Source organism: Terriglobales bacterium, from assembly GCA_035764005.1.
Taxonomy (GTDB): domain Bacteria; phylum Acidobacteriota; class Terriglobia; order Terriglobales; family Acidobacteriaceae; genus Gp1-AA112.
In genome coordinates, this window is the sequence record DASTZZ010000125.1 from 57672 (window position 1) to 114397 (window position 56726).

The following is a 56726-nucleotide window of genomic DNA, read 5'->3' on the forward strand; positions in this document are numbered from 1 at the left end:
CCAATGAGCAAGGTCTCTTCGAAGCGGCGGCTTTGCTGCCCGACGATTACGAGATCACCACGGATGCCCCGGGATTCGCGGCAGCCACGCAGTCGGTTCGCCTCGAAGTAGGACAGAGACTCGCAGTCGATGTCATGCTCAAAATTGGTCCGGTGAGCGAAGGAGTGAAGGTTTCCGCCGACAACGAAGTCCTGCACACGAAGGATGCCAGTGTCGGCGAAGTGATCGAGCCGAAGTCAATCAAAGAGCTTCCTCTCAACGGCCGGATGCTGATCGATCTTGTGCTCACGGTTCCCGGTGCACACCTGGGATTTGGTGCGCAATCTGGAACTACGAATCCTCTCTATTGGCGCCCGGGACAGCGCTCGGCGGTGGTGATCGGCGGGAATCGTCCGAACGCAAACTACTTCTTGCTCGATGGCGCTACCAACACTGATCCGACATTCAATACCCAGAACCTGAGCCCTTCCCCTGACGCGGTGAAAGAGTTCCAGGTCCAAACCAGCAGCTACACGGCGGAGATGGGCGGCGCCGGAGGTGGGCAGATCAACATCGTGACCCACTCCGGCTCAAACCAGTACCACGGCACGATGTATGAGTTCCTTCGCAACGGTGCGATGGACGCGAGCACTTTCGGATCGATGGGCAACAATCATCTTGTCCAAAATAATTTCGGAGGCTCATTCGGCGGACCGCTGGTGGGAAAAAGCACGTTCTTTTTCGCGAACTATGAAGGGCTGCGGCTGACGCAAACCGATGCGCAGATCTTGACGGTGCCAACTCCGGACGAGCTCCGCGGCGACTTCAGCATGAGCAACACGAAGATCTACGATCCGACAACTGCTGTCGCCAATCCTAACTACAATCCGAGCTTGCCAACAGGGCCTTCGAATTTTCCCTACACGCGCAGTCAGTTCCCGAACAACCAAATCCCGACGAACAGAATTAATGCCAAGCTCGAGGCGTTCCTGCTGCAGTACATCCCAGCGCCCAACATGACTATGCCGATGGGCTCTGCGGACTCGAACAACTACCTCGACCTGCGCAACGAAACCCATCTTCAGGATCAGGGTACGCTGCGCATCGATCACAACTTCTCGAACGGCGATACGGTTTTTGCCCGTTACTCCGCTGGAAGCGAGAACGGATTCTCTCCGAGCAGCGGCACCACATCGACAACTGAGAATCTTCCCGGCTTCGGCGCGAACTTTGACAATCTGTCGCAGCAATCCACACTTTCCTGGAACCGCATCGTCTCCAACACAAAGGTCAATACAGCTACGATCGCGATCTCGCGGCTCTCCATGGATCGCACTTCGCAGAACGATGGAGCGAACGACATCGTTTCCCAACTTGGGATTCAAGGCATCGGATTCGGCGGCCCGCAAGCGTCGGGCGCTCCCTGGTTCGCGGTGCAGGGATACACCGGCATCGGCGACTCCTTCGCCGCCACTCCGATGCACGCATGGGACACGATGATCGAAGGTCGCGATGCCTTCACCTGGCAGCACGGACGCCATGGACTGAAGTTCGGCGGCGAGTATCACCGCTACATTTGGCCGATGTGGGGATTCTTCCAGAACCGCGGCTTTTACCAGTTCACCAATGGCTATACCACGCAATTCGGATTCAACAACGGCAGCGGCTCCGGGCTGGCGAGCATGCTGCTGGGACTTCCCGCAGTAAAGCAGCGTCAGGCAGGCATTCCGCAGATGAACCTGCGTGCCTGGGGAACGGCAGCATTCGCCGAAGATAGCTGGCAAGTAACTCCGACTACCACGATCAACCTCGGACTGCGCTACGAATATACAGACCCGCTCTACGACTTGAAGAGCACGAATACGAACTTGATTTTCCAAAATGGGACTCCGCAGGTTTTCATTGGGGGAGAGCAAGGCTATCCGAAAGGGTTGATGTATGCGAGCAAGTTGAACTTTGCTCCGCGCTTTGGCATTGCCAAGAACTTGCCTGGGCAGGGACTTGTTTTGCGCGGCGCTTACGGCATCTTCTTTACGCCTGTGGATCTGAATACGTGGTGCAATCAGCGGCACAATGTCCCCTATGTCTTTCCGGAAACGCAGCAGGCAGATAACTTCACGCCTCCGGCTGCGCTGTTCTCTTCCGGTCTCAATTTTGGAACACCAGTTTTGGGAACTGGTCCGTTGCCGGCCACTACGGTGAGCTTCACCGCTTTCGATCCTCATGCTCCATCGCAGTACGTGCAGCAATGGAACGGGTCGCTGCAGAAGGCACTCGGCGCCGACACATCGGTCGAAGTTGGCTACCTGGGTTCTCGTGGACTGCATCTGCAACGCGCACACCTGATCAACAATCCGGCGCCGGGACCAGGTCCGCTCGGTCCCCGTCGTCCTTTTAAGACGCTCACGTTCATTCCCGGAACAGTTCTCACTCCCAGCAGCACCGACGCCATCTTTCAGAGCCAGATCTTCCCGGTGAGCACGATCAATCTATTGGAGGACACGGCGCAGAGTTGGTACGACGCCGGTTACGTAAATGTGCGTCGCAGATACTCCCATGGCCTCAGCTTGCTGGCGAACTACACATTTGCCAAGGACCTGACCAACGCGCCCGATTTCCGCTCGCCAATGGATGAATCTGCCATTCCACAGAACAACAGCGATCTAGCTGCGGAGAAGGGCCCGGGATGCGACGTGCGCCACCGCTTCGCGCTGAGCAGCGTCTATGACATTCCTGCGTTTCGCCAGCAGCAGTGGCTGAGGCTCGTCACTCAGGATTGGCACCTTTCGACCGTGTATCAGGTTCAGTCGGGAATGCCGTTCACAATTTCAGTCTTCGGCGACACGGCCAACGCGGGCACGGTCCTGGGAGAAAATCCAATCCGCGCGAACACGACCGGCCAGCCGGTCTTTGGTGCAGGCACGCACACGGCTGCCGAATGGTTCAACCCTGCTGCGTTCACAACACCGGCAGCGTTCACGTTTGGGAATGTCGGACGCAATTCCCTTTATGGTCCGGGCATGCAGACGCTCGACTTCGCCCTCGCGCGCAGTTTCGCTCTCACCGAGAAATCAAGCTTCCAGTTTCGAGCTGAAGCGTTCAATGCTCTTAATCACACCAACTTGGGCACGCCGAACAGGTTCGTTAATACTCCCCAGTTCGGCACGATCACAATGGCGATGACTCCTGGACGGGAACTCCAGCTCAGTGCCCGGGTCTCGTTCTAGCGATTGAGAATTCCAAGAAAAGCTTTCCACGGTCCTACTTCTTGAGCGTATTGCCGAGCCAGCGTGCGCAGGATCTGGTCGATGTGATTCCAGTCGTGGACCACCCAAGTGGCGAGCAATTGGCGCATGGTCACTGCTCCCAATTCGGGATGGCGGCCGGGTAAATCAAGACTGGCTTCGTCGAGTCCGAACGAACGAAGCGTCTCGATGCTCTTGCGGCGCAGCCCGGCAAATTCCTGCAGCAATTCATCGACGGACTTTCCCTCGATCAGCAGATTGAACCCGCGCCGGTCGAAAGGATCGAATGCACGCGAGTCCTGAAACTCGAGAATCCTGCGCGCTCGCGGAATCCAGTCGTCAACTTCGGCAAACATCACGTGGCCCAATACGTCCATTGGACTGAATGCCTTCGGATCAATGCGAGAATTGAGCCATTCAGCAGGTTGGTCGCGCAACAAAGCATCAAACACACGCGGAGTGCGGTTTAACATTGCCAAGGCTTCGTCGAGTTGAAAATTCATTCCTATGTCCTGTTCGTCAGGAAGGCGTCGTTCCCGTCTCGAGGCTATTCGATAGATTTGAGAATTAGCCGCTGCGATGCGGAATTATCGAACTTCGCAGCAATATCCTGACGGACCCGGCCATCGTAATCCGGTGATAGTCTCGACCTCCCAGTGGCGATTCTGAGCACAGGGGCATGCCTCAGCAAAGATGGAAGCAAGAGAAACGTACAAAACTGCGATGACTTCAAGACCTACGATCGTCGGACTCATATCCGACACACACGGACTCCTTCGTCCCGAAGTGGTAAACGCGCTGCGTGGGTCTCACGCAATCATTCACGCCGGCGATGTAGGGCGCGAAGAGATCGTTCGCGAGCTGGAGAAGATTGCGCCTGTGACCGTCGTTCGCGGCAATATTGATACGAGTGCATGGTCACGCAAGCTGCCGGCGACGAATGTTCTGGAAATCGCTGGAACGAGCATCTACGTACTTCATAACATCGATGAACTCGATCTCGACCCGGGCTCCGCCGGATTTTCAGGCGTGATTTTCGGTCACTCGCATAGACCGCTGATCGAACAGCGCAAAGGCGTTCTCTTCGTCAATCCAGGCAGTGCAGGACCACGCCGGTTCAATTTGCCGACCTCCGTTGGGCGATTGGTGATCGAAAATGCAATCCTCGCTCCTGAACTGATCACATTCGCACTAGGTGATACTAAAAAGTGATTCATTAAGTTGGATGTATGAACCGGCGCGCGTCACAGCCCATGCTTCTTGTGATAAAGCACGGGGCAAACCTGAAGCGAGGACAAAATTAGAATGCGTTCGCTATCCCGGCTTGCGTCCCTGGGTGTTTCGGACGTTCCTGAGTCGGTCATTTGATTAATGCCTCAAACGACATCGGCATCGCGCTTCATGTAGAACTTGCGATCGTGTTCATGTGTGACTCGGAAGCCAAGGCGCTCGTAAAGTCGGCGCGCAGGATTGATTCGCACTACATTCAGGCGAACTGCAAGATTGAATGCAGCGGCTTCGCTAATCAATCGCTTCATCACCTCGGTACCGACGCCCCTACGCTGAAACTTGTTGTCCACGAACAGCTGCCCGAGGAAAAGTCCATCTTCTTCCCGGATGGTCTGCACCCAGCCTACATCGGTGCCGTCGAGCACTATGATGCGAACCTGCGTCGAGTTCCACTGCTGCCTCAAGTTAGTTTTTTGCGCGGTTCTGTCTAAATGTAGTTCCTCAATGATCCAACTCATTTCCTCGAAATAGAGACGCCGGCAGTACTCGAAATCGTGGTCGAGAGCTGGACGCAATTCAATCTGCGCAGGTCTATTCTGTAGCATTCAACAATCGCTTAACCCAGATCAAAATCGAGGACAGCCCTCACCGCGTCATGATCACCAAGCGACTGCGGAGTTGATCGCGCTGCCAGGCGTTTTCAACATCGGGAAGCGGGACCTTTTCGGTGTCTATATGAAGGTTCCCTTCTGCTGCATGCGCCATCACTTGCTGAAAAGCTTCAACCAAAATGTCGCGCGGCGGAATCCCGGCGGTGCCCATAATTGTTAGTGCCGTGCTACGCAGCACAGCTGCGGGAAGTGTGATGGTCGGCGCAGCGCTTTCTCCAGCCTGAACGAAGCGGGTTTCGCCTCCGATCGCTGCAAATTCTTTGCGGGTTATCGCAGCGAAAAATGCTTCCGCGGGAGCTCCCCACAAGTAGTCGATCACCACCTGGAATCCCGTGCGTTCCCGCAGAAATGCTTCGGTGAGTTCACCGGCAGGCAATGCCAGAGAGATTGTCGCGTCGGCGCCGAGATCAGAGAGCGATTCCAGCGCCTCTTGATTGCGTCCCGCTGCAACGACCCGAGCAGCCCCAAGAAGCTTTGCAATCTTTACCGCCAGTTTACCGGTGATCCCTGTCGCGCCAAGGATGAGGACGTTTTCACCTCGCGCTAACTTTGCGCGGTAGGCGAGTGAAAGCCACGCTGAGATGCCCGGGTTGGGCAGAGCTGCGGCAGTCGCGTCGTCCACATTGTCCGGAATTGGGAACGTGAAGGCACGCGGCACTACGGTACGCTCTGCCATTGCCCCGTGCGGTGGCCGGGACCCTCCGAAGAAGACCCGTTGCCCGTCATCGAGATGGCCTACTCCATCCGTGCCGCAAACGCGCGGCAGCTCGCGGCCGCTTGCAAAGTGCGCTCCGCTCGCAATTTGCTTGTCAACAGGCTTCAGCGATGCAGCGCGAACATGCACGATCGCTTCACTGTTTTTGTCACTAATGACCGGCTCTGGGAATTCTTCGTAACGAGGAACCGTTCCAATCTTGTGCAGGACGGCAGCGTGCATACCCGTTCGCCCTCTCGACTTCTACTCTAAAGCCAGCGCCATTGAATTGCATGGTGAGGTTTTGGACGCATGGGACGGCACAGTGTGCTCCTGAGTCGGGAAAGAATGAGAATATAGGCGTTAGTTTGAACCGGCTGCCCGAATTCAGCTATCGGCTGGGTATCTACATTCTTAATCAGGAACAAATCGCGACCTGCCCCTCCCGCTCAGTGCTTTCAGCGCTGCTGCTACCATAGCCCTGCCCTATCAGTGCGTAGGAGACGCTTTGAGTCAAGACGGCAGTCAGCGTGTTGCTGTGATCACCGGTGCTGCCCAAGGAATCGGGCGCACGACGGCCGAACTCCTCGCTCACCGAGGCTATTGCTTCGCACTCAGCGACCTGCGAACGCCGGATCAGACGCTAGCCTCACTCGAATCACGCGACGCAGAGGTGATCAGCCATGTAGGGGACATTAGCGATGAATTCGTCGTCGAGCAGCTGGTTCGAAAAGTTTATGAGCGCTGGGGACGCAGCGACTTGCTCGTCAACAATGCCGGCGTAAGTTTCATCGCACCTGCAGAGAAGATTTCTGCTAAGGACTATCGCCGCGTGCTGGAAGTAAATCTAGTCGCACCCTTTCTGCTGTCAAAGGCATTCGGCATACGCATGTTGGCTGCAGGGGGCGGCTGCATTGTGAATGTGGCATCAGTGGCCGGACTCGTTGGCATTGCCGATCGCGCTGCGTACAACGCGTCCAAGCACGGACTCATTGGTCTCACACGAACCCTGGCAGCAGAGTGGGGCGGACGAGGTGTACGCGTAAATGCCGTGTGTCCCGGATGGGTCAAAACGGAGATGGATGCGGCTGACCAAAGAGGCGGGATGTACACCGACGACGACATCATCGGCCGCGTGCCCATGGCCCGCTTCGCGTCTGCGGACGATGTTGCGCGAGCCATCGCATTCCTCGCCGACGATACGCAAAGCGGATTCATCAACGGCCACGCCCTTGCAGTCGACGGCGGGTGGACCAGCGACGGCAGTTGGCAATCCCTGCGCCTAAGCCATCGGTGAAGTTGTTCGTTGTGTTTCACGCTTCGCAGCTCCGAGGCTTTGCGGCTGCAGAGCCTGTTTTAGCGGGGAGCTCGGGTAGCGATTGGTCCCACTCATGTTGCTCACCTTTTAGCCCCTTTAGTCGTCATTCTTGCGTTCCCATGAAAAGGCTACTGCTGCCCCTGTTGATCCTTGCCAGCCTTACATCGGCGATGTTTGCGGAATTGCCCTTCATCCAAGACAACTACACGCAAGCTCTGGCACAGGCAAAGCAACGCAAGCGGCCGATTTTTGCCGAATGCTGGGCCCCCTGGTGATCGAGTTGCCGCCTGATGAGAACCATGCTTGCGCATGTTGACCTCACCAGGTACGCCGGACAGTTTGTCTGGCTGGAAATGAACTTCGACAAGCCGGAGAACCAGAAGTTCTTCACCCGTTTTGCTGCCAGTGCGACTCCTACCTTTTATGTGATCAGTGCCGAGGGTAAGGTCCTGGCCGATCAACCTGGAGCGATGTCGGAGGCGGAGCTCACAGCTTTCCTCAACCGAGGAGTGAGCCTGGCACACAACCGGCAGAACCCGGCCGACATCGCGCTGGCACGGGCTGACGCGCTTCTCAGCACCAAGTCACCGGACGCCGTCGCAGCTTACGAAGAAGCGCTGCGCCTCGCCCCGCCCGACTGGGCGCGACGTCCACTGGCGCAGTATTCCCTCGTAACCGCCCTGCAAATAAATGAGCAGAATCAGCAATGCGCGGAGACCGCAGCCCGCGAGGCCCCTGTCATGAAGCATGACAACACTTTCGCGAGCACCGTAGTTGCCGGAATGTGGTGCCTGGTCCAAGGTGACGCTGCCGCCGCGTGGCGGACCGCGGCTGCCGCTAAACTAGAGCCTCTCGTACAACAGGCTCTCGCCTCTACTGAAACCGTACGTGATGAACGTAACGAGCTGTACCGCACGCTCATGTACCTTGCTGTTTCCCGAAACCAGAACGCCCAGGCCGCGACTTTGGAAGATAAGTGGTTAAGCGAACTCGACGCGGTCAAACCTGCCGACGACGAGGAGCGCTCCGCGGTAGACATCGCGCGCGTCGAAGCCATTCAAATCTACGGAGATCCTGAGCGCATCCTGCCTGCATTGCGAAGCTCCGAAGAAGCGATGCTGCACAATTACAACGCTTCGCTTCGCGTGGCGCAGATGGAAAAAGCCGCCAAGCACTACGAAGGGGCTATCGCTGCGTGCAATCGCGGGCTGGAGCGCGACCCCGGTGCTGCCGGACGCTCATGGCTACTGCAAATCAAAGCGGATGCTCTGAAACAGAAAGGCGACTCTGCCGATGTGCGCGGAACACTCGAAGAAGCTCTGAAAGCTGCGCAAGAGATTCCGAGTCAAAGCCAGCGCGAGAACAATGTAAAGAGGATTCAACAAGCGCTCGCAGGAAAGTAGTTGCTGTTTCTCCATTTTGATGCGGGCTTGGATCGCACGAGTTCGCGATGCGATTCGAAGACCCAACGCTTTCCGCTTCATTAATGGAGGCGACGAGCAGCGTAATCGCGCTTTGCGACTTTCGCACCGTCGTGACTACAACGTGTGTACTCGTAAGAAAAAAGCGCCCGATGAGCGGGCGCTTTCTTTTCGCTCAGGCGGCGTGTCCCGCAGCTTCGGGCTGATAGAGGATTTCCTCCAGCCTGAACCGACGTTCTCCCGCCGGAACTGACCAGACGATCACATCACCAGCACGATAACCGATGATTGCAGTGCCAATCGGCGCCAGCACTGAAATGCGGCCCTGCGCGACGTCAGCATCGCGAGGAAAGACGAGGGCATAGATGGACTCACGTCCCGAGTCGAGATCCTTCAGTCGCACGCGCGAGTTCATGGTGACGACATCGGCCGGAATCTCGTCGGAGGTGACAATCTCAGCCTGCGCAAGTTCTTCTTTCAGCAATCGCAAGTGCTGGAGGTCTCTGCTGGAAATTCTTTCGGCCGATTCCACCAGGTCGCTCAACCTTTGCATGTCTTCCTCGGTGACGAAGATGGTGCGTTCTTTCATGGTTCGTTCTCCTTAAGCGCTAAGTTATGGATGAAATGAGTGAATGATTGCGGCGAGCGAGCGCTCAGGCAGCGCGGATGCTCTCGCGCCCAAACCTGAGATCGCGAATCCGGGCAAGTTCTTGGGCGAAGAGACGGCCGATGCGAGTGGTCGCGCGATCGATCGCCGTGTGCATGTCCGTACTCGATTCTTCTACGCTCACGCGCCCGAATGGAACGATCTCGGCATCGATTTGACACTGATTCCGAGCACCATGCAGGCGCTCCGAACCAACAATTCGGACATCCAGCCTTCCTACTCGTCCGGCGAAACGCCCAAGGGAAAAATGCAGACGCCGCGCGACGTAGCGCCGCAGCGCCTCAGATACATCCACCTTGCTCAGCTTCACTTCTACTTGCATCGACACCTCCACGACTGCTTTCTCCTATAGACGCAGTCTTCAGTCGTTAGTTCTTTTCATAATTGCTAAGAGTCTGTTCGATTTTCGTTAACAACATTTCCCATCAGCGGTACTCCACTTGCGAAACGTAAAGTTGTGTTGCGGGAGATCAACAGCAGGCGAACTGAGCGAGACAGTCACTCTGAAATGTTTCGAGTGATGCAGCCGTTCCTGATCTTGAGGATGAGCAATACAACTGAACGAACGAGTACGCTAGAGTTGCTGTTCGAGAGCATTGCAACGCTCTGCCTCAATGGAGGTGCGTGTTAGAATCGGCGGCTGCTTATGATCACGCGAGACCTTCGCGCATCGCCCCGCTACGGATTGGCTCTGGTTTGGCTTTCTTTGTTTGTCGCTTCCAGTTCCGCACAAACGACACAGCTAAAGGAGAACGAACGTGCTGCAAGTCCCTCGCGCCAATCCAGTTCCGCGATTGAGACATCAGCATCCATTCGGATCGCGCCAGGCGATCTGCTGGAATTAAAAGTTTTCGGTGCTCCCGAATTGGGAAGCACAGTGCGCGTGAGCGGAGAAGGCGAGATCGCGATTGCTCTCATCGGGTCGGTACGGGTTGCGGGGCTTACCCCTGAGCAGGCCCAAACTCAAATTGAACAACGGTTCCGCGACGGCGGATATCTACGCAGTCCTCACGTCAGCATCCTTGCAAAGGAATTCGCGTCACAAGGTATTTCCGTTTTAGGAGAAGTTACCCATCCGGGAGTTTATCCGTTGCTGGGAAGCCATCGCTTGCTCGATGCCATTGCTGCGGCGGGAGGCACAACTGCGTACGCCGGCAAAACAGTTGCCGTTTCGCATCGGAATGACTCGGATGCAGGACAAGAAATCGTGCTCGCCCGCAGTGCAGACGCGGGCTGGACGCAGAACATCGACCTTCGTCCAGGAGACACGGTCATCGTTTCCCGTGCAGGTATCGTCTACGTCAGCGGCGATGTACGCACCCCCGGCGGCTTCGTTATGAATCAGAAGAACAATCTCACCGTCTTACAGGCAATTGCGCTGGCACAAGGTCTCAATCCGACGGCATCGCTCAACAGCGCGCGCATTATTCGGAGGCGAGCAGGCACGCTGAAGGAAATTCCTGTCCCGCTCAAGGAGATCATGCAAGCCAAATCACCAGACCTCGACTTGCAAGATGCCGATGTGCTGTTCGTTCCGAGCAGTGCGTCAAAATCAGCCGCACGCAAGAGTTTGGAATCCATCGTTCAGGTTGCGACAGGGTTGGCAATCTATCGGCGATAGGCACAAGTTATGGTCGAAGCAGCTTTTTCCTTACACAGGCCTCGCTGCGCCAGAAGCGTCGGAAGAGAATGAAGGCGGTCTGCGATGAAACACTCATCGATCTTGACGATTACACAATGACGCTCGCGGCAAAACGCAAGTGAACGTCACCTTAGCCATCTGCGCGGTGCCGGGATCCCGATCTACTCATTTCTGCTGCAGTTTCTTGTAATTGAGCAGGTCAGCTGTCGCGCACTTCCTCAATTGGAAAATTGTTGGGCCCATTCCTGGGTTTTCGATCTTCCGCTATCGGTGGGGTAAAGTTCGCATTACACAAGCATGAAACGCGCAACCTTCACACTGAGCGCCATTGGTGTCGCTATTTTGCTCTCTTTCGGATTGCGTGAAGCCGTGCAAGTCTGTGTCAATACGCGAACTGTATGTCAAATGAAATGAAACGAGGACTGTATACTGCAACTTCCCCGAGTTTAGAAGACTGAGGCAGAAGGCGATTGCCAAAGACGGCTCCCAAACGGCTCTACCTGATTCCCGTTCTCTCCAAGGCACTCGACATCCTTGAGCTCTTGCAATCTGACAATCGTCCGCAAACTCTTGAGGCAATTTACGAACGGACGAATATCTCGAAGACGACCGTTTATCGAATACTCAAGACGCTCGTTCATCGCGGATATTTGGCGCAGACGCAAGATGGTTTGTATCGCATCGTCTCGCGTCCACGAAAGATCCGTTTTGGTTTTGGCAGCGAGTCATCGGAGATGCCGTTTTCTGTCGATGTCACTAAAAGCCTTAAGACGGCTGCTACCTCGGCGGGAGTCGATTTGCTTGTGTTGGACAATCGCTACGATGCCACTACCGCACTGGAGAATGCAGACGAGTTCGTGCGACAACGCGTGGATCTGGTGATCGAGTTCCAGATTGACGAGCACGTTGCGCCTATGATCGCCGATAAGGTGCATGGCGCCGGCATCCCGCTCATAGCCGTCGATATTCCTCATCCTCACGCCACGTTCTTTGGAGTGGACAACTATCGCGTAGGACTTGAGGCTGGTGAATTCCTTGCGCAGCATGCAAAATCCGCTTGGGGTGGCAACGTCAAATGGGTGATTGGACTGGGCATCAGCGAGGCAGGTCCACTGGTGCAAAGCCGCGTCACTGGCGCCTTCGCTGGAATTCGATCAAAGCTTCCCCAACTCGCAGAGGAAGCATTTCTCTCGTTCAACGGTGAGGGCCTGGCCGACAAGAGCTATCGTTTGGTGCGTGATTTCCTTCGCAAACATTCGAGCGACCGCGGAATACTCATTGCAGCGGCAACTGACACCAGTGCTCTGGGAGCCTTAAAAGCAGTGCGAGAACTTCGACGCGAAAATCATGTGGCGATCGTGGGCCAAGACTGTATCGAAGAGGCTCTCGAACAAATGACGATGCCGGGTACGCCTTTCATTGGTTCTGTTTCTCACGAAGCTTCTTCCTACGGACCGCGACTTGTTCACATAGGTCTGTCGCTGTTGAACGGTCAAACTGTTCCTCCTTACAACTACGTTGAGCACAAACTGATCGCCGCGTCATCGCTGACGAAACGTTCTCGAGCCGCACGCTGATTTCATAGAAAAGTCGCGCCGCATTTGTTCTTGCTCTTCCCTCAATTTCAATAGGGAAATAAATTCATATTTTCCTTGACAATGGAATTCTGAACTGTCTAAAGTGCCCACCCAAGTTTCTACTTCGCTGCCGAGATGCACTGGAGGTTTGAATGAGTACCGAGAGAGCCACTCATTTGTTTGCCTGCCTGCTGATGGTGATCGCTTGTGCGAGCGTAGGTTTTGCGCAGGGAGGTGCGTTAGGAACCATTTTGGGTGAGGTCACTGACAGCACCGGAGCAGTTGTACCGGGCGCGACGGTGACAATTGTGAACGTCGCCACTGGCGCGACGAACCACACAATAACAACGTCGTCAGGCGACTTTACAGTTCCGTACCTTCAGCCCGGTACTTACCAGGTTACGGTCGAAGCGAATGGGTTCCAGAAAGCCGTCGCGGACAAGGTCGCATTAGTAGTCGGGCAGCAGGCTCGTGTGAATGTGGCACTCAAGCCTGGCGCAGTGAGCGAGACCGTGGAAGTCCAGGCTAACGCTGTAGCACTCGATACCGACAGTTCGGCAGTTGCGCAGGTGATTACGCAAAAGCAGGTAGATCAATTACCTCTGAACGGCCGAAACTTTCTCAATCTGCTCTTCATCAGCGCAGGAGCGGTGCAGACCGTCGGCGAACAGGGCCAAATGCGTCAGGGAGAAGGCAACGCGATCAGCATCAACGGCGGCCGCCCGGAGTCGAACAACTACACGCTTGATGGCTTGACGAATACGGACCAGGCTCTCGGTACGCCGGCTCTTATCCTCTCGCAGGACGCAATCCAGGAATTCAAAATTGCCAGCGAAACATACTCCGCCGAATACGGGTACAGCGCCAATCAGGTAAATATCGTCAGCAAGAGTGGAACTAACCAACTTCACGGGACAGCTTTCGAATTTGCCAGGAACGACGCCTTTGACGCGCTTACTCCGACTCCGTTCCAAACACCCACGAAATTGAAATTGCGGCAAAATCAATTTGGGTTTGTGCTCGGTGGCCCGGTCATGATCCCGAAGCTTTATGACGGCCGCAATAAGACGTTCTTCCTCGTCAACTATGAAGGTGGACGCATTCGCAATGGGTATAGAGTCGGCGGGACTATTCCGACGCCTGCAGAGGTGAGCGGGGACTTTTCGGCAAGTAATCTGCCGCCGTTCAGCCTCGTACCCGGATCGCCATGCCAGCTCGCGCTCACGGCGACTCCAAGCCGCCCGTGCGCGCCAGGCGATCCGCAGACGGGCAATCCGTTTCCTGGAAACGTCATTCCGTCATCGCGATTTTCACGACTCGCTCAGGTAGCGCTGACTAACAAGATGTTTCCGGCGCCGACTCCATCGTGTGTAGCGAATCCAAGCTCTTGCGCAGGAGGCAACTATCAAATTTTTCCCAGCCTGCCGAATGACAGCAATCAGCAGACCTACAAGGTCGATCAGGATTTGCGGCGCTTCGGTCATGCGTTCTTCCGGTACACGAAGGCAAATATTGCATTCCAAAATCCGCAGAACCTTTCGCCTGGCTTCAGTATCAATCAGTTTACGGAAGATACAACTAGCTGGACGGTGTCGCATACCATCTCTCTCGGTCCCCGCATCCTGAACAATTTCCGCTTCGGCTTTCTCGAGGCAAAGGCGATTCAGGGAGCGCCGCCGGCATCGAGCAGCGCCATCTCAGCGCTGGGCGTGAGTGGAGTCTTCCAGAACTTGCCGAGCTACGCTCGTGGATTCCCGACCCTCACCTTCCCGACGCCACTGGGAACTTTCGGCAGTCCGAACAACAACCCGACGACCAGCGATATCCCAACTTGGGAATACGCAGACTCGATGACGATGAACCGCGGCAAGCATACGTTCGGATTTGGGCTTGACTTCCGGCGGTTCGTGCAAAAGAGGGATCTTTCAACGAATTTTCTGGGCGGTTATACCTACGCGAATAACCTGATCCTCAACAACAACAATGGTTGCGCTACTCCTTCGGGCTTCTGCGGAACCGGCAATTCCGTTGCCGATTTTCTACTTGGGTATTACAGCGCTGCAGCCACTTTTCAACCCGGTCCTTTCAGCAACGCCAATGTGGCCGGTAACCTGAACCAATACCATTTCATGTACCTTGCCCCATATGTCCAGGATGACTGGAAAGTAAACGCAAACCTCACTTTGAATCTCGGACTGCGCTGGGACTACCGCAATGTCCCTTATGAAGAGAACAACAAGATGTTCTGGATTGACGACCAGAACCTGCCGGGGGCTGCAGGCTTTACCGGAGGTGGCTTGTGCTTCGCGGACCAGGCACTTTCAAGCTCTGGAGTTCTCCCTGCCGGTCAGACGTTCTACCGTTACTGCGGTCGTCGCAATCCGGCAGATGGCTCGAAAACTCCCTTTGCACCCAGGCTAGGGTTTGCCTGGCGTCCCTTCGGTGGACAAAAGACTGTAGTCCGCGGCGGGTGGGGTATGTACTATGACTCGTTCGAGAGCCGGGAGATTGATGATTCCGGCGATCTTTATCCATTCGTCGAGCGCACTTCGCTGAATCCAACGGCGCAACCGGTGAACGTGGCTCCTAAACTGACCGATCAACTCTTCCCAGCTCTAAGTGGCACAGTTACTCCTGCAGCGCTTGAGAGCCAATTCGTGGCTGTGATCATCTCCGATCATCCGAAGAATCCTTACGTCGAGCAGTACACGTTATCGGTTCAACGCGAACTCGCGCGCAATACGACGCTCGAAGTCAACTACGTAGGTAATCAGGGTCACCATCTGTTGGATCGCATCAATCTCAACACGCCAGCCCAAATTACGGGAACTCGACTTGCAACATGCCAGGCGGCCTTTGCTGGACTTCCCGGTACTCTGGCCACCTACAACGCCAATCAATGCCCGTACCGGCTTGACCGTCCGCTGCCGAACTTTGCCATTCCTGGCCCACTCAACAGTTCGTGGAGCGGATATTCGAACTACAACGCGGCTAATATCAAACTGGAACACCGCGCCTCTGACCTTGCTCTGCTTACGGTTTATACCTGGGCAAAGAGTATGGACGATAAGTCTGCTGCTGCCGGCATCGGGTCCGCAGGATCTGGATTTGCAGGTCACATGGACGACCTCAATCCGCGGCTCGATTACGGACCTTCCGACTTTTACGTGAAGAACCGGTTTGTAAATAGTGTTGTGTATAACTTGCCTGTCGGACGCGGGAAGCGCTTCGCAGGCAGTATGAACAGGGCAGCTGACTTGGCGATCGGCGGGTGGCAGGTAAGTGCGATCACTACGTTTCAATCGGGCTTCCCATTCTCAATCACAGCTCCGGACCCAGGCGCCTATCAGAGTTTCGGTATGCGCGCGAACCTGGTCGGCAATCCTGGTGTTGCAAACAAGAGCATTAGCCAGTGGTTCAACACCGCTGCTTTCGCACAACCGGCTTTCGGGGTGTATGGGAATTCCGGACGTAATTTCCTTATTCAGCCTGGCATCAATAACTGGGACGTGGGTTTGGATAAGACTTTCCGTTTCACTGAAAGAGTAGGTTTCCAGTTCCGTGTAGAAACTTTCAACACGTTCAACCATACGCAGTACGGAATCGATCCAACCACTCAAGCGGCAGGCGGTCCAGGACAGAGTGCAGTTGACGGTAACATCGCAGATATTAGCCGAGGAACATTTGGTAAAGTGCTTTCTGCTCGTCCCGGACGGATCATACAACTGGGTGGCAAATTGACGTTCTGATGACTTGCAGTTGCGTTAAAAGCCGCCGGATGGGGGTCCGGCGGCTTTCTCGTATGCAGGCAGATCAGTAGAGGATCGAAATGACTTTAGCTGTTCGGCCTGCGCAGGAGTTTGGTTGTGAATCGGTTGCTTAAACAGATCGGTGGAATGTCTCTTTGCTTCTCTCTTCTGGCGTGCTTCTGTTTGGCTCAGCAATCCAGTTCTTTAGAGCAGCAATACAAGCAAGCCCAGCAGGAGTTGGCTGCGGGCAGGTACTCTGACGCTCAGAAATCCTTCGAGAAGCTTGCAGAGCTCAATCCTACAGTTGCGGAAATTCATGCCAATCTCGGATTGATCTATTTCGAAGAAAGAATGTTTCAGGCCGCCATTAAGGAATTACGTCAGGCCTTGCAATTGAAACCGAGCCTCTCAAAGTCCGCTGCCGTTTTAGCCATGTCGCTATCCGAGAGCGGCGAATACTCTGGGGCCCTCCCGGGACTTGAAAAAGGCTTTCATTCATCCGATCCCGAGATGAAACGGATGTGTGGACTGCAGCTGGAACGCGCATACACCGCGTTGAAGCGTGACAGTAAAGCTGTTGAAGTTGCCTTGGAGCTAAACCGTCTTTATCCCAATGATGCCGAGGTCCTCTATCACAATGGAAGGATCTTCGGGAATTTCGCTTTTTTGACCATGCAGAAGCTGGTGCAAGTGGCACCGGATTCCATTTGGAAACACGAAGCCGCGGCGGAGGCCTACGAAAGTCAGGGAATGAATGATCTCGCGATAACAGAATTCCGCGAAGTACTCGCGCGGGACCCTCAGCACCCTGGCACCCATTTCCGGCTCGGCCGAACTTTGCTGGCACGCTCCCGGATCAACTCTTCAACGGACGACGCTGCTAGAGCCCTGGATGAATTTCAGCAAGAATTGAAAGTCGATCCCGGCAACGCAAATGCAGCTTATGAGATCGCAGAAATAAAACGTAATGCCGGCAATTTTTCTGAGGCTGCGAAGTTTTTTGAGCAAGCGCTCAAATACTATCCAGGATTCGAAGAGGCGCATCTGGGTTTAGCCGCAAGTTTATTGGCAGAGCAGAAACCTCAACCTGCCTTGCCACACGTGCAGGCGGCGATCGCACTGAATTCTGACGATGAGGTCGCCTGGTATCGATTGAGTCAAGTCCAGAGAGCACTAGGAAACATCGCTCAGCAGCAGAAAGCAATTGCGGAATTCCAACGCCTTCGCGCAAAAAAACAGAACGAACAAGCAAGTACTGTCCAAATTTTTTCGCAAAGCGAAGTTACCAAGCAAGAGCTCGGTCCGCAGGACAACTGATCGAGTCGATCAGATCGAAATAAACGCGGAGCTCACAGAAAGACAGCGTAGTAGGAAGGAATTGTGAATAGTCGATCAGTATTAGCTACAGGTGCTTGGTTGCTGCTCGCAGTTCTCATCGCTTCGGCTCAATCGACAAAGGAACCCACCGTGAGCTTGCAGGACATTAACTGGAGCAAGAAGCTGCGGGTATCACAGTCGACTCCCACTTTGCAGGTGGTCACCAATCCAATGCTGAATCAGGGCTCACCCATTCACGATGGGGCTTTGAGCGCTTTGAAGTCATTGGGTGCCGATTATGTAAGGTACGTCCCCTGGCTGCCATATCCAAAGATCGCGGTCGCAGAGCTCGAGCCTCCGAGGCCGAATCAGACATCGTGGGATTTCACCTACATCGATCCAGTAACTAAGGATTTCCTGAACGCCACCGAAGGGCACAGAACGATCATCAATTTCAGCACGATTCCTGCGTGGATGTTCAAGACCGATCAGCCAGTGAAATATCCCGAGGACCCCAACCAGGTGTTCTGGAATTACACGCAAGGAACTGAACTGAGAGATCCCTCAGGAAAAGAACTAGGTGACTACTTTGGCCGGATCGTGAGTTGGTACACAAATGGCGGCTTTACCGACGAGAACGGCAAGAAACGCACGTCGGGGTATCACTATTCATTTCCATATTGGGAAGTGTTGAACGAGGTTGATTTTGAGCACAGCACAACCCCGGAGCAATACACGGAGCGCTATGACGCGATCGTCGACGGCATTCGGAAGGTCAGCCCGCAAACCAAGTTCATCGGTCTGGCGTTGGCAAAAGCAGGAGGCAATCCCAAATACTACGAATATTTCCTGAATCCTAGAAACCACAAGCCCGGTATTCCGATCGATTACATCTCTTTTCACTTCTATGCTTCGCCTGCGGTCGACGAAGGGCTTGATGAGTGGCAGCATTCCTTCTTCGATCAAGCCGAGGGCTTTCTGGCGACGACGCGTTTCATCTTGGCCATACGCGATCGCTTAACGCCGAAGGTGAAGATCGATACTGATGAGCTAGGAGTGATTCTTCCCAGCGACTCAGAAGAGATACGCGCCTCCAAAGCTTTGCCGGACAAAATCCCCCACCGCTACTGGAATGCGGCGGCGGCGCTCTACGCGTATCTGTTTGTAGAGTTGTCCAAAATGGGAGTCGATGTAATCGGAGAGTCGCAGCTGGTGGGATATCCTTCCCAATTTCCCAGCGTCTCGATGATCGACTACAACAACGGTAAACCCAATGCCCGGTATTGGGTCTTGAAGCTCATCAAGGACAATTTTCATCCTGGCGACAAGTTGGTCACAACCAAGGACAGCTCCTCTGGCTCTCACGGAATTCTGTTGCAAGGGTTTGTCACGCCACACGGAAAGAAAGTTTTGGTTGTCAACAAAACGAATCGGGAAGCGGTTGTGGAATTACCTACGGAGTGGCAACACGCGCACTCGTCAGCCGTGGACGAGGATACCGGAGATGAAGAACCACGCAATGCGAACGTCGATGGTACCGAATTAAAACTAGCTCCGTTTGCAGTCACGATCTTGACGGCGGAATAATCACGCACGGCGAACTTGCTATTTCTATGGAGCAGCTTCAGGACAACCGGGAACTCAAGGTTGTGCTCTTCGGTATTGGACTGGAAACTTACTTGTCACAGTTTCCCGGACTCAAGGACCGTTTGTGCGGCTACACTCAATCGGTCGCTGAACGCCTGCAGCGCCCAGGCGTTCAGGTCGTCAATCTCGGATTAATTGACAATCCTGAAAAGGCACTGTCGGCAGGACATCAGTTCCGCTGCGAGATTGTCGATAATGATTCGCGATTGGGGCGCGCAGATTCATCACGGAATGGAATGCATACGGCCCCTGCGCATCATTGCGCGATTAGAGTGGGCCACATCGCGGCGAAGCTGAAAAAGCTCTCGCACGTGTTGAACATCGAGTTCGCACAAGTCTGCTAGTTAGCTGTATTTCAATACAGAAATAAAATCGCTATTGACTCAAAAGCTCTGCAGGAATAGAGTTGCTGCGCTTTTTCGTACCCAATTGTGGCTGCATCGATACGCTGAACAATTTCACGCCTGAGGGTATTCGAGTGTTCTCATTGCATAGAAGCCGTGCCGTTCGTCTTAACGGAATGGTTCTGGTGTTTGGGCTGCTGTGTTTCAGCGCGCTCACCTTCGCGCAAGCTCAAGGTGGCCAGGATCAACTGAAAGCCGGATTTCAGCATCCGCCAGCGTCCGCCAGACCGCGAGTGTGGTGGCACTGGATGAACGGCAACATCACCAAAGAAGGCATCAAGCTCGATCTCGAGTGGATGCATCGCGTGGGCATCGCCGGCTACCAAAACTTCGACGCGGCACTGCAAACGCCGCAAGTTGTCGAAAAGCGATTGCCGTACATGACTCCGGAATGGAAAGACGCGTTCAAGTACGCGATCCAGGTAGGAGACCAGTTCGGCATGGAGATGGCGATTGCTGGTTCGCCTGGGTGGAGTGAAAGCGGAGGCCCGTGGGTACCAGCAGCTCATGGAATGAAAAAGTATGTGTGGAGCGAAACCCTGGTAGACGGCGGCAAGCCTTTCTCAGGCAAACTTGCTCATCCTCCCACTAAGACTGGCGCTTTTCAGAACATGGGAGTTCGCGAACAGTTCGGCCGGCCTGCACCGAGCCTCCCTGAATATTATGCGGACGCGACGGTGATAGCGTTTCGAGTCCCCTCGACCGAATCGGATGAAGATGCAGCACAGCCCAAGATCACGTCCAGCGGCTCGGGACTTGATCCGGCGATGTTAAGCGATGGGGATCTGGAGAAGACCACAAATGTACCGATTCCCGAATCAGGATCGGTGTCCTGGATTCAATTCCAATATCCGTCGCCGCACACCGTTCGAGCGGTGACTTACGTGACCAAAGATCCAGGCTTTGTTGAGGCATTGCTCTATGGAATGGCTGCTCCGGAAAAGACGCTCGAAGCCAGCGACGATGGTCAGACTTTCCGCAAAGTGGTTACGCTGGAAGGGGGCAGAGCGCCTGAACACACAGTTTCGTTTGCGCCCGTCAAAGCGAAATACTTTCGCGTCACGTTTAAACGAACGCTTCCGCCTCCGAGACCTGCATGGGCCGAGGGAGTCGATCCTGCTTCATTCGGCGTTAGCGCCCCGGCCCCACCGACCTCGTTCGAAGTCGCAGAACTGATTCTCCATTCCGATCCGCGAGTGAACCACTTCGAGGAGAAAGCAGCGTTTGTACCAGTCAACGATCTTTACCAATACGGAACTCCGCAGGTAGATCCGTCAGTCGCAATTAAGAAATCCGATGTTATAGATCTCACCTCGAAGATGCGTCCCGACGGCAGCCTGGACTGGACGCCGCCCGAAGGCAAGTGGCTGATTCTGCGCATCGGATATTCCCTGCAGGGAATCACGAATCATCCTGCTACGCCGGAGGCCACCGGCCTTGAAGTAGACAAACTCGATCGCCGATTCGTGAAGGACTACTTCGAGAAATATCTCGACAGCTACAAAGAGACGGTCGGCGCGGACGAGATGGGGAAGAAAGGCATCCAGTTCGTGATCAACGACAGCTGGGAGGCCGGATCTCAAAATTGGACAGACAATATGTTGGCTCAGTTCAAAAAGCTGCGCGGTTACGATCCAACTCCGTGGCTTCCAGTGCTCACCGGTAGAGTAGTTGAGAGCGCAGAGCAAAGCGACCGTTTCCTCTGGGATTTCCGCAAAACCATCGCCGATCTTATCGCTACGGAACATTACGGCCAGTTAGAAGAAACTCTTCACGAGCGCGGCATGCGGCACTATGGAGAGTCACACGAATCTGGGCGGGCGTTCGTCGCGGATGGTATGGAAGTAAAGAAGATGAACGAAGTGCCAATGAGCGCGATGTGGACGCAAAGGCCAGGTGTCAATAAGCCGCAATATGGCTATAACGCCGATGATCGCGAATCCGCATCGGTCGCCCATCTTTACGGCCAGAACATCGCCGCAGCGGAATCACTCACTGCAGCAGCAGCTCCGTGGGCGTGGTCCCCTGCGACGTTGAAGCCTACGGCGGACCAGGAGCTTTTGAACGGAATCAATCGTTTCGTCATTCATGAGTCCGCACATCAACCTCTTGTCGGAAAAGCTCCCGGACTTACCCTTGGGCCCTTTGGGCAATGGTTCAACCGCAATGAGACTTGGGCGGAACAAGCAGGACCGTGGGTCGACTATCTGGCGCGCTCGAGTTACATGCTTCAGCAAGGGCATTTTGGCGCCGACCTCGTGTACTTCTATGGAGAAGACTCGAATCTGACCGCCATTTTTGAGCAGAAAGGTCCAGAGATTCCAGCAGGCTATGGCTTCGATTACATCAATGCTGACGCATTGATACACGAGTTGAGCGTTGCTGATGGTCAAATTGTCACTAAGAGCGGCATGCAATATAAGGTCCTCGGACTCGATCCTTATAGCCAACACATGTCCCTACCGGTTCTACGAGCGATCCATGCGCTCGTGGAAAACGGTGCAGTTGTTGCTGGGCCGAAGCCCACTGATGATCCCAGTCTTGCCGACGATCCAGCCGAATTTCAGCAACTGGCGTCGCAGCTGTTCGGCGATGGCACGGGCGTTCACAAGATCGGCAAAGGTACCGTCTACGCCGGTCAAAGCCTTGAAGATGTTTTCGCCGCTCTAAAGCTGAAGCCCGATTTCGATTATTCAAAGCAGGGTGATAGTTCCGATGTGGAATTCGCGCATCGCAGGCTCAAGACGGGCGACATCTATTTTGTCGATAACCGCAGCGATCATGCCGCGGTGATCGATGCGACCTTCCGCGTCTCGGGAAAACAGCCAGAGTTATGGCGCGCTGAGACGGGCAGCACCGAACCCGTATCGTTCAAAATCGCGGATGGCCGTACCAGCGTACCGCTGCATCTGGAACCATGGGGCACCGTCTTCGTCGTCTTCCGCAAACCCACGACTCAAACCTCACATGAGATCGCGGAAGACAGCGAAACCAAGCTGGCCACGGTGGATGGTCCGTGGACAATCAATTTCCAGTCGGGTCGCGGCGCACCACAGTCCATCACAATGAATGACCTATCGGATTGGCGTCAAAATCCGAATCCAGGAGTCAAGTACTTCTCGGGCATAGGTACTTACATAAAAACTATTCAAGCTTCGCCAGACTGGTTCAAGAAAGGTTCTCGGTTGTGGATCGATCTAGGCGATGTCAAGAATCTGGCAGTAGTCAGTGTGAATGGCAAGGATGTGGGTGAGACATGGCATGCTCCTTATCGTCTGGATGTAACCTCAGCCCTTAAGCCGGGTACCAACACAATCACCATCAAGGTCGTGAATGCATGGGTGAATCGCTTAATCGGCGATGAGCAGCCGGGGGCAACTACGATTACCTTTGCCGATATAAAACCTTACAAGGCGAGCTCGCCGTTGTTGCCGTCAGGTTTGATAGGACCCGTGACCGTGGTCCGCGATGACGTCCGCTGAGCGCGTCCTGGCTTAGACTTGCTTTGATCCATTAGCAGAAGAGTAGACGAATAAGGAGCCGCACCGCTTGACTTCAAAATACGATTGTAGGGCTACTCTTCGATTTGCTTTCAACATCTTCTTTCTTGCGATCTCGACCATCGCGGCTGCGACAACGGGTAAGCCTACACAATTGCGATGTGACTCGCTGGTCACACCATTAGGCGTCGATGATATGCAACCCTTACTCTCCTGGCAGTTGCAGGATAACCGTCTTGGCGCAAAACAAACTGCGTACGAGATTCAGGTTGCCAGTCAGAGTTCAAGGTTGGGAGTGGACAAAGCAGACATTTGGGACAGCGGACGCATCGCATCTGATCAATCTGTCAATGTGCAATACGCAGGTCCAGTACTGCAAGCCACTAAACGTTACTTCTGGAGAGTCAAAGTGTGGGATATAGATGGAAAACTATATCCGGCGAGTGATGTGAGCTGGTGGGAGACCGGCCTCTTCGACGCAGGCAATTGGCGCGCGAAGTGGATCGGATACGAAGAGCCTGAACATCAAGCACTGCGACAAGCAAATGCTTCCTGGATCAGCAATCCTGGAAGCGATGACGCCAAGGCATCGGGCGACACGCATCATAACTTCCGGTTCTTAGCCGACGTTCCCGCAAAGTTTCGCCATGCAGATCTCTTTGTAACTGGTGAAGACACTGCAGCAGCTTGGATCAACGGCAAAGCAGTTCTCGAAGCAAAACCGTTGCCGCCGTGGAACCAGGCTCCCTGGAAGACCTACACGAAAGTCGATATCAGCTCAGCGCTGCACAGCGGCAACAATCTTCTGGCCATCGATGTAATTCACTATGCCAGGAACAACCAGCCGCCGAATGCAAATAGCAGTCGAGCGCCAATGAGCGCAACAATTTGCGTCCAATTAAGCGATGGCACTTTCCACACTTTCAAAACCGGCGATGCCGGATGGAAAGCAACGCTCAACGCAAGCGGCAACTGGTTTATTTCGGATTTCGATGACAGCTCCTGGGCTCAGGCTGTGCCCTATGCTCCACCGCAAAGTGCTTTTGACACCGGCGATCTCGGTCACCCGTGGCCGACGGAACCAGTAAAATATTTGCGGCATTCCTTCTCGGCGCAAAAGCCCATCCGCTCCGCGCGACTCTATGTGACGGCGTTGGGCGCCTATGAAATTCACTTAAACGGTGCACGCATTGGCGACCAGATTCTTGCTCCCGGCTGGATGGATTTCAGAGAGCACGTGCCCTATCAGACTTACGACGTGACTGCTCAATTGAAATCCGGACAGAACGCAATCGCAGCGTACCTGGCGCCCGGCTGGTATACCACCCCGCTGCAGTGGTACAGGCAAGGGTACAACTACGGCAGCACTCCTGAGGCTCTGAAGGCTCAACTCGGAATCGAATACAGTGACGGCACCATCGATTGGGTGAGTACTGACGGCACGTGGAAGGCTGACATTTCGCCCATCACATTTGCGGAGATTTACGATGGCGAAACTTACGACGCGCGGCGAGCACAAGCGGGATGGGACACTGCATCATTCGCCGACTCGCGCTGGCATCCTGTTCAGTTTATTACTCCGAAAGAACCTCAGATTGTTTGGCAATATTTCCAACCCATTCGCGTGGAGAGAACGGTCTCTGCCAAATCTCTTAGTAGTCCCAAACCGGGGGTGTATGTCTTTGACTTTGGGCAAAATCTCTCCGGCATTCCTCATCTTCGCGTGCAAGGGCCGGCAGGCACCGACGTTCAGCTTCGATTTGCCGAAGTCTTGAATCCTGACGGTACTTTGTATGTAGAGAATTTACGGACAGCAAAAGCAACCGATCAGTTCATCTTGAGGGGCAACGGAATCGAAGAATACCAACCGCGATTTACGTTCCACGGATTCCGATATGCCGAAATCAGCGGGTTGCCAATCAAGCCCGGACTGAATGCACTTCAAGCTGTCGTAATCCACACCGATGCGCCCTTCACCGCTGAGCTCCGAACCAGCAGCGACATGCTCAACAAACTATGGAGCAACATCCTGTGGGGTCAGCGCTCAAACTTCGTCGGAGTGCCAACCGACTGCCCGCAGCGAGACGAACGTCTTGGATGGTCAGCCGACGCACAAGTGTTTTGGCGGACTGCCTCCTACAACATGGATCTGACGGAGTTTTCCAAAAAGTATTCCGCCGATCTGCATGGAACGCAAATCGGAACTCCCATGTATGGCATCTTCGCTCCCGGAACACTCACGCCGAATTCGGGGTACGGCACAGGTTGGAGCGATGCCGGAGTAATCATTCCGTGGACAGGATGGATTCAATACGGCAGCAAGCGAACCATTGAACAGAACTGGGAAGGCATGGAGAAATACCTTGATGCCATTCAGGCCGACAATCCCGATTTCCTTTGGAAGAAAAACTATGGCATCGCATTCGGTGACTGGCTTTCGCCGGAAGGTCCTACTCCCGAAGATCTGATTGCGACGGTCTACTGGGCTTACGACGTAACGCTCATGCGAGAGATGGCGCACGCGTTAGGCAAGAGTGAAAATGAACAGAAATACGGCGCTCTGTTCGACAAGATCAAAGAAGCGTTTAACAAAGCCTACGTTCGTCCAGACGGATTCGTGGGCGGCGTTGCACCGCCGCCGGTTTTTGCCTCGGGGACGGCAAGGAAGTTGAGCGATGAGCCGGTCGACACTCAAACCAGCTATGTGCTTGCCTTGCACATGAATCTCCTACCTCAAGAACTCCGGGCAGTAGCGGCGAAGAGGCTTGTAGATAAAATTCAAGCGAATGGATGGCGCTTGAATACTGGATTTCTCGGCACACCTTATCTCCTTGAAGTATTGGCCGACACGGGCCATGTCGATGTCGCTTACCGCCTGCTGCTGAACACGGAGTACCCATCGTGGGGATACCTTGTCGAACACGGCGCGACCACGATGTGGGAACGGTGGAACGGAGATGAAATGCGCGGTGATCCCAGCATGAACTCCTACAATCACTACGCATATGGAGCAGTGGCCGAATGGATCTACCGCTACGCTGCTGGAATCGACACTACTCCTTCCGATCCTGGTTTCCATACCATTGTGCTGCACCCGACGTTCGATCCACGATTGCAGGATCTCGATTTCAGCTACGATTCCCCATATGGGAAGATTCGTTCAACATGGTCGCGCTCTGGAAAGACCGTTTCGTGGAAGATCACCATTCCTCCAAATAGCAAAGCTCAGTTGGCAGTCGCGGCGGAAATGGCGGATTCCTACTCAATTGACGGACGGCCATTGACGCGCAGTCCGAAAGCGCTCCGGCTGGACATCGAAGGAACGCCTTATGAACTTCAGGCGGGAACGTATTCGTTCACGATTGAATAAAAGGACGTAAGAAGTGGGGAGGAAGTGTAAATGGAGAACGACAGGGTGGGCGAGATCGTCTTCCGATCCTTAGACAAGCTGAAAATCGAGATTCCCTCGTGGGGCTTCGCTAACACTGGAACGCGCTTCGGCAAATTCATTCAATTGGCCGCGGCTACTTGTATCGAGGAAAAATTCAGTGATGCTGCCGAGGTCAATCGTCTCACGGGCGTGTGCCCGACCCTGGCCCTGCACGTTGAATGGGACCTGCCCAATGGTTTGCGCGACGTAGCGAAAGTCCAGAAGCTTGCGGAAAAGTATGGTGTGCTTCCGGGCTCGATCAATCCAAATGTATTCCAGGATCAGGAATATAAATACGGATCGCTGGGCAACCCCGATCCCGACATTCGCCGCAAAGCACTGAATCACATTCTTGAGTGCGTCGAGATCGCCGATGCTCTGGGCAGTCGCGACATCTCGCCTTGGTTTGCTGACGGATCTAACTATCCTGGAACGCAGAGTATTCGCAAACGAATTGAATGGTTCGAAGAAGGACTGAAAGAAGTTCATGCCGCGCTGCATCCCAGGCAACGTCTTTTAATCGAATACAAACCCTTTGAGCCGGCTTTCTACCACACAGATATTGCTGACTGGGGCATGGCACTGGTTCTCGCCAGGAATGCAGGGCCACAAGCCTTTGTTCTTGTCGATACTGGGCATCACTATCAATCACAAAACATCGAGCAGATCGTTGCCTGGCTACTACACCAGGATATGCTGGGCGGATTCCATTTCAATGATCGCCGCTACGCCGATGACGACCTGACTCTAGGCTCCATCGATCCATACCAGGTCTTTCGCATATTTCACGAGCTTCTGGTTCAAGAATGGGAAACCGGAACGCCTCCTGATGTTGCCTTCATGATCGATCAAAGCCACAATTTGAAAGGCAAGATCGAGGCCATGATTCAAACGGTGTGCGTCGCACAAGAGCTGTATGCGAGAGCGGCTCTGGTTGATCATGATCACTTGGCCGATCTGCAGGATCCCTGCTCGTTGATAGAAGCTGAGGAATGTTTTCGAAGCGCGTTTTGGCAGGACGTTCGTCCGCTTGTCCGTGAGTGGCGACAGGCGCGCCGGCTACCTCAAGACCCGCTGCAGGCGTTCACGGAAAGCGGATACCTGGAGCGAGCTATCAAAGATCGTCGTGAGCGCAACGTGGGGGCAGTAGCGTCGTACGCGTAGGAAACCTTCTGGTACTGTGGCTCTGGAGCGTAGCATCGTTATGCCCCCTCGCAGTCAGCAGGAGTCGAATTGCGGCGAAGCTTAGTAAACGTCGCAATGAGCATCGCAACGATCATTTGCTCCGCAATCGTACGGCTGGCGAATACCGTGGGTGCAAGTTCTCAGCCAAATCAGACACATGCGGAGGTGCTGATCTTACTCCGAGATTCGGCGAAGATATACAGACTCAATCCCCCGCGCCACTCGCAGCTCAACATTTTCCACTTCTTGACGAGAGTGCTAAACGTGGCACAGATCACCCGCACGCTCGTGTTTCTATTGACAACGGCAACGCGGGAACTTCTCACTTGTCTCACCGTAAGAGGTCACTGCAACAAATTGTGCTTTGGACTCGCCACCTGAATATCCAGGTCGCAACGCGAATAGTGTCGACATCTCGCGCGGCTTCGCGGCTTGTGCTAAAACAGGAACGCGGCAAATGGAATGGCTGAACTATCATCACCTGCTTTACTTCTGGACGGTCGTGCGCGCAGGCAGCATCCACAAAGCCGCGGCCGAGCTGCGAATCTCACCTCCCGCGATCAGCACGCAGCTGAAGATTCTTGAAGATCAGCTGGGAGAGCGTCTGCTCGAGCGATCGGGCAGGCGGCTTGTGTTAACCGAGACCGGCAGGACGGTGTTCAGCTACGCCGACGACATTTTCTCGCTTGGCCGCGAGTTGCTGGACGTAGTGAAGAATCGCCCGGTAGGCAGGCCGCTGCGCCTCGATATTGGCATCGTCGACGTGATGCCAAAGGTCATTGCGCAACTGCTGATCGAACCGGCGCTGCATCTCGAAGAAAACGTTCGCGTGGTCTGCCGCGAGGCTGCATCGGACAATCTTCTGGCGCGGCTCGCGACTCATGAACTCGATCTCGTACTTTCAGATTCGCCGGTCGATCCTAGCTTGAGCATCAGAGCCTACAGTCACCTGCTCGGCGAGTGCGGTGTGATCTTCGTCGCAAATCCCAAGCTGGCGCAAAGGTTTCGCAAAAACTTTCCTAAGAGCCTGGATGGATCTCCGATGTTTCTGCCCACAGACAATACGGCTCTTCGTCGAAACCTGGATCTGTGGTTTGAGACCGAGAGCCTCCATCCCATGATCGTTGGTGAATTCGAAGACTACGCTCTGCTGCGCGCCTTCGGCGAAACTGGAAGCGCGATCTTTCCTATGCCTTCCGTTTTCGAAAAGCAGCCAGACAAACTGAGAGGACTGGCAAAGATCGGACATACAGACAAAGTCCAAATGCAGTTCTATGCCATCTCCGCAGAACGCAAGCTGCAGCATCCCGCGGTGGTGGCGATTTCAAACGCGGCAAGGCGGGAGTTGTTCAAATAGCCAGGCCAAGTCCCAGAGGTACTCACCCGCATCCTTGAACAAGCTAGTGTAGCGAGCGCTGCGCTAGCTTGCTTCGCGCCAGAGCGCAGAAGGTCTGAAGGATGGCTCGGTTGTCGTCTACTCGAAACGCGAGTTCGATATCGCTGCAGACGCGATTCCGGGCAGATGAGAACGTCAGCCGCTTGCATGACACGTCGGGCGTGGCGATGCGCTGGACGCAAGCTGGAGCAATGGTCACTCCCAGGCCGGCGCCGACCAGACGCAAGATCGTCAGCCATTGTGGCGCTTCCTGAACAACGCGCGGACGGTAACCGTGAGCCTCGCAGATAGAAACGGTTTTTTTGTAGGCGCGCTGACTTGCCAGCGGACTGAAGAACACAAAAGGTTCATCGTGCAGCTCGGCGCCGCTAAGAGTCTTGCGTCGAGCCAGTGGATGCCTGCTGGGAACGACTGCAATGAACGGTTCGGAAAACAATGGTTCGATTTCAAGGCCTTCGACCGGCCCGCTGTCGCGGAGAAAGCCAACGTCGAGAGTGCTTTCGAGCAATCCTTCAATTACGCCTGAGGTGTGGAACTCGCGCAACTGCAGGTTCACTTTGGGAAACTGCGCGCGATAGCGGCCAAGCATCGCCGGCAATCGCGTGAGCATGCTCGATCCGATGAAACCGACTCTCAGGAACCCAACTTCTCCGCGCCCGATGCTGCGGGCCTCTTCCAAATCATCCTCAACCTTACGAAGAGTTCGGCGTGCCTGATTAAAGAAGCTCTCACCTGCGCTCGTCAACTTTACTGCGCGTGATGTTCTGGTAAAAAGCGGATGTCCGACGATCTCTTCAAGTTTGCGAATCTGCTGCGACAGCGGAGGTTGGGCCAGGTGAAGACGTTCCGCTGCCCGGCCGAAATGCAGTTCCTCGGCTACCGCCACGAAATAACGAAGATGACGAAGTTCAATGTCGGGCATGAGATTCGCTCTTTCCTTTGAGGAGCGACGTCACTTCTAATAATATGCAATATGTATTGATTCCAATTAACAAGATATTGGACATATGAATCACCCACAGATAGATTTCCTGATATGGAAACATCAGTACAGCGTAGCCGTTCGAGTTTACCTGTGACCTATGGCGATCAAATCGCTGGTTTGTCTGAAGTTGTAATCCGGCCATTTCAACCAGGTGACGAGGTCGCATTCCGCGCATTGAACGAGGCGTGGATTGCCAAATACTTCGTCATTGAGGAAGCCGATCGTAAGGTTTTGAACGATCCGGTTCACAATATCCTTTGCTTGGGCGGCCACACATTCATGGCAATCGCCGGCGAAGTGGCCGTGGGATGCTGCGCCTTGCTGCCAATGGAGCCGGAAGGATTTGAGCTCGCCAAGATGGCGGTTTCCGAAGATTTGCGCGGAAAAGGAATTGGCCGCAAGCTGCTCGAGTATGCAATTACCGAAGCAAGAAAACTGGGTGCCTCGCGCTTATACCTCGAAACCAATCGCAAGCTGGCAAATGCGATTCACCTCTACGAGTCGGTGGGCTTCGAACACGTATCGCCTGACCATGTAATTCCGTCGCCATATGCTCGAGCCAACGTGTTTATGGAAATGAAGATTTAGATCCCAAGCACCGAGCTGGATGATAAGCGATTGTTTCAATGGTGGAGCTAGTCGGGATCGGGCTCCAGGTCAGCTGAAAACAGGCACACTATTGATTTTCGCTGGAACGCACAATATCCAGATTGCGCAAACGCCCTGCAATGCCGGATTCATTGTACGTTTGTTGTGCGGCGATTTTGCTCAACACAACTACTTTCTTCTTTCGCCTGATCCGCTATTTCGGCAAAAGCGTTGGGCCGAGGCTTACTGCTTCATTTTGACCTGGACCTTCACGACTTTCGAACTTCCAACTGTACGGGACGCGCTACCGCGCTTACGTGCGGATCGTAGTACTCATACACCCGCGATCGGGAGGTGCGAGCGCGGATCGGATATTTCGCTCGCAGGCGGAAGCGCAGCTTGACTGTCTCGCCGGGAGCGAAGGAATCGAAATACAGGATAGCTTGAGTCGATGTGAGACTGAACTTCTCCAGCCGTCCGCTCTTGAGTCCCTTACTCTTCTCCTGATACGCCTGCAAGTCTTCACTGAGCAGGTCGAATCCTGGGGCGATGCCGAGATCGACCATCACCATATTCGCGTTTTTGGGAAGATTGTTCCTGATGGTCGCGGTAGCGGTTGCGATATCGTTCTGGGCGAGATGGGTTCGGTCATACGCCACGTCGATCGACATGGCTTCGTTCATCGGCTTCTCCTCCCAAGGCAGAAAATAGCTTCCAACCACCTGATAGGCCAGGCCTCCTTTTCCATTGAAGTGGATTTGTACCGAATTGGGACTCTTCTCGTCGATGTTCCTAAAGACAAACTGGTGGAGCAGATCATTGTTCTGAGGAGTCAAGTCGAGCTTCTCAACGGATTTGCCGTTGAGGAGCACCTCGACCGTGCCGCGAACGTTAGCCGCTCCCTTTTCGGTACTGAGGAGCAGCGCACGCAATGCCATGATCGTAGCCTGCGTCGTGCCCCAGGTACCGGCGGCATCTTTCTTTGCGGCGATGTAACTAAGGGCTTTACGTGTGGTCTCCGATGCCTCTCCCCATTTGAGAAGTGCTTGAACGGCGAGGCCCGTGGTCTCGACCGCTGCGCTGGCGCCGGTTGCATAGACGCTGGTCTCTTCTGCGCTCCACCAAGCCTGGTCGTCTTTTTCGGTGCGAGCATCGAGCAGAAGCTGCATGGCCTGGCGTGTGAAATTTAGGTCTTTCTGATAATCGACCGCGAAGTTTGCGATCACGGCCAGAGTGTACGCATCCATCTTGCCGTCCATGTGGTCCTCAACAAAGCGCCTCGCTTTTTCCACTTCAGGTCCCTGATAGCCTGTATTTTCGAGAGACCAGGCGATGTAAGCGGTGATCCTCTCGACGTCTTTCGTGTAACGATTGATTGCACCCTCGCTAATGCCGCCAGCGTCCGGCTTCCAACTTCCATCCGACTGCTGCTGCGATGCGAGCCATTGTTGCGTGCGCTGGATCAGTTTGGGATCCACGTCATGGACCTTCGACATGTCGTAGAACTCCATCAGCCCATACGACGTCAGGACCTTGTTGGCCGGAGCGTTCCCAAACCAGGAAAACCCGCCGCCCGGCACTTCGAAGGTCAGCAGCCGCTGGTAGCCGTTGGCGATGAATCCTTCGGCTTTCGCGTGGACTTCAGGAGTGAGCTTCTTTGTGCGTTTCATGTAATCGAGAGCGAGAACGTTGGGATACGTGGTTGAAGAAGTTTGCTCGAAACAGCCATAAGGCATACGCAGCAGACTATCCATGCCTTCGACCACCTGACTCAGCGGCCCGGGATAGAGCCGGACGAAGATCTTGCTCGCTTCAGGAATGGAGGTTTGGGGGAAACTGACCTCGTGCTCGATCTGGTTCTCAAGACGCCCGTTGAACACAACGCTCTGCTCGCGGCCATTGGGCACGACTTCGATCTCGCGAACCACAACGTCGGCGCGAGCCGCATCGCCTTTCATGTTCGCCGTCAGCATCAGCTTGAATTTGCCGATGTGCCTGGCTTCCAGAGTGAACTGCGATCCACCCACACGAGCAGAATCCACAGACACGCTCTTCTCAGAGACATCGTCAACGAGCGCGAACCATTTGTCCTCGTGTAACTGGAGGTCGACCTCGCCTTTCGCAGGCGAATAGTTGTACACCGCAACGGGAATCGAAACTCGATCCCCTTGCGTGAGCGTGACCGGCATGTCGAGATCGACGAAGAAGTCCTGAAAGACTTTTACGCTCGAGGTTGCGCTCCCCAGCGCTCCGCGCACCGTAGAGGCCAACATGGCCATGCGCCACGTGGTAATCGAATCAGCGAGTGGAATCGAGATGCTGGCGCGTCCGTTTTTGTCGGTAATGATCTCGGGATTGATATAAAGCGCTTCCGGAAAGTAGGACCGTACATGTACTGCTGGTGAGCCATCGGTCTTATTAGCTGCGCTTACGAGTACGGCACTATTTTTCGCCATCACCGGTAAAGGAGCGGCTGGAGCTCTTCGCAGCTGGGCAAATTCCTCCATTCTGTCGAACTGACGGCCGGGTACCACTGCACCGACAATTCCGCCCATGACTCCTCCCGCAATCCCAGCCGGGGCGGCGGCAGTGACTTCAACGGTCTCTGTCGACTCACCAATCTGCAGAGTGACCGAAAGCACCGCCCGGTCTCGAGCTTGAAGAGCGATTCCCTGCATCTGGGCGCTTTGGAAATCCGGCGAGATGATCTGAACCGTATATTCGCCGGGAGGCAGCGCGGGAAGACTGAACTGTCCCGCATTGTTGGCGTGAGCTATGCGCTTTCTGCCGCTGCCCACGGTGCGTACCTCAACACTCGCGCCGGGAACCACCGCTCCGCTGGGATCGATTACTGTTCCCGCAATCTCGGCACGACCGTTGAACGGCCCGCGGTCGTGCTCCATCTTCAATTCAATGTGATTCGGATCGGGAGGTCCGGCGACAATTCCACGGCGAATCTCAAGGTAAGCCGCCATATCATCGGCAGAATAAAACTGCCGGTCGCCACCGGGACTGCGCACAAGATAGTGACCCTTGCCACCAAACCAGCTTGCTCGCTCCAAACGAAGTTCGTTTCCCCATGAATCGTGCACTTCCCGCACCTGTGCTTGCTTCAATTTCTCGAAGACTTTTGCCAGGTCGGAGGTCTGCTCCGCCTTTGCCTCAGCAGTCAGACGACTCGCCAGCTGTTCCACCTGCGTTCGAAACGCTGCCTGATAACGGCTGAAATACTCGGGATACTTCGTCATCGGCACAGTGCGACCAAACTCCGTTTCGAACTTATTTCCGTCCAGCAGCTCAGTCGCCGAGAACAGAGCACGCGCCGCACGATCTTTCTGCTCGAGCTTTGATTCCTCGGCAGGCTCGACGATCTCCTGCATTCCGACGGAGTGGATCTCATAGCGAGGCTTCATCACTTCCTGTTCGAGATAGAAGAAGACCTTGGCGAATCCAGGCTGCTTTTCCGCCAACGCGAAGACGGCCTCGTCGACGACCTGCAATCCCAAAGCGGCACTGACGCCATCTCCATGCGAATTTGTAACCCGCAGGTGAACTCTGGCTTCGTCGCCGGGTCTGTATACCGCGCCGTCGGTGGACGCCTGGATCTTTAACTCGTCGGCTGGCTGTACGAAGACCAGGCGATGATCACTTACGGGTCGCGCATCGCGGCCAAACAGGTACGCATTGACGTCCACCGTGCCTGCAAGATCGGGCGTGGCCGCCAGCGACAGCTCAGCTTGTCCATTCACGAGGTCCACGTCTCGCGTCAGGACGGTCTGGCCTTCTTTCACCACATCGATGTATGCGGTTCCCCGTTCCTTCGTGGACAGAACCTTCAGTTGAATGCGATCGCCGGCACGATAAATCGCGCGTTCGGTGCGCAGCAGAATCTGTTCATCACCGGTGCGGGCTTCGAGCTTTACGTCGGTAGATGCTTGATTGCCTTGGGTATCAGCGGCATCAACTTTCAGCGTCTGCGTTCCGGATTTGGCATGCATTCGGACGACGGCGACTCCGCCTTCGTCGCTAGTCACCCGCTCGTCGCCGCCCCCATCCAGATGGATGGTGAGATTCGTTTTTGCAGGCTTTCCGTCAGCATATGAGGTCAGAATGAATATTTGGTTTTCCAGATTGGGAATCAACGTCCCGCCTTCCGGAACTGCGGTGACAACGATTGGCGAATCACTCACGGTAATGGGCTCGCCGCGCGTTTCCGAATGGCCGGCGGAATCCTTAACCGTGGCCTCGATCAGAACGCGCGCAGCGCCATGGTCGAACGCACGTCCGGCGAAGTACATGGGCAATTTGAGATCGAACCGATACGTGCCCTCGGTATCGGTTTTCCCTGTGCTTGAACCGACATCGTAGATGGCGACATCCATCGATGATGCTTTGACTTCGATCTCGGCGTCGTCAACCGGCTTGCCGAAAAAGTAGTTGGCATGAACCGTGCCTACTACGTGATCGCCCGGACGGTATCCGTGCTTCGCCTTGTTGTCTTTGTCCGCAAACTCGACCGCCACCTTGAACTTCGGCAAAACATAACGCTCGACATTCAAAGCGATTTCTGCTGAGTTCGTTGGCGCGTCAGCTTCTCCCATCAACGCGCGCACATGATACGTGCCGAGATTCACCTCATCGGCCAGAGAAAATTCCGCGGACGCGACTCCGAATTTGTCGGTCTGCGTTGCTCTCTTAAAAACTTTATTACCGCGTGAGTCTTCCACTTCGAAGGTGAGCTTTCGGCTCGCGACCGCATCGTGATTCGAGCGGTCCAGCGCCAGAATGCGCATGTGAATGGTCTGCCCGGGCTGATAGATGGGCTTTTCGGTAGTCAGCAGGATTGACGCTTTCTCATCCAGCCGAACATTCTGAGTAAGTTCCGACGAGCCAATTGAGGTGTCGACCAAATATCTCAGTTGATAACTGCCGGTCAGGCCCGCAGGGAAACGGAACTGAGCTTCCGTTGTGCCACGGTGATTCAGACGGCCGGTGAACAATAGACGCGAGTCTTGCGACTCACGTTCAGGGCCGTCCTGCATTATTAGTGTTGTGGATTTTGCATTCGGCTTGAGCAGCTCGATCTGTACCGATCCGCGTCCGGGAATGATTTCGTTCTTCGTGTCGGTAACGATGACGCGCACGGCAGCCTCGCCACCCGCGAGATAGGACTGCTGCCCAAGAATATGGATCACAGGCGTGCGTATTATGTGCGAAATGGATTCAGTGCCTTCAATTGCCGCATGCTTGCCGTCGCCGTATTCGAAGCGGTAGCGTACGCGCTCCCAGACGAGTTCATCGATGGCGAGCGGCTTTGCTAATTTGATCTCCTGTCGCCAGCTTCCGCGCGAGCGCGCGACTATTTCGCTCTGCTTTGCCTCACCCAAGACATGGTCTTCGGGGTCGAGCACCTCGACTGTGAGCTCTCCGGCGCCGGGATGGTCGGCGTCGTAGGGGATGGTCATGTGTAGTATTCCGTGCGTGTAAGTCGCAACTGGCAATGCGTCGTTCGCTCTTGCCTGGAAAATGCGCGTTGTTGGCGTTGTGGCAGCTATTGCTACCAGCATGGCGCAGAATAGAAACCAAAATCGCGGGGAACGGGTGCAAGAATGGGCATAGTCCATCGCAGTCTCCCGAAGGACACAGTTAGCTCCGGTAGGGAGCTAATTGCAGAGAAGAACGCCTGAGTTCATCCGGCTTGCGCGAATAAATCGCAGACGCTCGGTTCCACTGCGATGGAATAGACACCGAAAACCGAGAACAGGTTACGGTTTGGCAGCTCTTGATTTCAGGATTGCCACCACCGCTTCGGAGAGGCCCCGCACGCCTCACCTGGTCGCGATGAAATTGAAAAAGACGCCTCTGTGGTTGTACTTCAGGTCGGTTAGGTCGTCGGAGAAGTCGGTGAAGTTGTAGCCTGCGCCGACCTTTAGGTTCTTGCCGAGGTAACGATAGATCGCTGCCAGCGCGCCGCTGCGCGTTTGAGTGATATCGGGAAGGTCGAGCATTCGCACCTCGGCCATGCTCTCCCAGCCTGTGATGAACTGCCAGTCTAGGCGCAACACGCCGAGATGCGCGGGACTCTCGAAGAACTGCGGCTGCGTACGATCAAGGCTCACCTCTCCGATGCGGTTGGCGTACTTGCCGCCGATTGACCATTTGGAGGTGAGGTCGTAGGTCACATCGAGAGATCCGATGTAGCTCTTCTGAAGGAACTCGGCCGAGGTATTCTGCGCCGTGATCTGGTCCGTGGTTGGTACGTTATAGAAGTACGTATATTTGGCCAACGCGCTCAACCGATCATGCAGCACAGGACGATACGCGTAACCGATCACGGCCTCGGTGTAGCCGCCTCCAAAGAATTCGCCGAGAGAGCTATCACTGATCGAATAGTCCAGCTTGCCAAGCATTCGCCAGTCGGGCGTGAGTTGAAGTTTGAAGTTGTTACGGAACAGCAACAAGTTTCTTATTGTGTGTGTAAGGTCGAGTTGTTCCGCATCGTCACGACGATACTCGACGGCACTCGAGAACTGAATCTTTTCGCGGCCATAGCCCATATGGATTCCAGCCGCCTTGCGATTAGTTGCGGCGGCGGTCTGCGCGTCGCGAAGCTTTCCGAATTCCGCGCTGCCTCCGAAATTCCAACGCTCTTTCGTTACGAGATTGATTCCGGTGGCGTGCGTGAGACCGCTCATCGATCCGCCATCCTGGTATCGCTCCTCGACGTAGACGCTCGAGCTATCAGAGAGCCGTCTCTTCTCTCCGTAAATTAAGCTGCCTTGGCGGACTTCCTGGCCATTGTCGGCCCGCTCGTTTTCAAGCGAATAGTTCAGGTAAAGATTAGTCCGGTCGGAATACAGGAAGCTGGTGCCGATTTTTCCACCTAGCCCAAGATCTCCATTGGAAGCTTCCCCGTCGATCTTGAAGCGTTCCGTCAGCCGATAAGAGCCCCCGGCGCCGATGCGACGGTTGTCGAGTCGGTTCCCGTTTGCCGCGACCGTGTCTTGGACGAAGCCATACGCACGCCAAACCCCGCCCGGATCGAACTTCACTTGCGCGACAGCGTCGGTGCGCTCACCTTGTTCTTGGGTCAGTGGCACTAGCGGCGAGCGATCCTTGCGCAGATCGTCGCGCACTCCAGAGCTGAAGCTCCACCGGTCGGTCAGCTTAAAGCCCATGTCCAATTCGACCGCGCGAGTCTCGAGCCCTTGGTCCTCGGTCCTCTGATCGCCTTTGGCCGTGAGGCTCAAGCGGTTAGTCACCGGCATCTTCAATGTGCCGCCGTATTGTTCGGTATTTTTGAATGTCGCTTGCCCAGGAGCCGAATAACCCGCGTCGAGGTGTTGCGTGTAGAAGGTGAAGCGGCCATCGCGACCCTTCAAGAAGTCGCCGATGCCGAGACTGAGGTCGGCGCGGTAAGCACCCGCAGCGGCGTTGGTCGTGGAGGCGTCGGTAGGGCTTTGGAACCCGAATCCACCATCATTGGACTGTTGCAACCCCGAGACCAGACCCTCACTCCGCCCCGTTTGCATCTTGAGCCATGAATTGGCGCTCATCCGCAAAGTCAGGTCGCCTGCGGCGAGGTTGCTGTTGGTATCGCCATCTTTATTCTGGTTGCCAGTCAGACCGAACCCAATATGGTCGTTCAACCAGTAATGGCCCTGGCCGCCTGTAGCGAGTGCATCCAGTTTGTCCAAGCCTGGAGTGTACTCATACTGCACCACTAGATACGCCTCGCCACCGCTCAATCCGCTGCTGCGCACCAGCAGGTCGTCGTTAGCAGTCGACGAGAGCGGCTCAGTAAGCAGCAGGCGACCTTGCAGGTAGTCGATGTCGTAGTCCACGGTGGGACGCAGGTTCACTACTCCTGTGACGATGCGCGAATCCTTGTCGCGGATCTCGATGCGTATCCGCTCGGAGCCAGTCAGGATGTCCTGATGGTGCAGGAAGTAGAGCGACCCTCCGGTTCCTCGCAGTTCCTCGTAGCTCGGGAGCGTTCCCGGTTCGGCAGCGAATCCGTCGATGTTGATCCGTCGCTCGCCGAACCTCGTCGTGGATTCGGATACATAGTGTCCGTTCGCTCCATACAGGCCGCGGTCGACTTGAGCGATCTCGTTGCCCTGATAACCAGCGCTGAAGTTCCCCCACATCGCGTAGCTCTCGCCATGGCTTGCCTTGACGAAGAACTTACCCAACGTCGGTGCCATTTCCTTCACCACACCGTTGTCACCGAACGTCGGATAGTAGTAATCGGGATCGATACGTCGAAATAGCGAATCGGGCGATTTGTCGAGGAAGTTGCTGAACAGGCCTTTCACTGGTCCTTCGCGCGTATCTGCGCTAGCGGTCAAATGCCAGCGATCACTGACTTTGCCATTCACGAAGAATGCCAGTCGGCCATCAAACTTCGAATCGTCAGGCTGCAGGGCGTTCTGTCCCTGCAGAGGATTTGCCGACCCGCTGTTCGGGGAAACCGTGAGGTCGGCGACGCCTACATAGAAGATGTCTCTGCGCTTGAACTCCAGATCGCGAAGATACAGCGAGCCGTTGCCGCCATCATCGAGCACCGCAACTTCGACCGTGTGCGTGCCGGCCGGAAGGATTTCCTCCGCCGCGAACTTGCCTTGCGGATCGACCGGAACGGGATGGCCGGCAAGCCATACTTTATGGTCCGCCGGTACGCCGCTTCCCTGCACCTTCACCGTACCGCTGCCGAGCGGAATGTGATGGCGCACCAGTTGGTTCTCTCCGTATGCAGCCAGCAGCTCGTGCTGCCACGTCGCATCGGATGTCGTAGCATCCGCCGGCAACCTCTCTCGGTATAACCACAGTGGACGCGCATCCGTTTCGTCGAAATTGCCTTTCGAGTCGTAGGCGCGCAGCAGGTACTTGAGTTCCCGTGCGCCTCCTGCAAGAGTTTTTATCGCCGGCTGCCATTCCGCGAATCCCGAGTCGTCGATTGCGATGATTTCAAGCGGTGTTGTCTGCAATGACTGTTCCTGCTCGAATACTCGGATTTCAGCACGCGCGATAAAGGCCGAATAGTTGTTGTACATGCGGAAATGTACGGGCGATGCCACGGGAACGTTGTCCACGTTGCTTACGGCCACAGCCACGGGATGTGCGGCGACAGCAAGTCGCGGCCGCGATTCGAGATTGTCAAAATGGAACTGAATGTTGGCATTGTCGAGCGCGACGTCCGTGCAGCGCTGAATGTCGGAAGAGCTGCGGTCTTTGTCGTCGATCGGCTTGCCGTCGACGGTGATGTGCATCACGTTAAGCTCGTAGGGACTCTTTGGACTGATCTCCTGGTTGAGACGCGTGACGTCAACGCCTTCGTAATTGTCCAACGGTACCGGCTCGTCATACACGACTTGCACGCGCACGAACGACTCCTGTCCCTCGGTGAAGCCGGTGTTCACAACGTCGTCGGATTGGACATAGCCGCGTCCCTCGTGTTCAGCCCGAGCACCCGACAAAATCGGATCCTTCATCACGATGTCCATGGCGCGCTGCGCTCGCACTGCGGAAAGGCCAATGTCATCGCCATAGACGGACGCGGTTCGGCGGTCGAGGCGCTCGTCCTTCGTGTAACCAATAAACCTCAGTCGGGCGTTGGTCCGGCCCGCGATGTCCGTTAGCGCGCGATGCAGGGCCGCGGCGTAACCAGGCGGAATGATTGGCTGGCCGTTCTCAAGCTCGAGCGTCGGAATGCTTCCCCATGGCGGATCGTAAACTTTGGTCTTTATTTCCTGAACGTCGCCGGGGCAGAGTTGCGGCTCCTCCGGCAACTCCTGGAGAGCATCGTCGTACCAGAATTCCACTTCGACGCGACGATTCAACGTCCGTCCCTGCTCGGTTGCGTTAGGGGCAATCGGTTGTGAGGCGCCGCGCCCCTCGCTTTCGATCGCGGACGCGGGCAATCCTAACGCCTGCTGCATAGCCAGCGCGACGCGGTGAGCCCGCGCTTTCGAGAACGACAGTTGGTCTCCATAAATGCGCTGGTCGCGCTCATTCAGCTGTCCGTTGTCTGTGTAACCGATGAACCGGACTGTCACATTATGCTTATCTTGCAGAGTGTCGAGCGCTTGCCTTACCTGCGTAATGAACGTTTCCGAAATGGGAATGTTCTCTGTGTCATAGTGCAGTGGTGCAACGAGATTCTTGACGCGCATTCGCGGTGTGACGCCGTCCTTGAATCGCATCTTGCAGACGGTCTCCACGCGGCACACCTTTATGGCCTTCGTGTGATCGCCCCCATCGGAGTTCAACGACCATTCCTTCGGCTTCTGGTCGGGGGACAGATGCCGCTCGACCGGTTCGCCGGGCGTGACAGTGCGGACCTGAGCAGTACCCGCGCAGGCGGTCAATACCAGGAATCCGACAATCAGCGATAAGCGATGCTGTTTGCTCATGCGGTTCACCTGCTCCCCGGCACGGACACGTTGGTCCGTTTGGGCGGGCCACCAAGACGCCAGAAGACTTCAGGCTCGATGGTGAGCGTCTGACTGTCACCCGCTGCATCCTTGGTCAACTGACGCTTGATCGCTTCCATGCGCCGGTCAACCAGTGCCGCATCCTCTGTGTCTGCGATGTAGGACAGGCGCAGAATCGATGGCGACTTGCGCAGTTCTTCAAGGAGTGTGTTCAGGCGCGGCCGCCACTGGAGACGGATTTCAGTCGTACCCGGCTCGAACACGGCATCGGAGAGATCAATTCCGACCACCCGGTAAATCGACGCGCCGAAATTCAACTGCAATGCTTTGCCGCGTGTGGCGCGCTTGATCTGCACCTGATTGGTCGTCAATCGGTAACCGCTGGGTAATGTGCGGTCGTCGAGCTTCATCACGAAATTGCTGCCGCGGCTGTCATAGGGCGTGATCGCGCATGTAATGTGGTATCGCCCGTACTGATCCGTCGTTGCTTCCAGCCCGGTCGGCGTTACCACACGCACGCCCGTCAAACCTTTTTCACCCTCGTCCTGAATCCCGTTGCGGTTGGCGTCGTTGAAGACCTTGCCGGTCACGTCGGTGCAATCGAACGTGGAATCGGCCGTGACGCGCACGGTAGCGGTTGCTACACCCGACATGGGGGTTCCGTTTACTGTGTTCAGGGCCTGCGCGCGGTTCACGTATTCGCTCTCGGTGACGCCGGCGCCGATTGTGAGCAGTAGTTTCAAGGTGCGTGCCTGGGTGCCCGCGATGGTGACGCCGTTCCAGCGAAGTTCATTGCCAACGATTGACGGCTCGGTCTGCACGCCGTCGAGAAGCGCAGAATGCGGGACGTATCTAAATCCCGCCGGCATGTCGTCCACGATGCTCACGCCCGTGATGAGCGTCTCGGCAGCGTTGTTTACGGTGATCACGTACGGAACCTGCTGGCCGCGCGTCACGTTGAGCAGCGGTGTCGTTTTGGAAATCGCGAGAGAGCCAGCGAGCTGCGGATCGAGCGGGATGTGGTTGTTGTATATCTGGCTCGTGCCGGGTATCCGGCTGCCGTCCAGCCGCAAGCGGGCGTAATAGGCTGTGCCCGCGCTGCGCGGTGCTACAGATGCAGCCGGCGGGAACTCCGAAGGCTGAGCCTCGCAAAACAGGGTCGTTCCCGGAATGGCATCGTTGACGCTGCCTGGACACGTTGGAACCGAGAACGCTGCCGTCGAAGCGTTCGAGCTCGGCGGGATGATCTGCGAATAGCCCGCAACGTAAGTTGCTCCGGGCGGCGCCGTTACTGCAATGAGGTAATCACCACCGCTCGGACAAGCCGGGTCGCTGAAGTTGATGTCGAACTTGTAGTAGCCGCTTGCGAGTGTGACCTGCCCTTGCTGGACGGGATCGTCGAAGCACGCTGCCGGCAGTGGCGACCCACTGCGCGCATCCTGCAAGGTGAGTGTCGCCCCGAGAACCGGTACACGCGCGGATGAGTTGTAGACGACGCCGTTTGGCGTGATCGGCAGATTGAGGTTCTGCAGGTTGCTGCCAGACGACACAACGATGTCGGTGATCTGCTGCAGATTGTTGGTGAAGGCAGAGTCGGCTTTGCCGAGCTTGGCGGTGTTTGGGCCCGCGCCGGGTGCCGTGAACCGCAATTCGTACCGATCTGTTCCACTCGTCGGCGTGATGCCAGTGAAATGGTAGACACCGTTCACGTCCGTGGCGACGGACTGCAACAGCACTCCGCTGAGATACAACCCAACTGTCCATCCCTGCAGTAGCGGCTCGCCAGCGTCGACGGTCTTGTTGAAGTTGGCGTCATGCCACACAGTGCCGTTCAACAGTCCCGAACCGGGAACTCCGCCGACATCAATCGAAGCGCTCGCGCTCGCAGTCTGCTGAGGACTGTTCCAAGTCACCGTGCCCGTGTTCGTGAGCGTCGTGCCGGCCGCAAGACCTGCGGCAATTTGAACTCGGAACTTTATGTCAATGGACTGGCCAGGCTGCAACGGACCGTTCGAAGTGGAATAGTCCGCAGTCAGTACAGAGCCAACTATCGTGACGCCTGTAGTTGAGCCGTTCATCGTCGGTGCCGGAGGGTTCACAAACGTGAGGCGCCCTGCACCTGCGCTGTTGAGATCGTCGGTGATTACGACTGTGGTGGCTGGGCTCGCGGAACCATTGGTCACATGCACCAGGTAGTCCAGCTGCCCGCCCGACTGTGCCGCACCGCCGCCCACCACGCTGACTTGCTTCGTAATCGAGAGGCCGGGCACTCCTACCGTGACAGTGTGGGCGTCCTGGAAATCGAGGAGGCCTGGCGTGCCATCGGTCAGCGTGTGGGTGAAGCTTTGGCGGGTGGGGATAGTGGGATCGCCGTCGAACCACTGGGTGGCGCCAGCGACGTTGGTGAGGGTTGCGCCATTTTGACTGCTCGCATCTAGTTGGGTTTGGTAATTGATAATCAAACGCTGGTTCTGGCTGATCGTGGCCGCCGCGGTGAGCATGGCTAGCGTGAGCTCGCAGGTGGGTTTGCTGTAACTGATCGAAAAATCGGTGCCTGCAACCAGAGGCCCCTTGCCCGCAACCGCCGTGACTCCGTCCGCTTGAAACACCTGTGCGCTGACCACTTGCGGTGTCGTGCTGCACATGCCGCCACTGGCGCCGGTGGGGAGCCGATCAAGGATCGTGGTGTTCCATGCGTCACTGACGCCGGTATTCTGAACGTTAAGACCAAACTGTCCCAACTGCCCGACAGTCATCGTCGCGGGTCCCGTTTTGGTCAGTACCAGATTGGGAGTTGAGGTTCCGCCAATATCAATCGAGGCGCTCGCGCTCGCAGTCTGCTGAGGAGTGTTCCAAGTCACCGTGCCGGTGTTCGTGAGAGTTGTGCCGGCGGGAACTCCCGCAGCAATCTGCACCCGGAAGCGCACGTCGATGGACTGCCCCGGCTGCAACGGGCCGTTCGATGTGGAGTAGTCCGCGGTCAGTACGGAACCGGCGACCGTGACGCCGGTCGTTGAGCCGTTGATGGTTGGCGCTGGGTTCACAAAGGTGAGCCGACCTGCACCCGCGCTGCCGAGATCATCGGTGATTACGACCGTAGTGGCCGGACTCGTCGATGTATTGGTTACGTGCACCAGGTAGTCAAGCTGCCCGCCAGGCAGCGCCGCGCCGCCACCCACCACGCTGACTTGCTTGGTAATGGCGAGGCCGGGGACGCCGACGGTGACAGTGTGGGCGTCCTGATTGTCCAGGATGCCGGGTGTGCCGTTCGTCAAAGGCCCGGTGAATGTCCTGCGGTTGACATTAGTGCTGTTGCTGTCGAACCACTGGATCGCGCCGGCTACGTTGCTGAGGGCAGCGCCATTCTGGCTGTTCGCGTCGAGCTGGGTTTGGTAATTAATGATCAAGCGCTGGTTCTGGCTGATCGTTGCCGCCGCCGTGAGCATGGCTAGCGTGAGCTCGCAGGTGGGCTGGTTGTAGCTGATCGAAAAATCGGTACCCGCAACCAGAGGCCCCTTGCCGGGAACTGCCGTGACTCCATCGGCTTGAAAAACCTGTGCGCTGATCACCTGCGGTGTCGTGCTGCACATGCCGCCGCTGGCTCCGGTGGGGAATCGATCAAGAAGAGTGGCGTTCCATGCGTCACCGACACCGGTATTTTGGACGTTAAGCCCAAACTGTGCCGGCTGTCCGGGGTTCATCGCCGCCGGTCCCGTTTTGGTCAGTACAAGATTGGGTGGGGAGGTTTGTGCAATATCAACCGAGGCGCTCGCGCTCGCCGTCTGTCTGGGGGTGTTCCAGGCTACGAGCGCAGTATTCGTGAGCGTCGTTCCGGCAGGAACTGCAGCAGCAATCTGCGCCCGAAACCTTATGTCAATGGACTGCCCGGGCTGCAACAGACCGTTCGATGTGGAATAGTCCGCAGTCAGGACCGAGCCCGCGATTGTGACGCCTGTGGTCGAGCCGTTCATGGTGGGCGCCGGTGGATTCACAAACGTGAGACGACCAGCACCCGCGCTGCTAAGATCGTCGGTGATTACGACCGAGGACGCTGCGAAATTCGGGGGGTTGTTCGAGGGATTGGTCACGTGCACCAGGTAGTCAAGCTGTGCGCCCGGCAGCGCAGGGCCGCCACCGACTACGCTGACTTGTTTGGTAATTGCCAGCCCCGGGATCACTACCGCGACGATCTTCGTGAGGTGCGCCCCCTCAAGGCTGAAAAACGAGTTACCACCTGGTGCAATGCCGCCGTTGCCGAAATTGACGATCCCACTATTGGCGTTAAAGATGGTGTAGTTAATTCCCGCGGGAGCATAACGGCTCGGATCGGTTGCGATTGCGCAATTGGGGTTCGGTCCAAGAGCGCTAAAAGTCCATCCCGGCGGGCTGTCACAAACTCCGTCGTCTTCGAGACCAAAAATGTCGACTGTTGCGCTACTGAGCTGCAAGGCGGTGATGGTTTTACTGGTGTTGTTCACGACACCAATCATGTTGTCGTCAAGGCCGTTGTCGTAAGAGGGAGCAGGGTTGGGGAAAGTTGTTGTGATAGAGCCGTCAGCGTTGAGCGTGATCAAAATGGTGCAGCCCTCATTGGCGCGCCCATCTTGATTAGCGAGATAGGTGGGACTAACCCCTCTCCCACCACCGGCATTGCCGCCGGTGATAATGGCGCATGTCTGCGTCGCGGCAAAGGCAGAGTTCGCTCCCATCATCAGAGCGACGATGCCGAAAATAAGTGAAATCCTCTTTATCGCGCGTGCTCCTTTGAACAGACCATGAGTAAAAGAGGAGGGCCTTACATCGCCCATTTCGGGAACTCGCGCGCGGAAACAGAGAGAGAGGCGCAGCTTGTCGAGCAGGGTTGCGCTCCAGCTGTAGCCTGCACGGACATGAATTGTGCTGCTGGAAGTCATGTGCCCTCGTTCCCCGTTGCAATCAATTCGTCGGCGGGTGGGACCGAGTCAGTCCACGCAGTGGACTGGATTCCGGCGGTCCCGCCGTCATAGGGCCCCCGGAGCCCATTAGACCGGTGACTTTGCGCCGCCATCTTTCAATGGCTTTGCCTTTGTCAGAATCGCGTCGAAAAATTAGCTGATCAAAAACTCCTTATCTCTTGATCTGTTGAAGTTTGCATTCGCTTTACTCCGTAATTACGCGGCGGGCAGGAAATCGATCGGGTACGAGATCGTCACTGCCTGCACACCTTCCTTCGCGCCGAAGTTGATCGTCTTGACGCGTTCCACAACTTGTGCGGCGAGATCGGGCGCATCCATGTCACTCTTTTGCAGCACGCACATCGATACGCTGCCGTCCGGCTCGATTGTCAATCGCAGCACCATCTGCCCTTTCAACGTCGGGTTATTTCGAAGTTCGCGGTTGTACAGTCGATAGAACGCCGCCTTATATCGATCGAATACGATCTGTATTTCTTCATCGGTGCGGGCAGGCCCCGGTCCGCTGCGCGCCTTCGGTCGATCAGCGCCGCCGCCGGCGATCCCGGCGATTGGGCTGGTGGCGCGGGCTATTGAAACGCCGCCTGCGCCGCCATGACCGATGCCACCGCCTCCACCTCCGCCACCGCCTCCCACACTGTGGTTCAACGAAGCGAGATTGATGCCGCCGCTCGATCCGGGTGTATTGGTCGTCAGCGCGGAATGTGACGAGGATCGGCCCACATCATCGGCGGCGCCATAGCGCGCATCGGCACCAAGACGCGGCGCAACCTGGTCGGTGGCGAGGCTCGCAAACTGCTCTTTAAATGCCAGGATGCCAGCCTTTCCAATCTTCTCCTTTTCCTGCGCAGCAGCGTCCGGACCCGGCGGGAGTTCGGGCACCGAAGGCCTATCCGGACCGACCGGGGCGTTCGGTTTCGGGAATAGCGCAGGCGCCGGCGTCGATGAGGCCGAGGCTTTTTCCCTGGCTATAGGAAGCGGCACGGCGGGCGCAGGGACCTCAATCTTCGGTGCTCGATAGAAGACTACGTCGAGTTCTTTTCTAGGAGGCTTGCTAGGCAGCAGCATCTTCGCCGGCACGAGCAGCAGTACAGCCAGCACCAAGGAATGGATCGCCAGGCTCTTCAGCATGCTCCGGGTGGATATAGCCCCGGAATTTTTCAACTTCCTGCTTGCGGTTTCCATGGTTGTCACCAAGCAGCCAGCTTCAGTGGGTAATGAATTCGATTTTTAAATCTTCGACGTTCGACTTCGCGAGGTCGATGATGCGCAGAACACCCTCGTAGTTCAATCTGTCGTCGGCGTCCAGGAACAGCACACGCTTTTCCGTGGGCTGAGCGCTCAGAATCTGAGCTACTCGCGCGGGCAAATCGGCTGCGGGAATTTTTTGATTGGCCAGGATAACTTGACAGTCCGCAGGGAGCCCCTCGCCTTTCGGCGGCTGGAGGATGCGGCAGCCGCTCGGCGCAATGCTCAGAATCAGCCGCGATTCTGCGGCCTGCGCGGCCGCGGGCTGTGCGGAGGTTCGAGGTATGTCGACGTTGTAGCCCTGCATCAGCAGCGGGACAACGACCATGAAGATGATCAGCAGCACGAGCACCACGTCGACCAGCGGCGTAATGTTGATCTCGGACTGCAGACCCGAATCGGAATCGTCTCTATTCATCTGCATGAGTGTTAGTCTCTCCGACCTTCTGAACCGGCTTTCTTAGCGATCAGTCCTACTCCACGAAAGCCTGCCTGATCGAGCGCGAGCATCACCTCTCGAACCTGTCCGAAGTTGAGCTTTGCATCGCCCCGGACCACGATTTTGGGTTCTTGCTCGTTACCAACAGCAGCGCGAAGCGCTTCGCCGAAATGGTCGCGTGCGACTCGCTGATCGTTGACCCAAAGCTGGTCTGTGTCATCGATGGAGACCAAGATCCGGCCCCGCTCATCTCCTTGATCGACCGGCTTTGCCGTGTTCGGCAGGTTGACCTCTGGGCCCTTGCGCATCTGCGGGGCCATCACCATGAAGATGATCAGCAGCACGAGCACCACGTCGACCAGCGGCGTAATGTTGATGGCCGCCTGCATCCGGGCCGGTTCACCGAGCCGCATGCGCCACCTCCGACTCATCCATATCCGCTACCCTGAGCTCCGGTACTTTGAACAAGCGGTTCACGAGCTGCGACGATGCTCGGTTCATCTCAACGTGGAAATTCTCAATCTTGCCGGTAAAGTGGTTGAATGCGACAACGGCCGGGATTGCGACGAAGATGCCCAATGCTGTCGAGACAAGGGCCTCAGCAATACCGCCTGAGACAACACTCATTCCGCCGGATCCTGTGGCCGCGATGCTCCGGAAAGCGTTGATGATTCCCACTACGGTACCGAACAAGCCGATGAAAGGCGCCGTCGAACCAATCGTCGCCAGGAACCCCAGCCCCCATTTCAACTGGATCAGCATTTCTGACATGGAGTCTCTGACTACGCTCTGGACGAGATCGAGCGAGGCGCTCGAATCGCGCCCCGGCTGACGCAAGCTGTCGTACTCAAGTAGTCCAGCCGACACGATTTGTGCCACGTGCGATTTCTCGTGCTTAGGCAAGGCACTGATCAGCTCCTGAGCTTCTCCGCCGCGGAGGAAATTCTTGAACGCCGGCTTGAACATCTGCGACTGGCGTATCGCCAGACGGAAACGTCGGTGCTTCTCAATGATTACGGCCAGTGAAAAGAAGGACAACGCGATAAGACAACACATCACCGCGCCTCCAAATAGGCCGACATTTCCTAATAATTCCTTGAATGTCATCTTTTCCTCCTGTGACAGTGGGCGGGCTCTCGACGTATGTCGAGCAGACGAATGGTGGCAGCAACAGTGTTCAGCAGACCGTCGGTGGCAACAAGAGCACGCGGGTGCAGGTACCTCACCTGGACGGGTGCTGCTACCTTTGTGCTAAGCGCTCACTTACGACTAGAGAGAAAGAGAACAGCAATGGTGGCCGGGGGAAGGTAAATATTGCCCGGAACCAAGCATCGTCAGTGTCAGACTTTCACCCACGCGAATTTGGTACGCGCTTTGAGTCCTCTTCGAATCACAAGGCCATGTCCATTGGAGGTTGAGGCCAGCAGTCGATCGTCCCAAATTGGAATCGTGCCTCGCACAAAGGTATCAGCACCCGTTTAGCGGGGTATCAGCACCCGCGTGCTCTTGTTGGCATCGACTGCCTGCTCAACACTATTGCTGCTGCCACCTGTCTGCTCAAACTATTGAAGTCCGAACAACGTCCTGGGATTTCGTGGGAGTTATCCGGAGATGAAACAAACATCGCGTTTACCGGTTGTGATCGGTCTGGTTCTGGCATTTTCATTTGCGGAGCTCGGCGGATTACACGCTGTAACCGTTTCCGAAGACAAGAAGGCCGCTGCGTCTGGAGACAAGAACACCGCTTCGCCCGACCAACAGCAGATGAGAGGTCTTGATGAACAGGTGCAAGAGGTCAAATCGGACGTTCTCAGCATTTCTCAAGAACTAAGCAGGCTCGAGGAGAAGCTGCTCTATCCGTCGGGGACGCAGGTCGCGATCTTTGTTGCGCTAGCTAAGGGCGATCAGATGCGCCTCGACAGCGTGCGACTCCAGATCGACGGTCAGCTTGTCACCCAACACATTTACAGCGCGAAAGAGCTCGAAGCGCTGCGCAAAGGCGGCGTGCAACGGATCTACGTCGGCAACGTGGCAACGGGAGATCACCAGCTCGAGGTGCTTGTGGACGGCAAACTTGACGATGGCAAAGACTTCAGCCGAACAGAACACCTTACCTTTCGCAAAGAAGTGAAGCCAAAGCTGGTGGGATTGACGCTGGCGGGACCGAGTTCAGGCAACGCTTCCGTCGCCATTGGAGACTGGTAATCGATGCGAGCAACACGCAGGGTAATCGGACTCTGCCTGGCCGTGGGAGTTTCCTTTTGTCCAGCTGCGGGCAGCGGAATGCCTGGTGATCAGCCAGCGCCATCCGTTCGCTCCAAAACGGGAAATCCCTCTTCGGAACTGAGGGACCTCTATTTCGGCGAGGCACTCTATCACGCCTACCAGGGTCAGTACTTCGATGCAATCCAGCGGCTCGACACCGAGCTCGGCATGTACCACGGTCTTGATCAGCCCGAACTCGACACACTGCACTACCACGTTAATGAAGCCGAATTCTCGGTCGGCGATTTTGAACTCGACTATCGCATGCATCTCCGCGCAGGTCGCGCTATCAAGGCGGTGCTCGAGGGTGCGGTCGATGAATCGGTACGAAACGAGGCCGCGTTCAGACTTGCCCGTATGAATTTCCAGGAGGGTCAGCTTGACGAGGCGATGCACGCACTTCAACGAATCCAGGGTACGGTGCCGCCGCAGATAATCGATGACGTCGAGTTCCTGCGCGCAAATATTCTCATTGCAACGGGCCGGCCGGGCGAAGCTGTCAACGTGCTAAAGCAGATGCGGAGCGGCGAGGATCTGGCCGGATTTGTCGCCTATAACCTTGGCATCGCGTTGTTGCAGGACAATCGACCGCAGGAAGCAATCGAGCAGCTCGACAAAGCCGGCCAACTGCCCGCCACGGATCCCGCCGGTCTCGCGATCCGCGACAAGTCCAATTTGGTACTCGGCACCATGTTGTTCGAATCTGGGAATTTTGAGCGGGCAAGACAGTCATGGGACCGCGTTCGCCTCGAGGGTCCGTTCTCAAATCAGGCTCTGCTGCGGGCAGGATGGGCAGAGGCCACAGCCAAGCATTACGATCGGGCGCTCGTTCCGTGGAACATCTTGGCCTCTCGTGAACCGACGGACGCCGCAGTGCAGGAGGGCATGCTTGCCGTCGCGAATGCTTATGCCGGCCTGAACCTGAACGGCCGTGCAGCGCTGAAGTATGGAGCCGCGCTCGAGCTCTTCACCAATCAGATCCAGAGGGTCGACGCATCGATCAACAGCATCAGAGAGGGTCATTTTCTGAAGGCGCTGATGCGCGAGGAGACCAGGGAGGACGCAGACTGGGTCATCACGCTGCGCACTTTGCCCGATGCGCCGGAAACTTACTACCTGATGCAGCTGATGGCCTCTCATGACTTCCAGACTGCGTTGCACAACTATCTCGACCTGAAGGATTTGCAGACGAGACTCATCGCCTCGAGGACCAGTCTCGATGCTTTCACCGATCTCATTCGGTTGCGCAAACAAAACTACGCGCCACTGCTGCCCGAAGTAGACGCACAGTTCCGGAATCTCGATGCGCGGATGCGCCTCCGCTTGGAGCAGCGCAAGCAGCTAAGGAATCGTCTCCACGCGATGCTGACTGCACCGCGGCCGGATTATCTGGCGACCGCAGATGAACGGAGCGCCATCGAGCGCATCGCACTCATCGAGAAAAAGCTCGTCAACTCTCACAATCCCGAAGCGCTCGCGATTCGGCAACGCGCGGACCGACTGCGCGGCACACTCACATGGCAACTGGAAACGGAGTACAACGACCGGCTGACTGCAGCCACCATCCACCTGAACGAATTGAACTCAAACGTCGATGCTCTTACTCGGCAGTACGAATCTTTTGTGAGAACAAGGCAGGCGGCGACGCAAAGCTACGTCGGATATGACAAACAGATCTCGCAGCTCCACCAGCGCGTCGACGACGCACAGCAACGCGTCGATCAATTAATCGCGCAGCAAGGACACATAATCGAGGTCGTCGCCATCAACCAGCTTGAACGCCGCCGAGATCGCCTGGTAGCTCAGCAGACTGAGGCTCGCTACGGCGTCGCCGCTAGTTACGACCGAGCTGCGCGCGCCCAGGGCGGGGAGGAGAAGTGATGCGTCGGCTCCACCTCCTCACCATTCCAACGATTCTTGGGCTGGCATTCATGGTCGGCTGCGCCGCGCGTGCCAAGAAGAATACCGCGGGAACCCTGGCAGACCTGCATAACGTTGCCCCCGATGTGAGAGATGTGACCGTCGAGAATGGCCTCGATCAGGCTCTAGAGCAATATCGGAAAATCGTGGAGGAGACGCCGAAGACTGCTATGACTCCCGAGGCCATGCGGCGCCTCGCAGATTTGGAAATCGAGAAGCAGTACGGGATACGAGTAGGCGATGCCAAGCACCGGAAAATGGCCGCCCCGAAATCAGCTCCTGCGATTGCGAGTGACCAGACCAATCGGCCCAATTCCAACGCAGTGGTGGCCAGTGCATCGCGGAAAGAATCCGACAAGGATTTCGAGCGACGCACCACCGCCGCAGCCACGATCCCGACGAACAACAGCGCCGGCGTCGCACCGAATGACGCGTTGCTCGGTAATGCAGATCCCAAGGGTCCACTTGAGGCAATCCATCTTTACGACCGAATTCTCACCGAGTACCCGAATTACGAGCATCGCGACAAAGTTCTCTATCAGAAGGCGAGGGCTTACGACGAGCTCGGTCGCACCGAAGATGCCATCGCTACGATGGAGCAACTGATCCGCGAGAATCCGCATTCCGAGCACTACGACGAAGTGCAGTACAGACGCGGAGAGTACTTCTTCACACGCCGGCGCTACCGCGACGCCGAGAACGCTTACACGGCGGTCGTGAACCTTAAAACCGCGTCATCGTATTACGAGCTCGCGCTCTACAAGCTCGGGTGGACCTTCTACAAGCAGGACATGTACGACGAAGCTCTGGATAAGTACATGGCCCTGCTCGACTACAAAGTGTCGGTCGGCTACGACTTCGATCAGAAACACGAGGAGGAAGATGAACGTCGCGTCGCCGACACGTTTCGAGTTATCAGTCTGAGCTTCAGTAACCTGGGCGGGCCTGAAGCTGTCGGCAAATACTACTCCACTTATGGGAAACGCCCTTATGAAGCTCGCGTTTACAGCAATCTTGGCGAGCACTACCTCGATCAGTTGCGTTACCAGGACGCTGCGAAGACGTACCAGGCGTTCGTAACGCTTTATCCATTCCACCGTGATGCGCCGCGATTCAGCATGCGCGTCATCGAGACTTTCACCAAAGGCGGTTTTCCCCAACTGGTTCTGGAGGCAAAGCGGGATTTTGCTTCCAAGTACGGACTGCAGGGCGAGTACTGGAAGCACTTCAAGCCTGAAGATTCGCCGCAGGTACTCGCCTACGTTAAGACAAACCTGAAGGATCTCGCCACGCACTATCACGCGGAGTACCAGAACGCGCAGGACGCGAGCGAGAAGCTCGCGAATTATAACGAGGCGCGCCGATGGTACGGCGACTATCTTGATTCGTTCCCCAAGGACGCCGATTCACCGACGATGAACTATCGTTTGGCGGACCTCCTGCTCGAGAACCATGATTTCGGCGAGGCGGCAAAGCAGTACGAGCGCACGGCCTACGGATACCCGACGAACGCAAAATCGGCAGCCGCAGGCTACGCTGCCGTCTACGCATACCGCGAGCAACTGAAGGGCGCGACCCCGGCGCAGTTGGATGACGTCAAGCGCAGCACGATCGCAAGCTCTCTCAAGTTTGCCGACGCCTTCCCGCAGCACGAACACGCCGCCGAGGTCCTCGGCGCTGCCGCCGATGACATGTACGAAATGAAGGATTACCATCCGGCGGTCGATGCTGCACAACGTCTGATCGATAGGTATCCAAACACGGACGCGGCCATCCGTCGGTCGGCATGGCTTGTCGTTGCGCACGGCTCATTCGAGCTCGCCGAGTATCCTCAGGCTGAAAAGGCGTTTACGCAAGTCCTGGCGGTCACTCCCAACGATGACAAGTCGCACGCCGCACTCGTCGACAACTTAGCTGCGTCGATCTACAAGCAGGGCGAGCTCGCAAGCAAGGCGGGCGACGATCGCGCCGCAGCCGCTCACTTCCTGAGGATTCGCACGGCAGCACCTACGTCCACGATCCGTCCAGCGGCCGAATACGATGCAGGCGCTGCGCTGATCCGAGTGAAAGACTGGACCGCAGCAATCAACGTGCTCGACGCATTTCGTACCAGCTTTCCCGATCACAAATTGCGGCTCGAAGCTGATAAACAGATCGCGCATGCCTACCGAGAAAACGGTCAGTTGGCGAACGCTGCTGTGGAGTATGACCACATCGCCTCCAAGACCGATGATCCGAAGTTGCGTAGCGAAGCGCTTCTCGTCGCAGGCGATCTCTATGAGAAATCCAATTCGCGGGATCACGCCCTGGATGCTTACACCCGCTACGTCAACGAATTTCCCAAGCCGGTTGAAACTGCCCTCGAGACTCGCTCGAAGATCGCAGAGATGTACAAGGCGGCGAACGACGATGCGCATTACCAGGATCAGCTGAAGCAAATCGTGAGCATCGACGCGAGTGCTGGAGCAGACAGAACTGGCCGTACAAAGACGATAGCGGCGCGCTCGGCGCTGGTCCTCGCGGAACGGACCTACCAGGATTTCGCAGTCGTAAAGCTGACGCAACCGTTTGAGATCAGCCTGAAAGCGAAGAAGCAGCGGATGGATGCCACCGTCAAGGCAATGAGTCAGTTGGTGGATTACGAAATCGCCGACGTCACGGCAGCCGCCACGTACTACATAGCTGAGACCTACTCGAACTTCGGAAAATCGCTCCTTCAGTCGGAGAAGCCCACGAATCTAAACGCAGCAGAGCTGAAAGACTACGAGGATACCCTCGATGAGCAAGCGTTTCCCTTCGAGGAGAAAGCCATTAAGGTACACGAAAAGAATATGGAAATGTTGCGCGCTGGCGTTTTCGACGACTGGACAAAGAAGAGTCTTGAGAGACTGACCGAGCTGATGCCAGGCCGCTACGCGAAACCCGAAATGAGCATTGGCTTCCTCACTGATATCGAAATTTACGCATACCGGTCGCCGTTGTCTCCGGTCGCGGCGCCAGCGACGGGCAATGCCGGCACGACGACAGGCAATGCCAATGCAACGCCAAGCACGATCGGCCACGCCAACACCACGAGCAAGCCTGATTCCTCGGCAGGCAGTGCCAACACTATGCCGAGTAAACCTGATCAGACGATGCAGCCGACACCGCAACCCGCAGACAAAGGAATGGTGAACCATGGGACTTCGCAATAACACCCGTACCATCAAAGCGATTTCTCGTGGGATAGCCTGGTTGGCCGTGGTTGCAGTCCTGGGCTGCGCACCTGCAGAGCGGCGAACGGCGAAAGCTGGCTCGACGATCGCAAAACCTCCGGTGGAAGCGCCACCGTCACCGTTGTCCATCGACGTCCAGCGGGACGCTAGTGGCGTCACGTTCACGCAGCACGTTCCCGTAACGGACCAGGTACGCGCCGACTACGACGCGGCCGTGCACATGCTGGACCAGGCGCAATACGATCAGGGCATCGCCTTGCTGCTCAAGGTAACAGCACAGGCGCCCACATTAACGGCAGCCCAAATTAATCTCGGCATCGCCTACGAGCGCACCGGAGACCTGGACAAAGCCGAGGCCAGTCTGCGCAAGGCGCTGGAATCGAATCCGCAACACCCCGCCGCCTATAACGAACTCGGTCTGGTGCAGCGGCGCAAGGGAGAGTTCGCCAAGGCGCGCGCGAGTTATGAAGCGGCGCTCGCACAATTTCCGGAGTTTCATTATGCGCACAAGAATCTCGCCATTCTGTGCGACCTGTATCTCGGAGATTATCCGTGCGCGCTGGAGCATTACGAAGCGTACAGCCGACTCGTTCCGGACGACACAAACGTCCCAAAATGGATCGCCGACGTTCGCAACCGCCAAGGCCAAAAGGAGAAGCGATGAGCCGATATTTATTATTTGCACTGCTGCTGGCGAGTGCAGCCGCGTTGGCTGCCGATAAGCCTAAGACTCAACACGCCGACGTCGCCGCCACGGCCCAGAAAAAGACGGAAGCCGCCCACCCAGCCACACAACGCGCGCACGCCAAGATGGAGCCCGCGCAGCGAGCAACTGAAGAGCCGCAGGCAAAGACAGAAGAGGCCCAGGGCAAGACTGAACAGGCGCAGTCAAAGCCCGACGAAGGCTCGAAGCTGGCTTCCGTCCCCGATGCAAAGGCGCTCGGCATGTCTATCTTGGGAAATCAAGACGCGCCCAAGTCGCTGGTTATTGTTCCATGGAAGACCTCGGAACTCGGCGACTCGCCCGGCATCTCACCGATGCTCGACGACTCCAGGCAGCCCGTAGACAAGGAAGTCTTCATGCGGTCGCTGCGCTACTACGAGATCAGGTCGAAAACAAAGCCTTAACAAAGTTGTGCATGTCGTCACAGAATTTTGATCTTCTACTGCAGGGCTATCAATCTGCGCGATGCAGCAGCCTGCTTCGCCTTTCAGGAGCCGCGGACGCTCCCAGCATTGCTGTTCCCTGATAACTAACTCTGTTTTCGGCGTTGGGAAATGGTGGAGCTAGTCGGGATCGAACCGACGACCTCATCGTTGCGAACCATGTTGTCGACGGTGCAACCACCAAAGTTGTCAATCACTTGGATCGCCCAGAACCCCGTTCAATTGGAACGGAATGGAACGTAATTCAACCGCGGAGCGGCGCTGTTTGCCTCATCGCTCCTCCGAATTGAATGTCAAACCCAGACTGCGAGTTCCTGTGCTGATGCGATGAATCCCGAAACGGTACGGCCATTAAAGGATTTGAATATTACAGAAATGCTGTGCACCATGAGGCTACTGCGACAAAGCCTAAGGTAGATATCAATAGATACCGAGGATA

Annotated in this window: 34 protein-coding genes and 1 riboswitch (1 of these 35 only partly in view); of the genes, 21 read left to right on the forward strand and 13 right to left on the reverse strand. The window is 56.0% G+C overall.

Annotation, left to right across the window (positions count from 1 at the left end):
- Positions 1–3206, forward strand: the 3' portion of a protein-coding gene (locus tag VFU50_21130) for a carboxypeptidase regulatory-like domain-containing protein (protein HEU5235374.1). The gene continues 172 nt to the left of window position 1, outside the view; the window shows 3206 of its 3378 coding nt (coding positions 173–3378); the start codon falls outside the window, past its left edge; its stop codon occupies positions 3204–3206.
- Here VFU50_21130 and VFU50_21135 read toward each other — a convergent pair.
- Positions 3203–3727, reverse strand: a complete 525-nt coding sequence (locus VFU50_21135; GenBank protein ID HEU5235375.1) for a DinB family protein — start codon at positions 3725–3727, stop codon at positions 3203–3205. The two genes, VFU50_21130 and VFU50_21135, sit on opposite strands and share 4 nt — an antisense overlap.
- A 220-nt stretch (positions 3728–3947) precedes the next feature.
- Here VFU50_21135 and VFU50_21140 point away from each other — a divergent pair, with 220 nt between their 5' ends.
- Positions 3948–4436 carry a metallophosphoesterase family protein gene (locus VFU50_21140; GenBank protein HEU5235376.1) on the forward strand — a complete coding sequence of 163 codons (489 nt, stop codon included), beginning with the start codon at positions 3948–3950 and terminating at the stop codon, positions 4434–4436.
- Between the two features lie 164 nt (positions 4437–4600).
- On the opposite strand, the gene VFU50_21145 is transcribed toward VFU50_21140, so the two are convergent.
- Together VFU50_21145 and VFU50_21150 are read right to left on the reverse strand one after the other, a co-directional pair.
- Positions 4601–5059: a GNAT family N-acetyltransferase gene (locus VFU50_21145; protein ID HEU5235377.1), complete on the reverse strand. Its 459-nt coding sequence runs from the start codon at positions 5057–5059 to the stop codon at positions 4601–4603.
- A gap of 40 nt (positions 5060–5099) precedes the next feature.
- Complete coding sequence (locus VFU50_21150) at positions 5100–6062, reverse strand: zinc-binding alcohol dehydrogenase family protein (protein HEU5235378.1); 963 nt, start codon at positions 6060–6062, stop codon at positions 5100–5102.
- A gap of 265 nt (positions 6063–6327) precedes the next feature.
- Between VFU50_21150 and VFU50_21155 the strand changes: the two genes are divergently transcribed.
- The 3 genes from VFU50_21155 to VFU50_21165 all read left to right on the forward strand — a co-directional run bounded on the left by VFU50_21155 (position 6328) and on the right by VFU50_21165 (position 8540).
- Complete coding sequence (locus tag VFU50_21155) at positions 6328–7116, forward strand: SDR family oxidoreductase (GenBank protein ID HEU5235379.1); 789 nt, start codon at positions 6328–6330, stop codon at positions 7114–7116.
- A 140-nt stretch (positions 7117–7256) separates the two neighbouring features.
- Positions 7257–7412 carry a hypothetical protein gene (locus tag VFU50_21160; protein ID HEU5235380.1) on the forward strand — a complete coding sequence of 52 codons (156 nt, stop codon included), beginning with the start codon at positions 7257–7259 and terminating at the stop codon, positions 7410–7412.
- 15 nt (positions 7413–7427) lie between these two features.
- A complete protein-coding gene (locus VFU50_21165; protein ID HEU5235381.1) occupies positions 7428–8540 on the forward strand; it encodes a hypothetical protein in 1113 nt (370 codons plus the stop codon).
- A gap of 193 nt (positions 8541–8733) precedes the next feature.
- Here VFU50_21165 and rnk read toward each other — a convergent pair whose 3' ends face one another.
- Together rnk and VFU50_21175 are read right to left on the reverse strand one after the other, a co-directional pair.
- Positions 8734–9147, reverse strand: a complete 414-nt coding sequence (gene rnk / locus VFU50_21170) for a nucleoside diphosphate kinase regulator (GenBank protein ID HEU5235382.1) — start codon at positions 9145–9147, stop codon at positions 8734–8736.
- A gap of 64 nt (positions 9148–9211) precedes the next feature.
- Positions 9212–9547: an HPF/RaiA family ribosome-associated protein gene (locus VFU50_21175; protein ID HEU5235383.1), complete on the reverse strand. Its 336-nt coding sequence runs from the start codon at positions 9545–9547 to the stop codon at positions 9212–9214.
- Between the two features lie 324 nt (positions 9548–9871).
- Between VFU50_21175 and VFU50_21180 the strand changes: the two genes are divergently transcribed.
- The 10 genes from VFU50_21180 (at position 9872) to nhaR (ending at position 29033) form a co-directional block, all read left to right on the forward strand.
- Positions 9872–10846 carry a polysaccharide biosynthesis/export family protein gene (locus tag VFU50_21180; GenBank protein ID HEU5235384.1) on the forward strand — a complete coding sequence of 325 codons (975 nt, stop codon included), beginning with the start codon at positions 9872–9874 and terminating at the stop codon, positions 10844–10846.
- 491 nt (positions 10847–11337) lie between these two features.
- Positions 11338–12444, forward strand: coding sequence for a substrate-binding domain-containing protein (locus VFU50_21185; GenBank protein ID HEU5235385.1), 1107 nt, complete (start codon positions 11338–11340; stop codon positions 12442–12444).
- Positions 12445–12596: 152 nt separating this feature from the next.
- The gene (locus tag VFU50_21190) at positions 12597–16193 is read left to right on the forward strand and encodes a carboxypeptidase-like regulatory domain-containing protein (GenBank protein ID HEU5235386.1); all 3597 of its coding nucleotides are present in this window, start codon (positions 12597–12599) and stop codon (positions 16191–16193) included.
- Between the two features lie 126 nt (positions 16194–16319).
- Entirely contained in the window at positions 16320–17510 is a 1191-nt protein-coding gene (locus tag VFU50_21195) for a tetratricopeptide repeat protein (protein HEU5235387.1), read from the forward strand.
- 150 nt (positions 17511–17660) lie between these two features.
- Complete coding sequence (locus VFU50_21200; protein ID HEU5235388.1) at positions 17661–19097, forward strand: glycosyl hydrolase family 39; 1437 nt, start codon at positions 17661–17663, stop codon at positions 19095–19097.
- Between the two features lie 26 nt (positions 19098–19123).
- A complete protein-coding gene (locus VFU50_21205) occupies positions 19124–19501 on the forward strand; it encodes a hypothetical protein (GenBank protein ID HEU5235389.1) in 378 nt (125 codons plus the stop codon).
- Positions 19502–19563: 62 nt separating this feature from the next.
- Positions 19564–23043, forward strand: coding sequence for a glycosyl hydrolase (locus tag VFU50_21210; GenBank protein ID HEU5235390.1), 3480 nt, complete (start codon positions 19564–19566; stop codon positions 23041–23043).
- A gap of 67 nt (positions 23044–23110) precedes the next feature.
- Positions 23111–26431, forward strand: a complete 3321-nt coding sequence (locus tag VFU50_21215; GenBank protein ID HEU5235391.1) for a family 78 glycoside hydrolase catalytic domain — start codon at positions 23111–23113, stop codon at positions 26429–26431.
- 30 nt (positions 26432–26461) lie between these two features.
- The gene (locus tag VFU50_21220; protein HEU5235392.1) at positions 26462–27655 is read left to right on the forward strand and encodes a TIM barrel protein; all 1194 of its coding nucleotides are present in this window, start codon (positions 26462–26464) and stop codon (positions 27653–27655) included.
- A gap of 478 nt (positions 27656–28133) precedes the next feature.
- The gene (nhaR, locus tag VFU50_21225) at positions 28134–29033 is read left to right on the forward strand and encodes a transcriptional activator NhaR (protein HEU5235393.1); all 900 of its coding nucleotides are present in this window, start codon (positions 28134–28136) and stop codon (positions 29031–29033) included.
- Positions 29034–29076: 43 nt separating this feature from the next.
- Here nhaR and VFU50_21230 read toward each other — a convergent pair whose 3' ends face one another.
- Entirely contained in the window at positions 29077–29994 is a 918-nt protein-coding gene (locus tag VFU50_21230; GenBank protein HEU5235394.1) for a LysR substrate-binding domain-containing protein, read from the reverse strand.
- Between the two features lie 114 nt (positions 29995–30108).
- Between VFU50_21230 and VFU50_21235 the strand changes: the two genes are divergently transcribed.
- Positions 30109–30645 (forward strand): GNAT family N-acetyltransferase, encoded by a 537-nt coding sequence (locus VFU50_21235; protein ID HEU5235395.1) that lies wholly within the window; start codon positions 30109–30111, stop codon positions 30643–30645.
- Positions 30646–30914: 269 nt separating this feature from the next.
- Here VFU50_21235 and VFU50_21240 read toward each other — a convergent pair whose 3' ends face one another.
- The 7 genes from VFU50_21240 to VFU50_21270 form a co-directional block, all read right to left on the reverse strand.
- Positions 30915–36110, reverse strand: a complete 5196-nt coding sequence (locus tag VFU50_21240; protein ID HEU5235396.1) for an MG2 domain-containing protein — start codon at positions 36108–36110, stop codon at positions 30915–30917.
- 363 nt (positions 36111–36473) lie between these two features.
- Complete coding sequence (locus tag VFU50_21245) at positions 36474–41060, reverse strand: OmpA family protein (protein HEU5235397.1); 4587 nt, start codon at positions 41058–41060, stop codon at positions 36474–36476.
- Positions 41061–41065: 5 nt separating this feature from the next.
- Positions 41066–45994 carry an SdrD B-like domain-containing protein gene (locus tag VFU50_21250; GenBank protein ID HEU5235398.1) on the reverse strand — a complete coding sequence of 1643 codons (4929 nt, stop codon included), beginning with the start codon at positions 45992–45994 and terminating at the stop codon, positions 41066–41068.
- A 71-nt stretch (positions 45995–46065) separates the two neighbouring features.
- Positions 46066–46155, reverse strand: a riboswitch (cyclic di-GMP riboswitch).
- 76 nt (positions 46156–46231) lie between these two features.
- The gene (locus tag VFU50_21255; protein ID HEU5235399.1) at positions 46232–47164 is read right to left on the reverse strand and encodes an AgmX/PglI C-terminal domain-containing protein; all 933 of its coding nucleotides are present in this window, start codon (positions 47162–47164) and stop codon (positions 46232–46234) included.
- A 76-nt stretch (positions 47165–47240) separates the two neighbouring features.
- Positions 47241–47705 carry a biopolymer transporter ExbD gene (locus VFU50_21260; GenBank protein HEU5235400.1) on the reverse strand — a complete coding sequence of 155 codons (465 nt, stop codon included), beginning with the start codon at positions 47703–47705 and terminating at the stop codon, positions 47241–47243.
- 5 nt (positions 47706–47710) lie between these two features.
- The gene (locus VFU50_21265) at positions 47711–48133 is read right to left on the reverse strand and encodes a biopolymer transporter ExbD (GenBank protein ID HEU5235401.1); all 423 of its coding nucleotides are present in this window, start codon (positions 48131–48133) and stop codon (positions 47711–47713) included.
- Positions 48120–48827, reverse strand: a complete 708-nt coding sequence (locus tag VFU50_21270) for a MotA/TolQ/ExbB proton channel family protein (GenBank protein HEU5235402.1) — start codon at positions 48825–48827, stop codon at positions 48120–48122. Before VFU50_21270 ends, VFU50_21265 begins: the two co-directional genes overlap by 14 nt.
- 504 nt (positions 48828–49331) lie before the next feature.
- Here VFU50_21270 and VFU50_21275 point away from each other — a divergent pair.
- Genes VFU50_21275 through VFU50_21295 form a run of 5 tightly spaced genes read left to right on the forward strand, consistent with a single transcriptional unit; the run spans position 49332 to position 56248 of the window.
- Positions 49332–49925 (forward strand): hypothetical protein, encoded by a 594-nt coding sequence (locus VFU50_21275; GenBank protein HEU5235403.1) that lies wholly within the window; start codon positions 49332–49334, stop codon positions 49923–49925.
- Positions 49926–49928: 3 nt separating this feature from the next.
- Positions 49929–51866, forward strand: a complete 1938-nt coding sequence (locus VFU50_21280; GenBank protein HEU5235404.1) for a tetratricopeptide repeat protein — start codon at positions 49929–49931, stop codon at positions 51864–51866.
- Positions 51866–55099 carry a tetratricopeptide repeat protein gene (locus VFU50_21285; protein ID HEU5235405.1) on the forward strand — a complete coding sequence of 1078 codons (3234 nt, stop codon included), beginning with the start codon at positions 51866–51868 and terminating at the stop codon, positions 55097–55099. The genes VFU50_21280 and VFU50_21285 overlap by 1 nt, the downstream gene beginning before the upstream one ends.
- Complete coding sequence (locus VFU50_21290; GenBank protein ID HEU5235406.1) at positions 55083–55784, forward strand: tetratricopeptide repeat protein; 702 nt, start codon at positions 55083–55085, stop codon at positions 55782–55784. The genes VFU50_21285 and VFU50_21290 overlap by 17 nt, the downstream gene beginning before the upstream one ends.
- Positions 55781–56248: a hypothetical protein gene (locus tag VFU50_21295; protein ID HEU5235407.1), complete on the forward strand. Its 468-nt coding sequence runs from the start codon at positions 55781–55783 to the stop codon at positions 56246–56248. The genes VFU50_21290 and VFU50_21295 overlap by 4 nt, the downstream gene beginning before the upstream one ends.
- The last annotated feature ends 478 nt before the right edge of the window (positions 56249–56726 follow it).

Excerpts from the sequence above, each read along its gene's own strand:
- VFU50_21135 (HEU5235375.1), bottom strand. The coding sequence starts at position 3,727 with ATGAATTTTCAACTCGACGAAGCCTTGGCAATGTTAAACCGCACTCCG.
- VFU50_21140 (HEU5235376.1), top strand. The coding sequence starts at position 3,948 with ATGACTTCAAGACCTACGATCGTCGGACTCATATCCGACACACACGGA.
- VFU50_21145 (HEU5235377.1), bottom strand. The coding sequence starts at position 5,059 with ATGCTACAGAATAGACCTGCGCAGATTGAATTGCGTCCAGCTCTCGAC.
- VFU50_21150 (HEU5235378.1), bottom strand. The coding sequence starts at position 6,062 with ATGCACGCTGCCGTCCTGCACAAGATTGGAACGGTTCCTCGTTACGAA.
- VFU50_21160 (HEU5235380.1), top strand. The coding sequence starts at position 7,257 with ATGAAAAGGCTACTGCTGCCCCTGTTGATCCTTGCCAGCCTTACATCG.
- VFU50_21165 (HEU5235381.1), top strand. The coding sequence starts at position 7,428 with ATGAGAACCATGCTTGCGCATGTTGACCTCACCAGGTACGCCGGACAG.
- rnk (HEU5235382.1), bottom strand. The coding sequence starts at position 9,147 with ATGAAAGAACGCACCATCTTCGTCACCGAGGAAGACATGCAAAGGTTG.
- VFU50_21175 (HEU5235383.1), bottom strand. The coding sequence starts at position 9,547 with ATGCAAGTAGAAGTGAAGCTGAGCAAGGTGGATGTATCTGAGGCGCTG.
- VFU50_21180 (HEU5235384.1), top strand. The coding sequence starts at position 9,872 with ATGATCACGCGAGACCTTCGCGCATCGCCCCGCTACGGATTGGCTCTG.
- VFU50_21190 (HEU5235386.1), top strand. The coding sequence starts at position 12,597 with ATGAGTACCGAGAGAGCCACTCATTTGTTTGCCTGCCTGCTGATGGTG.
- VFU50_21205 (HEU5235389.1), top strand. The coding sequence starts at position 19,124 with ATGGAGCAGCTTCAGGACAACCGGGAACTCAAGGTTGTGCTCTTCGGT.
- VFU50_21220 (HEU5235392.1), top strand. The coding sequence starts at position 26,462 with ATGGAGAACGACAGGGTGGGCGAGATCGTCTTCCGATCCTTAGACAAG.
- nhaR (HEU5235393.1), top strand. The coding sequence starts at position 28,134 with ATGGAATGGCTGAACTATCATCACCTGCTTTACTTCTGGACGGTCGTG.
- VFU50_21230 (HEU5235394.1), bottom strand. The coding sequence starts at position 29,994 with ATGCCCGACATTGAACTTCGTCATCTTCGTTATTTCGTGGCGGTAGCC.
- VFU50_21235 (HEU5235395.1), top strand. The coding sequence starts at position 30,109 with ATGGAAACATCAGTACAGCGTAGCCGTTCGAGTTTACCTGTGACCTAT.
- VFU50_21240 (HEU5235396.1), bottom strand. The coding sequence starts at position 36,110 with ATGACCATCCCCTACGACGCCGACCATCCCGGCGCCGGAGAGCTCACA.
- VFU50_21245 (HEU5235397.1), bottom strand. The coding sequence starts at position 41,060 with ATGAGCAAACAGCATCGCTTATCGCTGATTGTCGGATTCCTGGTATTG.
- VFU50_21250 (HEU5235398.1), bottom strand. The coding sequence starts at position 45,994 with ATGACTTCCAGCAGCACAATTCATGTCCGTGCAGGCTACAGCTGGAGC.
- VFU50_21255 (HEU5235399.1), bottom strand. The coding sequence starts at position 47,164 with ATGCTGAAGAGCCTGGCGATCCATTCCTTGGTGCTGGCTGTACTGCTG.
- VFU50_21260 (HEU5235400.1), bottom strand. The coding sequence starts at position 47,705 with ATGCAGATGAATAGAGACGATTCCGATTCGGGTCTGCAGTCCGAGATC.
- VFU50_21265 (HEU5235401.1), bottom strand. The coding sequence starts at position 48,133 with ATGCGGCTCGGTGAACCGGCCCGGATGCAGGCGGCCATCAACATTACG.
- VFU50_21270 (HEU5235402.1), bottom strand. The coding sequence starts at position 48,827 with ATGACATTCAAGGAATTATTAGGAAATGTCGGCCTATTTGGAGGCGCG.
- VFU50_21275 (HEU5235403.1), top strand. The coding sequence starts at position 49,332 with ATGAAACAAACATCGCGTTTACCGGTTGTGATCGGTCTGGTTCTGGCA.
- VFU50_21280 (HEU5235404.1), top strand. The coding sequence starts at position 49,929 with ATGCGAGCAACACGCAGGGTAATCGGACTCTGCCTGGCCGTGGGAGTT.
- VFU50_21285 (HEU5235405.1), top strand. The coding sequence starts at position 51,866 with ATGCGTCGGCTCCACCTCCTCACCATTCCAACGATTCTTGGGCTGGCA.
- VFU50_21290 (HEU5235406.1), top strand. The coding sequence starts at position 55,083 with ATGGGACTTCGCAATAACACCCGTACCATCAAAGCGATTTCTCGTGGG.
- VFU50_21295 (HEU5235407.1), top strand. The coding sequence starts at position 55,781 with ATGAGCCGATATTTATTATTTGCACTGCTGCTGGCGAGTGCAGCCGCG.